Below are 54,550 nucleotides of genomic sequence, written 5' to 3'. Positions count from 1 at the left end.
GGGCGATCCCTTGGATGTGCCTGACCGCCATGCGCACGCGCAAGTGTTCACCTGGAGCGCGGATGGGTTTCCGATTTTCGGCGAACCCGGGACAGACAACGGATAACAGGCAAAGTATGGAAAGAAATAGGTTTGTCCCAATCAAACTACTTGGATTGTGGAAAAGAACGCTGAAACGAAAAGACTATTCCCTGAAGATTGGGAATGGTCTTTTTGTTGTTACCCATTTTATCTTTTTGGTCGACATGTTTTTTGCCGTATGTGATGATTGAAACAGGCATAAATATCAGAATGGATGGGGAAGAATGATGAGCGAAAAAGAAATTGGATTATCCGTAAAAAATGAGGAGCGGGCCGGAAGAAGCCTGAAGACAATGGAAGCAATCAAAAATAAGCATTACGCAGGCGGACATCTGACAAAAGAGGAAGCCATGGAATTGACCGAGGTACCGCTCGATGAGCTGTGCGCAGCCGCTGATGATGTGCGTGCGCATTTCTGTGGAAATGTGTTCGATGTCTGCACAACCCACACCTATGATGACAAGGTCGCCGCCATCCGCGCCGCGCAACAGGCCGGCCTGACCGTCTGCAGCGGCGGCATCACAATCGAACAGGATATGCGCATGCTGGCTGAACTCGGTTACGAAGTGGTCCTGCGCGACGACTTATGGGACGGGATAGCCCCACCTTTCCCTCAGCGCAATATCCTTTTGAATGCAGAAATCAGAAGTGGTCGGCTGTTGATTTATTGTTTTTCATCGACTTGACCGATAATTTAATTTCTGTTTTTTGTATAATAAGTAGATATTGTTTAAAGGAGGAAGCGTGGAATAATGAATGATGCAAAAGGATTAAACAAAGTCTTGGCGGTTTTGGGGGCATTCGCCTTATTGGGTCTGAGCGGCTGCGGTCAAGAAGCAGTTATTGAAACAGACAGCAGCATTCAAGCGACGACGGAACAGACTTCCGGAAGCGTAAATGAAGAAGGTGCCGAAGAGCATTTGGACTATGAGGACCAGGATGAATGGGTTTTCGAATCCGGTGAGATGCAATCCCCGATCAATATCGAAACGGGTGCGGCCGAAGCGATGGCAACAGACGGCTCTCTGACGTTGGATTATGCGGAGGAGATCATCGATGTGATCGACAACGGACACAGCATCGAAATCGAGGACGGCGGGCAGGCGATAATTGCCGGGCGTAGTTTTGAATTGGCCCAATTCCATCTGCACTCCCCGAGCGAGCATACAGTGGATGGCGAAAGCTTCCCAATCGAACTGCATTTTGTCCACAAAGCACAGGACGGACGCCTGGCGGTCATTGCGGTTTTCTTTAAAGAGGGAACAGAGAATGCTGCCTTCCAGGCGATCCTGGATGATGTGGAGGCGAACGAAGAATCAACGGTTGCGAGCGGGCTCAGCCTGAACGTTGCCGAGCTGCTGCCAGCCAACAAAAGCTACTACCATTACCTGGGCTCTTTGACGACACCGCCGCTGACCGAAAATGTCGAGTGGTATGTGTTGGCGAATCCTGTTGAGGTATCAGCGGAACAGATCGCGGCCTTCAATGAATATTATGATGGCAACAACAGAGAAGTCCAACCGTTGGGCGAGCGTTCTGTTTTGAAGTACGAAGAATAGCAAGCCTCTCAAAGTTCCGCCAAGCCCATTCCAGTGGGGAAGGCGGAACTTTTTTGAATGCTCTGATCGAGGATGCAAAAGAATCCGTAACGCGATTACTAAATACTGAAAGATCGGATGCGACGGCACTTTTTTTGTTATAATTGAAGGAAAAAAGCGAGCAGGGGGAACGTAATGGGGGAAATAGCAGCAAAAGCCGCATCATTGATTTTGATCATCGTGATCGGCTACGTCATCAAACGGATCGGATGGGTAAGCGCGGAGGATTTTCCGAAATTCTCCAAAATTGTGTTGCGGATCACTTTGCCTTGCGCGCTGATCACCAGTTTCAATACGTTCGACATCACCTACAACCTGTTGTTTTTAACCGCGATCGGCATCATCACGAATCTGGTCCAACAAATTACCGGCTATCTGTTGAATCAGCGCAAAGGCGGCATAGAGCAGGCTTTCGGAATCATCAACATCGGCAGCTACAATGTCGGTGCCTTTGCGATGCCGTACATCGCCGGATTGATGGGTCCGCAGTCGATCATCTTCGCTTCCCTTTTCGATGTCGGCAATTCCTTCGGCGCTGCCGGAATCGGTTATGGCTGGTCCCGGTCGGTGGCGGATGATACACAAAAAACGACCTTATGGGGCTTCCTCAAGCTCATGTTCCTTTCACCGTTGTTCGACACCTATCTGTTGCTGCTTTTGATGCGTCTGTTCGGGCTGCAATTGCCGGACGCGGTCATCACCTTCACGGCCACGGTAGGCGGTGCCAATACGTTCATGGCGATGCTGATGATTGGGATCGGTTTGGAACTGGGCTTGGATGCCCATCGCTTCAAGCTGGCCTTCAAATATCTGGCCATCCGCTACGGGTTTTCGCTGATTTTCTCCATCCTGATCGTCCTATTCCTGCCGGTCTCAACGGTCGTGAAGACGATCCTCTGCATGCTGTTCTTTTCACCGATCGCTTCAATGGCGACCGGCTTCACCGACGAAGCTGGGGGTGACGTTGAAACCTCGGCCTTCATGAATTCCGTCTCCATCCTGATTGGGATTTTCGCGATGCCGCTGGTGTTGGCGGTTATGGGATAACTAAATACAGAATCATCGTCATGGTCAAAAAACTGCCCATCTCTATGTCACGTCGCACTTTGCCTTCATTTTGAGGCTTTTGCCAAGGAAAGGTCGTCGCCAGTCGGTCCATAATAAACACAAAAATTTTTTGGAAAACGCTTGACTTTAACTATGAAAGGGTTTACTATTTAAATCAAGAGGAACCGGTTTCACTGATGGGAAACTTACTTCTTTCATTTTTGAACCGGAAAGGAACCGGTTCCTTAATAGGTTGAAACACAGCTTGTATTGCACTTATTCTTAGGCACAACAGAACAAAAGGAGGAATCATTAATGAAAAATGAACAAACCATCAAAGACATTCTTGACGCTGTGGGAGGCCAAGATAATGTCAAAAATTTTGAACACTGTGCTACCAGACTTCGAATTATCTTAAAAGATAACAGCAAGGTGAGCAAGGAAAAAGCGGAAAATGTCACTGGAAGCAAAGGTTACTTCTTTAACACAGGACAACACCAGTTCATTTTCGGAACTGGAAAGGTAAATGAAGTCTATGCTGAATTTAAGCAATATACGAAGATGGATGAATCAGCGGATACAGCCTTTAAAGAAGACGTTTACTCCAATATGACTCCCGTTCAGAAAGTCGTTCGAACTTTGGCGGATATTCTGATTCCTCTGATTCCTGCACTGGTCACAACGGGACTATTAATGGGTCTAAGAGGACTTCTTGTGGAGTTGGGTGTAGAATTTAGCCCACTTATGCTGAGCATGTTCCAGATGCTGACAGATACCGCATTTGCTTTCCTACCAGTACTTATTGCCTATAGTGCCACTCGTAAATTTGGCGGAAATCCCATCATCGGTATCGTAGTCGGTCTTATGATGGTAGCTCCCCAGTTGCCTAATGCTTGGGCTGTTGCCGGTGGAGACGCTGAAGCATTCAACGTTTCTTTCTTGGGACTGAATATTCCTATTGTAGGTTATCAAGGGTCCATCATCCCCGCTATCGTAGCAGGGTATCTGGTATCAAGAATTGAGAAAGAGCTACGGAAAGTTGTTCCTCAGATTATCGACCTGGTTGTAACGCCGTTTGTAACGTTAACAGTAACCATTTTTCTAATGCTCTTTATCCTAGGTCCTATCACTCATACATTAGAGATTGCAGTCAGTGACTTTATCGTTATGCTGGTTAATGCACCTTTTGGTATTGGATATATCATATTTGGCGCACTTCAACAACTCTTGGTTATTACAGGACTTCATCATTCTTTGTCAATCATTGAGCTTCAGCTACTTGCCGATACAGGTGAAAATGTGCTAAACCCACTTATTACAGCCAGTATGGCCGGACAATTAGGGGCAGCGATCAGTGCAGCTTTACTAATGAATGTTAAACTAAAGAGAACTAACGCTATTTCTTCTTCCACATCTACCTTATTTGGAATTACAGAACCTCTTCTCTTCGGTGTGAATCTGAGAAATTTGAGAATACTGGTTTCCGGCATGTTGGGAGGAGCTGTGGGTGGTCTGCTTACGTCTATCTTTGGCCTATCCGCTACAGGTATGGGGATCACCTTTGTTCCTGGATTGTTGCTGTACACCAGTAGTTTCGCATCTATGATCCAGTACCTGATTGTCATTGCAGGGGCCTTTGTGACAGCGTTCATTGCTGTGAAAGTACAGTCGAACAAAATTGCAGAGCAGATCAATTTAGATTAATTAATTCAATAAAGAAAGAGGGGAGTGCCTCAGAACCAGAAAATCTTTTTCTGGTTCTGGGGCACTCCCTTTTCTATGGTTATGGGCAGAGTCTGGATGCTGAACTGTACGCACTACGGTGTGAGAGGAAAGTAGCTGGATGAACCGTGTTTTCCTCCGGCGAATGCAGGCTACGCCGGAGTTCGGCCCACAGATAAAGTTGTTTCCTCCGATGAGGAGGTGCCCGCCGGAGTTGGATTCCTCAAGTTACCGTTTTCCTCCGGCGAGCGGCCCCCTCGCCGGAGCAGGACGCCGCGCACGAGGCTCCGCTCCGCTCTGCTTCCAAAAAATATATAGCGTCAACCTATATCTGCGTATATCAATTAAGTGTTACCGTATAACCCGATTCCATGGCATACTGGAACAACCTACATTAATGAAAGGTATGAGCAAATATTGGGATAGCAGCATTGTTTTTGCACCGCTATCCCTGAAAATAAAAAGGAAACAGGAAAAGGGGGAACAATAAATGAAGAAAGAAACAAATCGTTGGGTGGTCCTGATCAGTTCGATGGGGATCTTGTTGTGTACCGGTATCGTTTACACATTCAGTGTTTTCGCAGGACCGTTGGCGGAATTACGCGGATGGGCGGTGCCGGATATCATGATGGCGTTCGCGATCAATTCCGCAGTGGGGCCGATCCCTATGATCTTCGGGGGGTATTTTACGGACCGCGGCTGGGCAAAATGGATTGCTCGCATCGGCGTCGTTCTTTTCGGGATCAGCTTTGCTTTCACTGGACAAGCGACGAGCATCTTCCAGTTGTACCTGATCTACGGCATCTTCGGCGGCTTTGCGCAGAACTTTGCCTACTCCGCGTGCCTCAGCAACACGATCCGCTTTTTCCCGGACAAAAAAGGGTTGGCTTCCGGTCTGATCACGGGCGGCATGGGCGGAGCGGCGATCATCGCAGCTCCGATCGCGAATGCGCTGATTGAGCGCTACGGCGTCAGCCAAGCATTCTGGCGGATGGGCTTGGCATATGCGCTGATCGGCTTCTTTTTCAGTCTGTTCATCCGTTCGGCACCGAAACAGGCCGTACCGCAAACGGCTGCGGCATCTGAAAAGGCTCCAGTTAGAACAAATACCGCAAACAAAAATTGGAAGGAAATGTTGGCAAGTCCGGCATTCTACTTGTTGATCCTGATGTTCGCGATGGGCGCCTTTTCCGGCCTGATGATTGCTTCGAATGCTTCATTGATCGGCCAGTCCATGTTCGGTTTGTCGGCATCGGCCGCAGCCGTTTACGTCAGTCTCTATTCTTTGAGCAACACGTCCGGCCGGGTATTCTGGGGAGCAGTCTCCGATCGCATCGGCCAGATCCGCGCAGTCATCATCATCTACAGTGCCATCATTTTTGCCTTCGTGCTGCTTGTCAGTGTCAACCAAGTATGGGCCTTCGCTGTCGGAGTCGTTACTTTGGGCCTCTGCTTCGGCGGCGTGATGGGCGTCTTCCCGGGATTGGTCATGGACAACTTCGGTCCGGCGAACCAGGGCGTCAACTACGGCATCGTCTTCATCGGTTTTTCGAGTGCCGCCTTCGTCGCTCCGAAAGCGACGGCATCATTGGCAGCGGCCAATAATGGAGACTTCACGAAAGCTTTCTATGTCGCAATCGCTGTCGTCGTAATCGGACTGGGATTGAGTCTTGTCTATGCGAAAAGAAAAGCCTCAATCGTGAAGACGGGCGTAGAAACTGTGCAGTAAAAGCTGAATTTCTAAGCCAATAATAGTGGAACACCCTAAAAATCCAGTTTAGGGTGTTTTTTCTGTTAACAGAGGCAGCCAGATATTTTCGGAAATTGTAATTGGATGATTGTTACGAAGCGGACAATCTGATTATTATTCTTTATTCGACGGGTTTTTTTCTTTAAAATTATTTGGATAAATTTATAAGGGAGACTGGTGCTCAAATATTGCAAAACGACTTTACTATCCAAGCAAAGTAATCTAAAATATAGGGAACACCAACAATTATCTTATAGTTGGCTTTCAGGAAAGAGGAGAAAAAAACAATGCGATCAGATAATCGAAAAAAGAATGGCATGAAAATTTTTGTGAGTATCCTTGCAATTCTGGTAATCAGTATACTGGGGTATGTCTACTCAATCTATGCAAACGTAAAAAATACAATGGATACGGCTTATACACCGGTTGAAGTCGAGGACTTCCGAACGACCAATACCGGAACGGTTACCGACTCTTCGGCAACAGGCGATGAGGAGAGCCGTGCGGATGCCGGAGCGCTTACTCCGTCGGAACTTTTGGAGGCTGGCGAACCCGTTTCGATACTGTTGCTCGGTGTGGACACCGGAGATTTAGGGCGCACGGAACAAGGACGCTCCGATTCGATGGTCGTCGTCACAATCAATCCGCACACTCAAAAGACGACATTATTAAGCATTCCCCGCGATACTTACACTGAAATCGTCGGCTATGGCACTTCAGACAAAATCAACCATGCCTATGCATTCGGTGGTACCGCTATGTCCATCAATACCGTCCAACAGATGTTGGACATCCCGATCGATTTCTACGTGATGGTCAATATGGCCGGCATCCAGGAAATCGTCGATGCAGTCGGCGGCATCACTGTCGAAAGTCCGCTTGCCTTCAGCCAGAACGGGTTTGATTTCGTGGAGGGCACCAACCAATTGAACGGCGAAGCGGCATTGGCATTCGCACGCATGCGCTATGAAGATCCGGCAGGCGATACCGGTCGCCAAGGCAGACAGCGTCTCGTTATCGAAGGCGTCATCCGCAAACTGGCGACACCGGAAACCTTGCTGAACTACCAGACTATTCTTCAATCCCTGTCTGCCAACATGCAAACAAGCTTCCAGATGTCGGATTTCTACACCCTGCAAAACAAGGATTACCTCGGCGCGGTCGACAACATGCAGCAGGAACAGCTCGGCGGTACCGGGGGAATGATGAACGAAATCTACTATAACTTCGTGGACGAAGCCGAAATGGCGCGCGTGCAAAACCTACTGCAAGCAGAACTCGAACTCGAATAAACGCATCAGGCACCTCTTGTAGGATGGACCAACATGAATAAGAAAAATAATCTGTTGGAAAAGTTGCTGGTCGTGGGATTGATCGGGCTGTTCGGCTATCCTATGGCGACGCTGAGCGGGAGCCTGATTGCCGAATGAAAAGTGACCGAGTAATGAATCAATAAATGTGAAAAGACAACAAATACAGCCTGGCAACATCCACTGCGATGTCGTCAGGCTGTATTTTTGTGATCTTGTCGCCTGTTCCTTGTTATCCCTTAACATTTAATTCTTCCGCTTCACCGGATTGCACACATGCCGAGCAGTTCGACGTCACAAGCCAAATGATCTGGAGAAACGCTCTGTTCGTACATCAGGTCGGTGGAGAGGTATTTTTTGTTGTCGTCGGCAAAGACGGTCGCGACAACGGCGTTCCGATCGCCGGGAAGGCCAGACAATCCGGATAGCTTTCCTGCAGAATATCCTTGACGCCCATCAGCGTTCCGCCGGTGCCGACACCAGCAACGAAGCCCTGCGGTCGCTTTCCGAAAGTCTCGAGCTAGGCCAGAATCTCTTTGCCGGTCGTCGCGTAGTGGGCAGCGCAATTTTCAGGATTGGAGAATTGGTGCGGCAGAAACGCGCCTTTAGTTTCGCCCATTAGGTCGGCAAGGGCGATCGAACCGGTGAAGCCGCCCTCCGCTTTGGAAACGAGCCGGATTGTCGCCCCATAACTTTCAATCAGGCTGATCCTTTCCTTGCTCATCCAGTCGGGCATGAAAATCGTGACCGGATTGCCCAGATAGGCACCAATCGCCGCAAAAGCGATGCCGGTGTTGCCACTGGTCGCCTCAGCGATCGGCGTACCTTCAGCAATAGCGCCGGTTTCGTAGGCCTGATGAAGGATATGGCAGGCAACACGGTCCTTAATGCTGCCGGAGTAATTGTAGTATTCCGCCTTCGCATAAACGAGCCGCGGTTCGCCTTTGTAAAGTAAAGAAATTTCCAGCATAGGGGTATGGCCGATCAAAGCCGCTAAACCATCAAATTTTTCGGACATTTTTGTGGATATCGTCATGGTCAAAAAACCTCCCATTCCTGTGTCATGCCGCTGTTCGTCTTCATTTTAACGCTTTTTCCGTGGAATGGCTAACGCCAGCTGATCCAAAAAAAAAACAAAATAATTTTTTATAAAACGCTTGACTTTATCTTTGAAAGGGTTTACTATTCATATCAAGAGGAACCGGTTTCACCAACATGAAAAACCAGCTCCTTATCATTTTGGGACTAAAAAGGAACCGGTTCCGAGATGGAAATGAAACACTGCTATTATTGCACTTATTCTTAGGCACAACATACCAAAGGGAAGAGGGAGAAAAATGGATTACAAAAAGATTGCAGCAGAATTGTTGACGGATATCGGCGGGAAAGACAACGTACAGGCAGCGACGCACTGCGCGACACGACTACGCTTGGTTTTGAGGGATGAAAGCAAGGTCGATCAAGCGGGATTGGACGCACGCGACGAAGTCAAAGGGACTTTCTCAACGGCTGGCCAATACCAAATCATCCTTGGATCCGGAACAGTCAATGAAGTCTACAAAGAATTCATCAAAATGGCCGGCATCGACGCCATGAGCAAAGAGGAAGTCAAAACAGCCGGCACGCAAAAACTGAACCCGATCCAACAAGGCGTCAAGATGCTTTCAGATATCTTCGTACCAATCATCCCGGCCATCGTAGCCTGCGGTTTGATGATGGGTTTGAACAACGTATTCACCGCACCGGATTTGTTTGTTGCCGGAAAATCGCTGATTGAAGCTTATCCTGCCTTCGCAGGTTTTGCAGCGATGATCAACACGTTCTCCAACGCCGCTTATGTCTTCCTGCCTGTCCTGATCGGTTTCAGCGCAACGCAGAAATTCGGCGGAAACCCTTACTTGGGAGCTGTTTTGGGGATGTTGATGGTCCACCCGGATCTTGTCAATGCCTACGCCTATCCGTCAGTCTTGGCTGCAGGCGAAGTGCCTTTCTGGGATATCTTCGGATTCGAAATCGCTAAAGTCGGTTACCAAGGAACAGTACTGCCGATTCTGTTTGCGGCATTCATCCTAGCTAAAATCGAAACATTCCTGCACAAACGCGTGCATACATCATTGGACAACCTGGTCACACCGCTGTTCGCTTTAATCATCACTGGCTTCCTGACTTTCACATTGGTGGGCCCGCTGACGCGCACGCTCGGCGATGTGATGACAAACAGCCTTGTCTGGTTGTACGACACGACAGGTGCCATCGGCGGAGCCATCATCGGTTTCTTCTACGCGCCACTGGTTGTTACCGGTATGCACCACAGCTTCATCGCAGTTGAAACGCAATTGTTGGCCGATATCGCCAAAACAGGCGGTACGTTCATCTTCCCGATCGCAGCAATGTCAAACGTGGCTCAAGGAGCTGCCGCATTGGCGATGTTCTTCATTATCAAGGAACAAAAAGCGAAAAGTTTGGCTTCCGCTTCCGCCATCTCTGCTTACTTGGGGATCACTGAGCCAGCCATGTTCGGTATCAACTTGAAATATCGCTACCCGTTCTACGCAGCAATGATCGGTTCCGGCGTCAGCAGCGCGTTCATTTCCTTCTTCAAAGTCAAAGCGATCGCATTGGGTGCAGCCGGTCTGCCGGGCGTCATCTCGATCAAACAAGAAGAATTATGGTTCTACATCCTGGGCATGCTGATTGCGACAGTAACGACAGTAGGCATGACCTACGTCTTCAGTAAACGCGACTGGACAAAAAGCGAAGCGAAAAAAAAAAATGAGGAACAAGTTCATTCAATTCTGAATAAGGAAACACTGTGACCTAATTGGTCTGATTTCCGAGAGGCAGGCTAGGACTGCTGAACATAGGATTAATTTGACACGGAAAGGAATAAACGATGAAAGAATGGACGCGCGAGGAGCGCTATAAACAAATCTCGGATTATTCCGACAACTATCTGGAAGAATTGGCGAAAAGGGTGGCGCAGTCCCCCTTCCGCCAAAACTACCACATCCAACCGAACACAGGCCTTCTGAACGACCCGAACGGCTTCACTTATTTCGACGGCAAATGGCATCTCTTCTATCAATGGTTTCCGATGGGCGCGGTCCATGGCCTGAAGCACTGGTTCCATCTGACTTCGACGGACCTCGTGCATTGGAAAGAGGAGGGCGTCGCGCTGTTGCCCGACACGGCGTACGACAGCCACGGCGTCTATTCCGGCAGCGGCTTCGTCAAGGACGGCCAGCTGCACATCATGTACACCGGCAATGTCCGCACGGAAAAATGGGAAAGGGTGCCGAACCAGATTGTTGCCCGCATGGAGGCGGACGGCAGCTTCACTAAGTTCCTGCCGCCTGCTATCGCCGGCAATCCGGAAGGCTACACTGACCACGTCCGCGATCCCAAAGTCTGGGAGCAGCACGGTATCTACTATGCCGTCATCGGTGCCCAACGCAGCGACGAAACCGGCACGATCCTGATGTACCGCTCTGCCGATGCCTTGGAATGGGAATTGATGGGCGAAGTCGACGCCGGCTTGCCGGACTTCGGCTACATGTGGGAATGTCCGGACCTGTTCGAGATCGACGGCAAAACAGTGCTGCTGTTTTCTCCGCAAGGAATCGAGCCGGAAGGCGACCGCTACCACAACATTTTTCAGACCGGCTATGTCATCGCCGATGATTTCCGGATGGATGAGCTGAAATTGGAGCATGATGGCTTCCAGGAACTGGATGCCGGCTTCGATTTCTACGCCACCCAGACCGCCGAAAGTCCGGATGGCCGCCGCATTCTGACGGCCTGGATGGGATTGCCGGACGTCGCGTATCCGACCGACAGCGAAGACTGGGCCCACTGCCTGACATTGCCGCGCGAGTTGTCCATCAAGGATGGCAAACTGATCCAGCAGCCGGTCCGCGAATTGGTGGCTTTACGCAAAGAGCAGACTGTTTCCGACGCCGGTTTACTGTCTGGCGAAAAGCGTATCGATCGCGACGGCGCAAACGGCTACGAACTCCAGCTGGATGTAGCCTTCCCGGCGTCTGCGAACCACGCGCCGGTGACAGTGGATCTCTGCGAAGATGCCGCCAACGACAAACGTTTCCGCATCACCTTGGATCCAACCACTAAGAAAATCACGATCGACCGCAGCCGCTGCGGCGTTCCGTTCGCCGAAGAATTCGGCACGACCCGCACGCTGGCGCTCGGACAGATGGATGAAGTGAAGCTGCAGATTTTCGTCGACACCAGTTCGATCGAAATCTTCGTCAACGACGGCGAAGGCACCTTCACCTCACGCGTCTTCCCGCAAGCGGGAGAGACCGGCCTGTCGCTCGCGGCAGGCAGCACAATCGATTACAGCCTCGAACTTTGGGAATTGGCCTGAAGAAGCGAGAAATCATAATTGAACGCCCCCCCCCTTGCTCTGCTGACAGAGCAAGGGGGGGGCGTTTTTTTGCATTTGGCTTGCGGAGGCGCGGATGTAAACAACTCGTGGAGACACGGAATAGCCCGCCAAAAGCGGTTTGGCGGGGAAAAAAGCAGCGCGCGCAACCGAGTTTCCCCGCCAAGCGTGCATTGGAAGGTTATTTTCAGGAAATCTGCCCCTAAAAGCCCGCCAAAATCATTTTGGCGGGCTTTCTCGATACAAGTGCTTGTAAAATAACCTGTCGGTGCGCGCTGCGGAACAACAGCCAACAGAATGGTAGCCACGAGTTCCTTTATTTTCGGGAATTGTCGAATGAACCAACGATATCCGACAAACTGCACTCTGAAAACAGCGAAATTGTCGAATGAGCGATGACATTCGACAATTTTGACATTACGAGCTGCTGAATTGTCGAATGCGACGAATACATTCGACAATTTGAGCTCTAACCGTAGCAAAATCATTGTTTGTATCAGTATGTTGCGCGGTCCGTAAAGCAACATATCGACTCTTCAAATAACTTTTTTTAAAAAAATTCAGATAGTTCACGGTTACCTTTAGAAAGCGTGTGTAAGCGCATTCTTTTTCACGGAAATTTCACATAATTTTCGTTTTTGATTTGCATATCCGCGCCATAACTGGATAATAGTGGTTATAGCTTTGTGATGTAACAAAATTATCTTCAATTTATGTTTTCGTAATAAATGAAAATATAACACTATATTTGTACATTGCGGAGGACCATAATCGGATTCGGGATTTACTTCCTACTATTAAAAGAATCCACGCATATAGCATCGAAAATTTGAGAGGAGAAATGCACTTGTCGAAAATAATAATCGAAAACGTCACTAAAATTTTTGGAAAAAAAGCAGATAAGGCTTTGGAAATGCTTGAACAAAAGAAGAGCAAGCAAGACATCCTGCGCGCCACTGGAGCGACTGTCGGAGTCAACAATATCAGTCTTTCTATAGAAGAAGGGGAAATCTTCGTCATCATGGGGCTTTCCGGGAGCGGAAAGTCCACGCTTGTGCGGATGTTCAACCGTCTGATCGAACCGACGAAGGGGAACATCCTGATCGATGGAGAGAATCTGTCGGTCATGGACAAGAAAGCATTGCGCCAAGTCCGCCGGGAAAAAATGAGCATGGTTTTCCAGAACTTCGGCTTGTTCCCGCACCGCACCATTTTGGAGAACACCGAGTACGGACTGGAAGTGCAAGGCATCGCAAAAGCGGAGCGCAAGGAAAGAGCGCAACGTGCCTTGGAAAATTCCGGATTGGGAGACTACAGCGATCAGTATCCGCACCAATTATCAGGTGGGATGCAGCAGCGGGTCGGCTTGGCCCGTGCCTTGGCGAATGATCCGGAAATCCTGCTGATGGACGAGGCCTTCTCGGCTTTGGATCCGCTGATCCGTCGTGAGATGCAGGATGAACTGTTGGATCTGCAGGAAAACGTCAAAAAGACCATCATCTTCATCACCCATGATCTGAACGAAGCTTTGCGCATCGGTGACCGGATCGCGTTGCTGAAGGACGGGGAATTGGTCCAGATCGGTACGCCTGAGGAAATTCTGACCAATCCGGCAACACGCTATGTCGAAAAATTCGTGGAGGACGTTGACCGTTCGAAAGTACTGACGGCCGAACACATCATGAAGCGTCCAATCGTCATGAATATCGAAAAACATGGCCCGCTCTTCGCATTGGAATTATTGCGCCAAGAAGGGATTTCGACAATCCTTGTGGTGGACAATCACCGCAGACTGAAAGGGTACATCACTGCCGAGGACGCTTCGAAAGCGTTGAAAGCCAACGCCACAAAAGTGGATGGCATCCTCAGAGAAGATATCCCGACCGTCTCCAAAGATACTACCTTGAGCGATATTTTCCCGATCATCCATGATTCAAACTCACCGGTTGCTGTCATCGAAAACGACAGATTGGTGGGTGTCCTTGTCAGAGGCGCCGTCATAGCCGCTTTGGCAGGAGAAAGTGAGGTGTCCGTAAATGGATAATCTATTAAATTTCATTCCTGAATTGCCGGTTGCCGAGTTCACTGAATACATCACGGACAAGACCGCTGACACGTTCAGCTTCCTGTTCGATCCGATCAAAGAGCATTCGCAAGCCGCAATCGATTTGTTGACGTCAACACTGACAGCCATCCCGGCAGTCATCCTGATCGCATTAGTGGCCCTGCTGGCGTTCTTTGCCTCAGGGAAAAAATTCGGCCTGGCCATCTTTTCAGTCGTCGGTCTCTGGTTCATCCATAACCAAGGGCTCTGGGAAGACTTGATGTTCACCTTGACGCTGGTCCTGTTCTCGAGTTTGCTGTCCGTCCTGATCGGTGTGCCTTTCGGTATTCTGATGGCGAAAAGCAAAATCGCGAACAACATCATCAATCCGGTTCTGGATTTCATGCAGACAATGCCGGCTTTCGTTTATCTGATTCCGGCCGTAGCCTTCTTCGGAATCGGGATGGTTCCAGGGGTGCTCGCGTCACTTATTTTCGCGATTCCGCCGACCGTCCGCTTCACGAATCTGGGAATCAGACAAGTTTCCACCGAACTGGTTGAAGCAGCCGAATCTTTCGGCAGCACCGGCGCACAAAGGTTGTTCAAAGTCGAATTGCCGCTGGCGAAATCCACGATCATGGCCGGCATCAACCAGACCGTCATGTTGTCCTTGTCGATGGTCGTCATCGCTTCGATGATCGGTGCTCCTGGATTGGGCCGTAATGTCCTTTCCGCCTTGCAACGCGCCAAAATCGGTTCCGGATTCGTATCCGGATTGGCTTTGGTTGTGCTTGCCATCATCATCGACCGTCTGACCCAGAAATTCAGCAAAAAAAGCGCATCATAAAACTGTTTAATGACTCAACTATTCCTAATTGCCAAACAAAAAGGAGAGAAACATACATATGACTAAAACAACAAAACGTAACTGGAAACGCCTTGGACTTACTGCCGGATTAGGCTTAGGTGTCTCACTGATCGCCGCTGGCTGCGGTGCGACCGACACAGAGTCCATGGAAGATACAGTCGGCAAAGGCCAGGAAATCGAATTGGCTTACGTCGAATGGGATGACGCAGTGGCCACAAACCATGTCGTTGCCCAAGTATTGGAAGATCTTGGTTACGATGTGACATTGACTCCATTGGATAATGCAATCATGTGGGAAGCCGTCTCCACAGGCGAAGCGGACGCCATGCTGAGCGCTTGGCTGCCAGGAACGCATGGTGCGCAACTGGAAGAATACGGCGACAAGATGGTCGACCTGGGCGGAAACCTTGAAGGCGCGAAAATCGGATTGGCTGTTCCTGCGTACATGGATGTCGATTCGATCGCTGATTTGACCGATCAAGCAGGCAAATCCATCACCGGAATCGAGCCAGGTGCCGGTATCGTAGCAGCCACTGAACGCGCGTTGGCTGAGTATCCGAACTTGAGCGATTGGGCGATCGAAACGTCCTCATCGGGCGCCATGACCGTCACACTCGGACAAGCGATCGAAAATGAAGAAGATATCATCATCACAGCTTGGAATCCGCATTGGAAATTCTCGGCTTATGACCTGAAATACCTGGATGATCCCAACGGAATTTTCGGCGGCGAAGAGACAGTCCACACGATGGTTCGTGAAGGACTCGAAACCGACATGCCGGAAGCTTACCAAGTATTGGATCAATTCCAATGGACTATCGAAGATGTCGAAGCTTTGATGCTCCAAATCTATGAAGGCGAATCAGCTGAAGACGCTGCCGAAGCCTTCGTAGAAGCCAACCCGGATCTGGTCGCAGAATGGACTGCCGGCGTAGCTAAATAACTGAATCTTGAACACTAGCAGCAGCTCTTTTTCATACCGAAAATGCAGCGGATGTCCGATTCATCAGCGTTATCGGACAACCATCGAACCGAACGTGCAGCGGATGTCCGATTCATCAGTGTTATCGGACAACCATCGAACTGAACGTGTTCCGGATGTCCGATTCTTCGGTGTTATCGGACAACCTTCAATCTAAATGTTTCAAGGCACAATGGTGAGACTCGGAAACCAGATAACCACCTGGAATTCGGTTACTTCACGAAAAAAAAGCGAAGGCCACCAGCATCCGCATGCTGACCGTCTTCGTTTTTTTTAGTTCTTTTAAACATTTTCTCTTATTCTTTAGTGTACATTTCTTCATCCGATAGAATATTCTTTTTGCCCAACAGCAGATTTTCAAAAAACATTTTCAAGAACTGTTTATCCTGTTTCTCGCCATGATAATGGTAGAGCACGAGGGCGTTTCTGAAGTAGTCGGCATGTTCGCTGAAGAGCGAATTGTCGATGTGGAACCCTAATTTCCTCAGATACTGGATGCCGAAAACAGCGACTGTCCGGGTATTTCCTTCCCTGAAAGGATGGACTTGCCAAATGTCCGCCAAAAATGCCATCGCATGCAGCGCTTTCTGCTCGTTGGTCAGGACACTGTACGAGAAATTCTGTTCTTTTTCAAAATCGTACGCCAAAGTATCCTGGATCATGAAATGCGAACTGTATTGGACAGTCTCCCCATCGAGAACGGGCTCTTTCTTGGTGATGTTCACCGTCCGGAACTTGCCTACCGGAATTTCTTCCGGGAAAACATCAGCGAACAAATGCCTGTGGATGCCCAACAGCGTGGAAGGCGAGAGCAGGAAGTGATCTTCGGCCAGCAACTCTGCAATCCGGAGCGAAACGATATCTGCCTCGACTGTGCTGGCATCCACCTGTGTCTCCCGGTGATAATCCGAAATTTCGCGATAAATGGCATCGTATCCTTTTTTTCCTTCTATATGCTCATAGGCCAGTTCGACCATATACTCGGATGGGCTGAGACCATCGACTTTTTGCAGGCCGAACGCCGTCTGCCACAGCGCCAATTTTATCTGATACGGTAACTCGTTCTCGGCGACATCATAACTGGGCGGTAATTTGCTTTCTGGATAGTCCATAAATAAAACCCCATTTCAAATGGAAAAGTAACGTGCTTCCTAATGATTATACAACTTATTCAGGAAAGTTGCGCTGAGTCAGACGCCCAATTTTTCCTTTAAAGCCTCTGTCAAAGTCAAAGAGAAGTTGATGCCTCTTTCGATGCCGAGTTCATTCAAATAATTTGGGATCGTCAGTGTCTTTTTCACGACCTTGTTGTCGCGCTGCGCTTTGTATTTTTTAAAATTAATATCCACAAGTGTCTTTATCTGAGTATTTTTTTGTTGATAGGCGATATGATCTGGTAAGGGTAGAGGCTCGGTTTGCTCCAGTTTGTCGATTGCTGCAAAACCGATATAATCCCTGGCCATCGTGATGGCGTCCGCCAAATCTTTTCCTTGAGTGTAGCCATTCACATCCGGTATCTCGACGAAATAAGGGTATTCCTCCGCCAAGTCGACGGTGATGTAGATCGGGTAGATGTATACTTTGTCTTCAATCATGATGGGTCCTCCTCTTATGACTGCATAGTTCTATATAAATTATTATACGTGTGTTATACGTGTTTGCCAAATTGGTATTAAACTAAATTACTTCTTTTCGTTCTTTTGAACATTTTGTCTTTTATTTATTAGGTAAACTTCCGAATATTCTCCCAAACTCGACCCTATCAACGGCAGAATTCCTCACATGCCTCCTCTTCATAACCGTCAGAAAACTTATCCGCAATCGAAGCATGTCAGTAAATCTGACGCACAATCCTGAAAAATGGCGTCATTTTCTGTAACGGCGCTAAAATATATCGATAGTCCATACAGCTTATCCCACCAGCCACAAACCTGAAAGCCCTCACAATTTTTCGGCTTCGAAAGTCAGTTTCTTTTCAGAAAAACCTTACAAAACTGACAAACAGCAGCAAATAACCACTATTGTAAGCGGAATAATTTCCGGATGAAAGCAGAAATGTCATAAAGTCTATCATGAAATTAGAGCTTTTTATTTACGATGATCCGCAATCCCCGTATTATGGGGACATATTAAAAAACGATTAAAAAAGAATTTCATCGGGAGGGAACAGCATGACAGTGAACGCAACATGGAATACAACGACAGCAACACCTCTAACCGGAGAAGAAGTAACAGCGATGGATCAACAGTACGTGATGCGAGCCTGGTCGAAGCAGGGCCAAGCTGCCATGGCAGTCGAAAAGGCGGAAGGCATTTATTTTTGGGATTACGATGGCAACCGCCAAGTGGATATGTCCTCCTTGTTGGTGAACGCGAACATCGGCCATCAGCATCCGAAAGTCGTGAAGGCGATCCAGGATCAGGCTGCCAAGATGTGCTTCATGGCACCGAGTTATGCGACCGATGTGAAATCCTTGTTGGCGAAGAAGCTGGTCGAGCTGGCCGGCGGGGATATGGCGCGCGTGTTCTTCACGAATGCCGGGGCCGACGCGAACGAGAATGCGATCAAGATGGCGCGGATCGCGACCGGGCGCACGAAAGTCTTCAGCGGCTACCACAGCTACCACGGCGCAACGCTTGCCGCTTCCAACGCTTCCGGGGATTCGCGACGCTTTGCTGCCGAAATCGGCGGCGCGAACGGCTTCGTGAAATTCTCCAATCCGTCTCCTTACCGCGACAACCTTCCGTTCGAAAGCGAAGAGGAACTGACAGCCTTCTATCTCAAGAAACTGGCTGAACAGATCCAATACGAAGGCCCGTATAATGTGGCGGCCATCCTCCTGGAAACGGTCATCGGCGCGAACGGCATCATCGCCTATCCGCAAGGCTATCTGGAAGGGGTGCGCAACCTCTGCAACAGCTACGGCATCGTGATGATCTGCGATGAAGTCATGGCCGGTTTCTACCGGACCGGAACAGCTTTCGCTTTCCAGCAATACGCGTTCACGCCGGACATGATCACCTTCGCCAAAGGGGTGACGTCAGGCTATGTGCCGCTGGGAGGCGTGATCGTCTCCGAGTGGATCAGCGAATACTTCACCGAAAACCAACTCCAATGCGGCTTGACCTACAGCGGCCACACATTGGCTTGCGCGGCCGGCTTGGCGACATTGGAAGTCTACGAGGACGAAAACATCGCCGCCAACGTCGAGAAAATCGGCGCACGATTGAAAGACTATCTGGAAGAGATGAAAGTCAAGCATCCTTGCGTCGGCGATGTTCGCACTTACGGCCTCTTCTGCGGGGTGGAGCTGGTGCTCGACAAGGAAACGCGCGAACCGCTTGTGCCGTTCAACACGCCGAACCGGATCATGCCGGCCATCTACAAGGAACTGAAGGACCGAGGCTTCTCGACTTTTGGCCGCGAAACGACGATCAGCGTCTGCCCTCCGCTTACGATCACCGAAGCAGAGTTGGCTGAAGTGATGCCGATCCTGGATGAAGTGCTGACGCTTGTCGATGCGACCTATCTGTAAAATGCGCCGGATCTCGGCCGCACCACATTTCCAAAAAAATCTTTCAAAAAATCTACTATCTAATGAAGAAAACAGCCTAAAGGGGTGGAGCGCATGCTAGTGAAAATTGAGGCCATCGTGAGGCCGGAGAAGACCGAACAGATTTTAGCGAAACTCGCCGAAAAGGGACACACCGCCGTGACGCGGATGGACGTGTACGGACGGGGGAAACAGGCAGGCATCCATATCGGAGACGTCTTCTACGACGAATTGCCGAAGGAATTGCTGTTCTTGGTGGCCGAGGCAGCCCATGAAAAGGAAATCGTCGACGTGATCACCACACAGGCGCGCACAAGTGACCTGGGCAACTACGGCGACGGCCGAATATTCGTGCACGCAATCGAAAATGCCTATACGATCAGTAACGGCGCAGAAGGACTTTAATAGAAGGACTGTAAAGGTGGGAATTGTATGAAGGAAGTGACAGCAATCATTCGCCTGAACAAGGTGACGGAAACGAAACAAAAACTGGCTGCGGGCGGCTTTCCGGGGTTCACTTGCCGAAAAGTCTTCGGACGCGGCAAGAACCCGCTGATAGGAAGAGACCTGCGCGAACAAGTCGGACACAGCGTGCTGATGCCGAAACGGATGTTTACGATCGTGACGGAGGATGAGGATGTGGACAACGTGATCGGCATCCTGCTGGCGGTCAACAGCACCGGCCAGGCGGGGGACGGCAAGATTTTCGTGCAAACGATCGCCCGCGAATACCGGGTGCGCCGCGCATGACCCAATTCAGGAAAACAGAGACCAAGGAGGACAAGTTTATGAAGAAAGCAGATACGCTCACAAGCGATGCACTGATTCCCGAGCAAAGCACGTCCGCGACCGCGGCAAAGAAAAGACGAAAGAGGATCCAGCCGGAAAAAATGATCACCGTCGGCACCGTTGCAGCGATCATGGTGCTCTGGTATGTCGTTACCGCGCTGGGGCTGGTCAGCCCGATGCTGCTGCCGAGCCCGTTGGCGGTTTGGACGGCCTTCGTGGAGATTCTCTTCAACGGCTATAAAGGCTTCTCCTTGCTGCAGCACATCGGCACCAGCTTATGGCGCCTGCTCAGTGCCTTCGGATTGGCGATCATCGCCGCGATTCCGTTAGGCCTGCTCAGCGGCTACAACACGAAGATCAAAGCGGCCTTGGATCCGATCATCAACTTCTACCGTCCGCTGCCGCCATTGGCTTACTACACATTGTTGGTGATGGGGCTCGGGATCGCCGATGCTTCGAAAGTCGCCTTACTTTTCCTGGCGGCCTTCGCTCCGATCTACGTCAGCTGCGTCTCGGCCGTTGCGAAAGTCAACACAGACTTCATCAACAGCGCCAAAACGGTCGGCGCCAGCCAGACGCAAGTGTTCTTCCATGTCATCCTGCCGTCCTGCTTACCGGATATCCTGACGAGCCTGCGCACCGCACTCAGCGTCGCCTATACGACCCTCGTTTCGGCGGAGATGGTCGCGGCGATGACCGGGATCGGTTGGTTGGTCCTCGATGCAAGCAATTACCTGCGCAGCGACATCGTCTTCGTCGGCATCATCATCATGGGCATCACCGGCATTCTTTTAGATAAAATCATCGTCAGCATCCAAAATAAATTTGTCCCTTGGGCAGGAAAATAATCGGAAAATACTAGGAGGCTTTTTATGAAAAAAACTAATATGTTCTCTAAACTACTGTTCTTATCTTGCTCGGCACTTCTGTTCGCGGCTTGCGGCAGCGCGGACAGCGCGACCGACTCTTCCACCGCTTCGGCGGGCGGCGATCTGCCCGAGAAAGTCGTCATCGCGACTCTGGAAATGCCGAACGACGAAGGCATCGCGAAAGCGGAAGGCTATTTCGAGGATGAATTGGGTGTGCCTGTCGAAGTCGTCCAATTCGAAAGCGGAAAAGCAATCAACCAGGCCATGGTTTCCGGCGCCGTCGACTTCGGCTTGACCGGTTCGGGCTCGGCCGTATTGGGCATCGCTTCGGGCATCCCGATTGAAATGATCTGGATCCATGAGACGCTCGGTTCCGTGGAATCGTTGGTTGCCAAGAGCGCGCTGAATGCGACCTCCCTGGAAGACCTAAGAGGCAAGAACATCGGCGTTCCTTTCGCCAGCACGGCCCACTACAGCCTGCTGCGCGCCATCACAGCCAGCGGTTTTGAAGAGACTGATTTTGCACTGATCGATCTGCAGCCGTCCGACCTCTTTGCGGCTTGGCAGCGCGGCGACATCGACGCGGCCTACATCTGGGAGCCTACCCTCAGCGAACTTTTGGCTGATGGCAACATCGTCCTGCACAGCGGTGACGTGGCTGAAATGGGCTACATGACCGCCAACGTCGAAATCGTCCGCAGCGAATTCGGGGAAGCCTATCCGGAAATCGTCGAGAAATACATCGCTTGCGTCGATAAAGCCGTAACGCTTTACCGGGAAGATCCCGATCAAGCCATCGCGATCATCGCTGGGCAATTGAACATCACCGAAGCGTCTGCCAAGCTCCAAATGGAAGGTCAAAACTGGATTTCCGCTGAGGAACAATTGGATGCAGCCAACCTGGGCACTTCCGGAGCAGTCGGCGCAATGGCGGCCACCATGTATGACATGGGCCAATTCTACCTGGATCAAGGCAACATCACCGCATCGCCGAGCGAAGAAGATTTCGCTGAAGGCATCAACACAACGTACATCGAAGCTTATCTGGATTCGAAAGAGTAGGGGGAACCAACTATGCAGAGGACTTATGAAGGAATAAACGGAAAGACAGTGGTAAAACTGGAGGATGTCGAACTGGTCTACAACAGCGAAATCGGGACCGTGACGGCCTTGGCCCAAGTCAATCTCGACATCCAAGCAGGCGAGTTCATCTGCGTAATGGGACCATCCGGTTGCGGCAAGAGCACGCTCCTGAACATCATCTCGGGCTTCATGCAGCCGACGGACGGGCAAGCCTTGATGGACGGCAAACCGATCGAAGGGCCGGATTGGCAGCGCGGCGTAGTCTTCCAGTCGCCGCCGCTCTATCCGTGGCTGACGATTAAAGAGAACGTCAACTTCGGTCTGCGCATGCGCAACATCCCGGAACAGGAACGCGAGGCGATCACCGAGGAATACCTGGAAATCGTCGGACTCCAGGACTTCGCCAACCGCAAGCCGTATGAACTTTCCGGCGGGATGAAGCAGCGCGCTTCCTTGGCGAAAGTGCTGGTCAACGAACCGGGCATGATCCTGATGGACGAACCGTTCGGCGCGCTCGATGCTTTGACCCGCGACAAGATGCAGGCGCTGATCCGCCGCATCTGGATGAAGAACCAGAGCACCGTCTTCTTCATCACCCATGACGTCGACGAAGCCTTGTCGCTGGCGACGAAAGTCATCGTCATGTCCAGCCGCCCCGGCCGCATCGTCAAGGTGCTCGACACCGACTTCACCTACGACATGGACGGCGCCAACAGCGAAAGCGCCCGCTACTCCAAGCAATACATGACGATGCGCGAATCGATCCTGAACGTCATCAACCAAAAAGACGAGCTGGCTGTCTAGGTGGGATGGTATAATTATGTTTGAGGGCTTCGGCCGTTGGACGGCCGGAAATGGCCTGAAAAGATGAATAACTGTCTGTTATTCATCTTTTCAGGCCTGGCGATGGTAAAAAAGATGAATAATGAAAAAGAATTCATCTTTTTTAACTAATTTCGCTCCAAAAAGATGAATAAAGAGCATGAATCCATCTTTAGCGGGCTCGCCCGCGGAAAAACATGAATAACAATCATGAATCCATGGTTTCGGTCTTGGGGGGCGGGCAATCCGATGAAAGATACGCTTCAATAATACGGGGCCGCCTCGCAGGAGGCTGCCCCATAGCCATTTAAAAGAAAAACCTACTGCAGAAAGGGTGCATGGAATGGATTGGAATTATCAACAACCAGTGAAAATCATCTTCGGAAACGGGAAAATTTCCGCCTTGAAGGAGGTCATCACGGAGTTGGGGAAGACGGACGGTATCTTGATCTGTTCGCGTTCCTTCCGCAAATCCGGCTTGGCCGACAAAGTCATGGAGGAAGCGGGCGGCCTCTTGACCGCCGTCTACAGCGACGTTTCGCCAAATCCTGAGGTGAGCGAAGTCGATGCCTGCGCCGAGCTGATGCGCGAGCAGGACTCCAAATTTGTGGTCGCGCTGGGCGGAGGAAGCGTGATGGACCTCGCCAAAGCCGCCGCGACGATCGCAACGGTGGACGAGTCGATCAGTCTTTACCACGGCACCGGCAAAGCTTTGCCGGAAACATTCCTGCCTTTGATCGCTGTGCCGACGACTTCCGGAACCGGCAGCGAAGTCACGAGCGTCTCGGTCCTTTCCGACCACGCAACCGGCAAAAAAGCGCCGATCCTGTCGCCGAACTTCTTCCCGGCCTACGCCGTCGTCGATCCGGAATTGACCTATACTTGTCCGCCGACCGTGACCGCCTGCTCCGGGATTGATGTCCTTTGCCAAGCAATCGAAGGGTATTGGAGCGTGAACCACCAGCCGATCTGCGACGCGCTCGCGATCCATGCCGCGAAATTGGTTTTTGAGCACCTGCCGGTCGCCTATGCAAACCCGACAGATGCCACCGCGCGCGAAAAGATGGCCGAAGCCTCCGTCATCGCCGGCCTGGCTTTCGCGCTGCCGAAAACGACATCCTCGCACGCCGTCTCCTATCCGCTGACGAATCTCTACGGCATCCCGCACGGCGAAGCTTGCGGTCTGACGATCGATTACTTCGCCAAAGTGAATGCCCTGCTGGAGACGGATGGCCGCGTGACCGCCTTCGCCAAAGCACTCGGCTTCACCGATGCGGCCGCGATGGCCGAAGCCATCACAGCGCTGAAAAAACAGATCGGCTTGCGGACTGACCTGAAGGATTTGGATTTGTCCGATGCGCAGATCGATGAATTAGTTCAGCTTTCCCATCATCCCAATCTCGAGAATAATCCAGTCAAGATCACGGACGACATCCTCTATGATCTGTTCGGGACGTTGAGCAAGAAAGATATGTATGTGGAGCAGCCGTAACCGGCTGCTTTTCTCTTTCAAAAACAAGTAATACCCCGCCAAAACCGGTTTCGGCGGGGTATTTCTGTTGTGCAAAGTTCAAGATTCCCCGCCAAAACTGATTTGGCGGGCTATATCAGCGTCATGCGGCCCGAAATAAACCGCCAAAGTCTGTTTGGCGGGGAAACCCCGCCCCGAGGTTTGAAACATTCTAAATCTTTTTGCCTTTACTCCAAAAAAACAGCCACCCAACCTCAAAACAAGGCTGGATGGCTGTTTTTCTAGTTGCCTTAAAAATTAGTCATGACGCAAAGCTTCGATCGGATCGAGCTTGGCGGCTTTATTGGCAGGGAAGACACCGGCGATGACGCTGATGATGACGCTGGCCAGAATGCCCAACAAGGCATAGGTCGGAGTCATGTGCAGGATGGTCGTCCCGAAGATGCGCTCGACCGCCACGTTGCCGATTGTAGAAAGCAGGGCGGCGATGCCGACACCGAGCAGGCCGCTGAACAGGCCGATCAGGAAGGATTCAGAGACGAAGATGCGGCGGATGTCTTTGTTGCGCCCGCCGATCGCTTTGATGACGCCGATTTCCTGCGTCCGCTCAACGACGCTGATGTAAAGGACGGTCAGGATCATGATGGCCGATACGAACAAGGAAATGCCAGCCACACCGGCTAGGATATACGTGAAGATATCCAGCAATTTCGTGAAGGTTTTTGCCAGCGTGTCTGTTGAGGAGCCTGCATAACCCAGTCCGTTGATCGCATCTTTGATGTCTTGGGAATTGCTTGTTTCATCCGCGAAAAGATACGCGACATTCGGTTCCACGGTCAAGCCGTTTTCAGCATTCATGTCCGCGAAAGTGTCCATCGTCATGAAGACCGAGTCGAAAGCGCCGGCAGGGCCGATCGCGTTTCCGGCTGTGTAGATGCCGCTGACCGTGTAGGTGCCGTTCAAAGGGTTGCCGTTGACGGAAAGCTTGACTTCGACTTCGTTGCCGATCATATCCTCAGCGTTTCCGGCCATTCCCTCGGCCATTTCCTCGGTGATCAGAACTTCATCCTGCTCCGGGAATGCGCCGTACAAAATGTTGGAGTCGGTCATGAACTCCGAAGTCGTGCCGAAGTTCATGAACGGATAATTTTCGCCTTCATAAACGACCGTATCACTGCCCATCGAGAAGGAAGCATAGGACAATTCCAACTTTTCGACATGCGGAATGGCTTCCAGCTCGGCAATGTTCGCCTCTTCAAACGGGATGTTCTTCGAAAGCTGCGCGGCCGGATTATCGGCGATCAGCGTGCCGCCGATTCCGCCACCGCCACCCATGCCGCCTGGCTGCGCAGGTGCAGCTTCCGCGACGGTTTCGACGCTAGCAGCTGCAGAGGTGCCGGATTGCGTCTCCTCGGTCATCCGCGCTTCACTGATGATCGGATTGACGTTTTCGTTCATCGTGTCGGTCAGGTAGTCGTTCACGCCTTTGCCGAGCGCCAACATCAGGATGATGCTCATGATGCCGATGCTTCCGCCCAACGCGATCAGGATGTTTCGGCTCAATTTCTCTTTCATGTTCAACAAGGCCATGCGGATGGCCGCGAAGAAACTCAGGTTTTTATTTTCCTGCTTTTCCTTTATTTGGAAGGCGTTGTCGTGGAACTGCAACGGCGGGCGTTTTTCGTCATTGATGATTTTGCCGTCATCGATCGTCACGATGCGGGTGGAACGGGAAGCGACGCGCTCCGAGTGGGTGACCATGATGACCAGCTTGCCGGTTTTCGCGATGTCCTGGATGATGTCCAGCACTTGATCCGACGTCTGGGAATCGAGCGCCCCGGTAGGTTCGTCGGCGATGATGATGTCCGGGTCGTTGACCAGAGCCCGCGCGATTGCCACCCGTTGCTTTTGCCCACCGGATAATTGGTTCGGTTTCTTTTGGTAATGGTCCTTCAAGCCAAGTTGCTCGAGCACCTCTTTGGCACGGGATTTTCGGGTTTTGCTGTCGATGTTCGAAAGCGTCATCGCCAAGGTGACGTTGTCCAAAATGGAAAGGTGAGGGACGAGATTGAAACTTTGGAAGATGAAGCCGATTTTCTCTTTGTGGAAAGCGACCATTTCCTTTTCCTTGAACTGGCCGATATTCTCGCCGTCCACCAGTATTTCACCGTCGAATTGCGAATCCAAGCCGCCCAACAGGTTCATCAGCGTCGACTTGCCGCTGCCGGATTCACCGATGATCGAAACCAATTCGCCTTTTTCGAAAGACAACTGGACGTCCTTCAATGCGTGGAAACGTTCGCTGTCGGTGATGGGATAATATTTGTTTAAGTTGTTTACTTCCAAAAATGCCATTTAACTGTTCCTCCTCTTAAATAAATAAGTGAGTAATCACTCACTTTTATCTTGTGGGTACAGTATAGTCCTTAACAGAGCAGGCTGTCAAGGACTGATTATGGCTGGAGGCCCTTTTCGAGAAAAAGAATCAGGTGATCGGTTTCGACACTCTGTGCGGCGTTGCTGGAGAGTCCCATCGATTTCGCGACGACAAAGCCGGCGACTGTGCTGATGATCAGGCGGATGATTTCTTCGTTCGGCCAGTCGACGATCTCCTGCTTTTGTTTGAACAGATCCAGCAGTTGGTTGATCTCCTGGAACAGAGCTCCCGGAATCAGCGTCAGCAGATTGTTGCGCATGTTTTCCTGGTACAAATATTCCGTCAGAAATATTTTCCAGATCTTCATATTGCTGCCGGCGAAATCGATCCTGTCAGGCAGGACGTGGTGGAGAAAATGATGGAAGGATAAGTCAGCCAGATTCACTTTGTTTTTCTGCAGTTCCGCTGGAATCAACACTTCGAGCGACTTGCTGAGGATCGGCAATATGCTGGCATACAGTAGATTCTCCTTCGAACCGAAATGCTTGAAGATGGTGCCTTCCGCCACATCCGCCAAGCGGGCGATGTCCTTTGTCGATGTGTTCGAATAGCCTTTTTCCGCGAACAACTCCAGACTGGCGCTCAAAATAGCCTGCATCTTCGGCGTCAGTTTTTCGTTGTTCTGGATTTTATGTTTAAAGATTTCAAAAACCGAATCCACTCTATCCGCTCCTTTACGATTGTTGTGGTTCCATCTTACGTTGGAAACCGGAAACAAGCAAGCAGTTTCCGAAGATTGGTGGCGGATGTGCGGTCCGCATGTTTGCCGGAGTTTCCCCGCCAAAGACTGCTTGGCGGGGAAAAACACTTGTTGACAACACGAGTTTCCCCGCCAAAACCAGCTCGGCGGGGAAAAACGAACTGGAGCAGCCCGAAATAAACCGCCAAAGTCAGTTTGGCGGGGAAACCCCGCCCAATTCAAACCGTCAAAGCAGCACCGTCATCAGAATGATGAACGTCACGATGGAGAGGATGACGTTAAGCGACAGAAAATTCATGATGAAGCTCTTGTCGGGGCAATCGCCTTCGATGAATACAGGAATAATGAAGGAGGGCGGACAGATGAACATGGTGTAGACGGCCATCTGGAACAGCCGGTCCAAGCCGAGCAGCCTGTCGATGACGAAAGTGTTCAGCAGATAGGCCAACAGAAGCATCATGCCGATCCTCAGCAATACCGCCGGGAGCGGCACCAAAAGCTGTTTCAAATCGAAGTGGAGTTCATAGCCGATCACTAAAAGGATCAGCGGTAAGGTGATTTCTGCCAACATTCCCGCGGCTGTCAGCAAGACTGCTGTCGCCGGGTTCGTGTGGAAAAACGTCCGCCCGCCAAGCATGGAGACCAAGATTCCCAAAAACATGCTTATCAGGAAGGGTGATTTGACTATATGTTTGACCTGGTCCTTCAGGCTCATCCTTTTTCTGCCGGTTTGGTTGCAGCCGACTTTATCCAAAAACGTCGCGAGCACGATGAAGATGAATATCAGATTGCCGATATCGAGGATGGCCAATCTGTACAAGTGCTCAGCGCCGAAAGTGGAGATGAAGAGCGGATAGCCGATGATACCGGTGACGAAGCTGGAATAGACTGCTGGGAAGAACGCATTGGATGATTTCCAGATTTTTTTGAACAAAAATCCCATCGAGAAAGCCAACAGGCAAGTGATGAAAACCGCAACGGAGCCCCATAGGTAGTCCGCTTGCAGATCGGCATCCAACAAAATCAGAAACAAAAGACTGGGCAAGGCCAGGTTCAAAATAAGCTTCTTCATGCCTTTGACGGCATCGGCGCTGATGAATGCTGTCTTCTCCAAAACAACGCCTGTCGTTATCAGCGCGATGACCGGAAATGCCTTCAAGGCGATGGTTATGATGTCATTCATGAAACACTACCTCCTTCATCAACCAATAGTGCCTTCAGATCAGCCCGACAGCGAGCAAAATACCAACCAAGGCAAGCATGATGCCCACGACGATCTGCACCACCCGCAAGGTCACTTTTTTCAAAAGCCGCGAGCCGACGAAGGCGCCCGCAAAAGCGGCGACAATTGCAGCTGTAACCAACGCCCAGTCGGCATCCGTGCCGATGGTGCCCAGATGGTTTGCATAAACGGAAAGCCGGGTAAGGTCGATCAGGAAGGCTGCGGCAACGCCGGTCGCGATGAAGGCTTCCTTCTCGAGGCCCGCTTTGCTGAGGAAGGCGGAGCGGAGGGCACCTTGATGACCGGACAGACCGCCGAAGAAGCCGCTGACGGCGCCGCCCAACGGCAACCATTTCTCAGCGAATGCCAGCTTTTCGAAGCGCGGAAGCAACTCGATTATGGCGAAACCAATCATCAGGACCCCGATGACGACCTTGACCACTGAAATCTGGAAGTCCCTCTGGCCGATTGCGTAGCTTGCTATCGGCGGCAATTCCGAAAAATAGGTCAGCAGCCACGCGCCCACGAAAGCCGCAACGATGCCGGGCAGGGCGAATTTCAACAGTACCGATTTATCGGCTTTCTTTCCCACAAGCGCAAGCTTAAAGACATTGTTCGCCAGATGGACGACCGCCGTCATGGCTATAGCCGCTTCCAACGGAAAAAAGAGCGCGAATGCCGGCATCAGCAGCGTGCTCAGCCCGAATCCGGAGAAAAGCGTCAAAAAAGATGCGCCGAGGGCAACAAGGCAGACGATCACATACATCATTTTTTCCACAACCTTTGCTTGAGGACATACGAAAAGGACCAGGATAGTTGCGGAAGACATCCGCAGGAATTTGGTATTCTTCACCTTTATTGTGCGCCCAATGGAGTAGCAGATGCAAATGATATGATACGGAATGGGATTTGCATTCGCTGAAATTAGGCAGTGGGGTACTTTCCAAATCGTTAATAATCATTCTGGATGATGACCTAAAATTAGCGCACTGAATCAGACGGACTTATAATGGAGTTGAAAGAAACCCAAGCAAGTGCATCAAAAGTATTTTATTGAAAGGAAGTGCCCAATGGACCTAATCGCAAAGCATGCCGAACTGAAGAACGGCATGCGCCTGAGCTACGCCGAACAGGGCGCAGATCGCGGTACGCCGCTCATCCTGTTGCACGGCATCGCGGATTCTTGGCGCATCTTCGAACCGCTGCTTGTGGAACTCCCGGAGAGCGTCCACGTATATGCCCTGAGCCAACGCGGACACGGCGATTCGGACCGGCCAGTGACCGGTTACCGCACCCTCGATTTCGTGGAGGATCTGCGGCTGTTCATGGAGGCACTGCAAATTCCGAAAGCGATCATTGCCGGGGCTTCAAGCGGAGGTTTCGCGGCCCGCAATTTTGCCGCAACCCATCCGGAACGGACGGCTGGGCTGATCCTGTTGGGCTCGCCCGCCACGCTGGCAACGAGGCCGAATCCGTTTGCGGAGCTGAAGAATCCGATCGATCCCGGATTCGTGAAAAGCTTTGCGGAGAGCATCCTCTCCCGCCCGGCGTCTGCGGAAGCCTTGGCCAGCATGATCGCCGAAAACCTGAAGGCGCCCGCGCGCGTATGGGTTGAAACCGGCAACGGCCTGTTTGAAGAAACCTTTCCCGGCGAGCTCGCCAAAATCCAAGTTCCCACGCTCATCGTCTGGGGCGATCGGGATTCCATCATTACGTATGAGGACCAACTCGCGCTCGCTGAAGCGATCAAAGGATCCAAGCTCATCACGCATCCCGGATCGGGCCACATGCTCTATTGGGAAGAACCCGCATTGATTGCAAGGGATATCGTCGCTTTCATAAATGAAATAGCAGCAACGAATAAAGCGTGAACGCTCCGAATCAGCTTTTTTGCACGTCCTTTGGGGAGAGGAGGGATTTCGATGAAACTGTTCTTGTCAAAAATCCGGGAAGTGCTGCAGGCGGTCCTGCCCATCGTCGCAATCGTCCTGTTGCTGCATGCCACGCTGACGCCGCTGACCGCATTGCAGCTCGAACGATTTCTGCTGGGCGCCTTCTGTATCACCGCCGGACTTTCCATTTTCCTGCACGGCATCGATTTCAGTATCAGCATGATCGGCAAAGCGATGGGCCGGACCTTCTCCAAGACCGCCAACCTCATCTTCTTGGCCGGTGCCGGTCTGGCCCTCGGGTTCATCATTTCCATTGCGGAACCGGACCTGCACATCCTGGCCGGGCAAGTCGAACGTTTGACGGCAGGCGCTGTCGGAAAATGGAGCATCATCCTCGTCGTATCGATCGGCATCGCCGCCCTGCTGGCACTCGGCCTGATCCGGATCGTCCGCAACATCGTCCTCCACAAGCTGCTGATCGGGCTGTACGCCGTCGTATTTCTCCTCACCCTGAGCGCATCCGACGAATTCCTCGCCATCGCCTTCGATGCATCCGGCGCGACGACCGGCGCCATGACGGTCCCGTTCATCATGTCGATGGCGCTGGGGGTCACGTTGCTGCGCAAGGACAACCTCGCCGCCAACACCGAAGGCTTCGGGCTGATCGGCGTCGTCTCGGTCGGACCGATCATCGCCATCCTCCTGATGGATCTCTTCGCGGCCGGCGCTGTCACGGCGCCGGACACTCCTATCGATGACCTGAAAACAGCCAGCCTGCTGGCGCCGTTCCTCGAAAAAATCCCGATCGTGGCCGAAGAAGTCCTGCTCGCGCTGCTGCCGATCACGCTCATTTTTCTCCTGATGCAGCGCTATTCCTTCCGCCTCTCGCGCCGAAACATCTCGTGGATCCTCTACGGCCTGCTGCTGACCTACATCGGCCTCTTCCTGTTCCTCCTCGGCGCCCAAGCCGGCTTCATGGAAGTCGGAAGGACGATCGGTTTCAACGTCGCCTCTTTGGATAATAAGCTGTATTTGCTTGTGATCGGCTTCGTGCTAGGTTTGGTCACCGTCTTGGCGGAACCGGCCGTCCATGTCCTGACGCATCAAATCGAGGACATTACGAACGGCGCCGTCAATAGGAACGCGGTCAAAGCCGTTCTTTCCTTGGGGATCGGTACGGCCGTCGCCTTGGCGATGCTGCGGATCGTATTCCCTCAGATCCAGCTATGGCACTACCTGTTGCCCGGCTACCTCATCGCGCTGACACTGACTTTTTTCGTACCGAGAATGTTCGTCGGCATCGCCTTCGATTCCGGCGGCGTCGCTTCCGGACCGATGACCGCGACCTTTATCCTTTCCTTCGTCCAAGGAGCCGCCAGCGCGATGGACGGAAACAACCTCGTCTCCGAAAGCTTCGGCATGATCGCCCTCGTCGCGATGACCCCGATCATCGCCGTGCAGGTGTTGGGGCTTGTGTACAAAATTCGGGCAGAAAGAAACAATGGGAACGGAATTCAATGTAATCCTGGAAAAGAATAGCGAGGTGGTACTAATGATGGAATGGGATGAAATTGATGAAGAACGCGCAAATTTGATTGTTGCGGAGAGGCTGGCAGAAGAAAATGTAAAAACATACTCAGACAAAGAAGTACGGAATGTTGATGATGAAGAAGAACTTGTCGTGGACGAGGACGACGGTTGGGAATAAACCTTGAGGATTAAGATTGTCGACTAAACGAAGATCAGAAGATGCTGAACACCCGAGAGCGGATGCAGTTGTCGACTGAAAAGTTACGAAAACCACAAAACACCTTACAGATTGCTCTTCTGTCGGGTGTCAGCCCAGGATGGTAAACTGTTTACCCGAGATTTCCCGCAGCTGTCGACTGAACGGATGCCGAAAACCGCAAAACACCCGACAAACGCGCAATATCAAAGAAAAAGGCATCGGCTCCCACAGGAACCGATGCTTTTTGGCGCTATTATCCGAAAAATACCCGTATCAGCGCAACGGCCATAACGACCTGTACTGCGCCGACGGTCAACCCGTAAAGCATGGCTTTGGGGCCTTCTTTGATGATGTCGGCGAATTTGACGCGCATGCCGATTGCGGCTAGGGCGGCGACTTCGAATTGGGTGCTGATCGCTTTTGAGCCGATCAGGACGCTGTCGGGGACACCGATGAAGCTGCGGATCAGGAAGAAGACGACGAAGCCGGTAAGGAACCAGGGGACGCCGTAGGAGACGGCGGCCGGGCTGGCGGACGCTCCCGCTCCGGTGACCGATCCTTCGTCAATCCCCGCGCGCTTTTTGCGCGTGAACAAAGATTCTCCTTCATTTATATTCATGCGCCCATACAACACAGCGACGCCGATGATCAAAAGCACGCGCATCAGCTTGAAGACGGTCGCCAGCGTGACGACGTCGTCATTGACGAGCTTGGCGGCAGCGACGACTTGGCCGACGGATTGGACGGTGCCGCCGATCAGGGCGGAGGTGCGCAGGGTGTCGCTGCCGTACAGAATGGCGCCCAGAACCGGCAGCAGGATCATCAGTGCGGTACCGGTCAGGTTGACGATGGTGATCGAGATGCCTTTTTCTTTGTTGTCGGCCTGGACGATCGGCGAAACGGTGCCGATGGCCGAGGAACCGCAGACTGCGTTGCCGGCACCCATCAGGAGCGAGAAGCGTTTGCCGAAGCCAAAGTATTTGCCGAGATTGTAGGTGACGAAAATCGTCAGCCCCATCTGCAGCACAACAAAGACGAAGCCCTTGATCCCAGCCGACTTCAGTACCTGGAAATCAAGAATAAGCCCGTTCAGGACAATGGCGTATTCCAAGAGCCTTTTCTCGGAAAATTTCGTGCCTTGGCCCAGTTCCGGCCGGTTCAAAAGCGTGTTGCCCAGCAGCATCCCCAGGAGGATGGCGATGAGCGCGGCGCCCAAAGTTGGCAGGAAGCGAGCCAAAAATTGGCTGGCCAAGGAGATGAGGATGCTGACGGCGAGGCCGGGCAGCACGCCGTCGAGTTCTTTTTTGAGTGCATTTATTTTCATGAGTGCTAATAACCTCCTTAAATGTTCCATTACAGTAATCCATTTTACCCGACTTTTTGCATAAATAAAAATAATGATTTATTATGCAGGTATAAGTAAAAATAATGGGAGGCGTCGCTCATGTTGGATTACCGCTACAAAACATTTCTCACGCTGATCGAGGAGGGTAGCTACACGAAAGCCGCCAAGAAATTGAACATCACGCAACCGGCCGTCACCCAGCACATCCAGCATCTGCAGGAGGAGCTGGGCGTCCAGCTGTTCCGCTTTGAAGGTAAGCAGCTGCTGGTCACGGAAAAGGGGCGCTATCTGGAGGAACAGTTGTCGCTGCTGAACCGCGATGTGGAGAGGATCCGCACACATCTGCTGCAGCAAGACGATGCACCGATGCTGTCTTTCGGGGCGACGCTGACGATCGGCGAGTACGTCATGCCGGGACTGATCGGGCGCTACTTGGAGCAGCATCCGCGCCATCATTTGTCGATGATCGTCGACAATACTGCCACGCTTACCGGCTTGATCCAGAAGGGGAAAATCGATTTCGCGCTGATCGAAGGCGACTTCAACCAGAGCCAACTCGGTTTCGAAAAACTGTCCGATGAGCCGTTCATCGGCGTCTGTGCGGCTGCCAGCCCGTTGTGGCGCAGCGAACAGGAGTTGGCGGCGCTCTTCAGCGAGCACCTGTTTGTCCGCGAGGAAGGCTCCGGTTCGCGGCGGATTCTGGAAAATGCTCTCCTGAAAGAGGGAGCGAACCTCAGCAGCTTCGGACGAGCGACCGTCGTCGGCGGCATCGGCCCGATCAAGCAGTTGGTGGCGGAGAACCGCGGCATTGCCTTCCTCTACCGCATCTCGGTCGAAAAGGAGCTGGAGGAGGGGACGCTGAAGGAGATTCCGATCCGGCGCTTCGTAGTGACGCATCCGTTCCATGTCGTCCATCTGAAGGACTTTCGTGATCGCGGGCCGCTCCAGGAACTGCTGTCTTTTTATCGTTGATGGGGATGCACGGAACCATACTGGGATGCGCCATCCGTCAGCTTTTTGTGATGCGGATCAGAAATCCGAACGTTTCATCACCAATTAATCTTTGACAAACGTGTGGCAGTAGTGTAACTTACTATTGGGACTTTACGATAGAGAATATTTTTTGTTTTTGTGTCTTTATCTGGGTAAAGTGATTCCTAAATGGAATTGTGCACTAACGGGAACTACTCGTCAATGAATGCCCGAGCTTCTGGGAACATCGCTGACTTATCAGTTTGAATATTTTCAAACCGACAGAGGTTACGACTTTTAACCAAAGCTCATTCCTAACTTTTGCTTTTAACGTTAAGCCAACGCTTTGTTCAGAATGTTGATTGCTGCATTGACATCTCTATCAATATCTACAGAATGACAATGTGGGCAGTCAAACCTACGAATATGAAGTGGTTTTTTACCGGTGTTTTCTCCACAATGGGAACAAATTTGGCTTGTGTAGCGAGCATCCACCAAAATAAGTTCTTTCCCGTACCAATCACATTTATAAGTTAGCATGGACTTGATTTTCGCCCAAGAAGCATCGGCAATAGAGCGTGCCAAATGATGATTCTGCATAAGTTTTATGGTTGACAGATTTTCCATTGCTATGAGATCGAATCTCCGAACCAAACTGGTCGTATACTGTTGCAGATAATTTGCCCGTTGGTTCGCAATTTTTTTGCTGATACGGGCAATATGTTCCTTGGCTTTGTGCAAATTCTTGAAGTCCGAAAGTTTAAGATCGATTCCCTGAGCTTTTGCTTCTTCGATTTTAGCGAGTGCCTGAGTGCGACGACGAGCAAACTTTCGTTCCCACTGTCGTCTATTCTTCGCCAAAGAACGTTCAAATTGTTTGTTTTTGAGTTTGAATCCGTCCGACTGGATAACCAGATCAGCAAGGCCTAAATCAATTCCAATCACATTTCCGGTCTTTTCGAACACCTTAGGTTCGTGTTCGACGTGGATGGTTGCTGTATAGGAACCATTTAATTCTCTGCGAATTGTGGCGCTTTTAATTTTATCTTGGATGCGATGTCCGCCAAAGAACTTTACCAAACCAAGTTTCGGCAATTTGAGGTAATGGGTATCGACTACCATTATGTTGTGGTTGATGCATTTCGACTTGTAAGTGTTCTTTGGGTGTTTACGTGATTTGAAGCGAGGGTGATTATTTTGTTTCGTGAAAAAACGGGTAAATGCGTCATCCAGATCATCTGACGTGTACTCAAGGCTGGTGCTTTCAGCTTCTTTCAGGAATGGAAATTCGATTTTGAGGGCTTTCATCAAATAGTGCATGCCATAAGCATTTACATAGTCGCCCCCATTTTCAAAACGATCCTGTTGCATACCGAGCAGCTTGTTCCAGACGAAACGATTCAATGAGAGGTTCTTATCGATGAATGCTTTCTGACTTTCAGTAGGGTGCAATTTAATTTTTATGCCCTTCAGCTTCATTGTTTTTCATCTCCTTTTCGCGTAAATAGCCGATTTATTTTTTATACCCGTTCTAACAACACCGTGCGTAGTGATACTGTCCATTACCTTGAAGGATTTAAATTGAATTTTGACAGAATATAAATATTCCGATTATGCAGTTCTGATTAAGACAAAACTGAGACGTTGTTCGTTATAAGTTCAATAAGCCTGTGGTGAACAACGAAAAACAGAAAGAGGGAAATAGAAATGAAAATTTTTGATTATGAAGACGTACAATTAATTCCGAATAAGAGTGTTGTGCAGAGCCGTTCTGAATGCGATACGACTGTCGCGCTTGGTGGCCGCACGTTCAAATTGCCGGTGGTGCCTGCGAATATGCAGACGATTCTGGATGAGGAACTTGCTGAAAAATTAGCCAGAGAAGGTTATTTCTACATCATGCACCGTTTCGATGAGGCGAGCCGTTTGCCGTTCATCCAACACATGCATGAAAAAGGTTTGTTTGCTTCGATCAGTTTGGGGATCAAAGCGGCAGAATTTGATTTCGTGAATGAATTGGCGGCTAAAAAAGCCGTTCCTGAATATACAACGATCGACGTGGCGCATGGTCATTCCGATGAAGTCATCCGTATGATCAAACACGTCAAAGCAGTGATGCCGGAAACATTCCTGATTGCCGGTAACGTGGGCACTCCTGAAGGCGTCCGTGAATTGGAAAATGCCGGAGCCGATGCTACAAAAGTGGGAATCGGACCTGGTAAAGTCTGCACGACCAAAATCAAGACTGGTTTCGGTACAGGCGGCTGGCAATTGGCGGCGGTAAGCTGGTGTGCGAAAGCTGCAAGCAAACCGATCATCGCTGATGGCGGCGTGCGTACCAACGGAGATATCGCTAAATCGATCCGCTTTGGTGCAACAATGGTCATGGTCGGCTCGTTATTGGCCGGACACGATGAGTCACCGGGCGAAACGAAGGAAATCAACGGCCGTTTGTACAAAGAGTACTTCGGCAGTGCGTCCGAATACCAAAAAGGTCAACGCAAGAACGTAGAAGGCAAAAAGATTTTGACGCCTTACCGCGGCACAATCGCCGACACCTTGAACGAAATGCGCGAAGATCTGCAGTCCTCGATTTCTTACGCGGGCGGAAGAGATATTTCTGCTATCCGTAAGTGCGATTATGTATTGGTCAAAAACTCCATCTACAACGGCGATAGCAACCAAGGCATCATCGAAGCTGGCCGCAGCTCTTATGGCGAAGGCGACACGATTCTATAATAAGAATAGCGGAACGGGTTCGTTCAATGTCATTAACTTAAGCGACCTGACAACTGTAAAAAAACGAGGATGCAAACTGCATTCTCGCTTTTTTTGACTGCGGGGCCGAGATTGTCGGATGCCGCTCGCGCATTCGACAATTCCAGTGCGATGCGGAAGCAAATTGCCGAATGTTTCTTGACATTCGACAATCTCGGCCCGATGCGGAAGCAAATAATCGAATGTTCCTCACCTATTCGACAATTTCGAAGGGCTAACCCGTGCAGCTGGCCCTCTTTCGAGAAGCGGAATATTTTAGCGAGCGAAAACAAACAAAAGTAGGCCGTCAGCGGCGCCCGGAAACGATCGGGTGCCGCTGACGGCTGCGTATTTTAACTAAATCAGAAGAAAAACATTTCGGGTTTTGGGTGCGCTTTCAAAACGGGGTTCGAGTATTGCCTAAACAGATCCAAATATTCGGGAAGAGGCAGTTATAAAAATATTAAGTATATATTGCGTAAAAAACAATAGTTTGACCTTTCCCGATACATGGCAACATTTTTGGTAATTCTGTATAAAGTTTGTGCGCTTTTTCCCAAAAAGACCGTCAAGATGCGACAAAAATAGGGTAATCCCGCAAAATACAATATTGTATTTTTTCTCGCGCGAATATAAGGAAGTTGAGCTTCCTTCAGTCATTCGGATAATATTCTGGTTGGTGTTTTCCTAACTATGCAGTAAGTAAATTTGATAAACTAATCAAATTTTGTTGCCACAGCAATGTTTAGTTTTGCTTGTTATTTCATAGTGTTCAATATTGGCTGAAATTTCGTTGTTTTTTGGACATTAAAAAACAAATAGAAAAGATCGCGTAGTGGTGCTATACTTACCTTAGTAAGAGAGCTCTTACTTTTGGAAACAACTTTTGTTTGAATCGCAATGGTACAACGTCAATTGTACAACATATTTTAAGCAATCGCTGGAGGTAGGTTTATATCAACCGATCACTAAAGGAGCAGCCTGAAGTCTCTTTTCTGTCTATCCAGTAGCCGAAAGCCTCCCCGCAGTACCCCATCCCGTTTTAATAATTGATCGCAATACATACTTCACCTTTTTGAATGAACGAATATGAATTCCTCGCTACACTTTGTAGGTTTGAGCTGATGGGCTTAGCGGAAAAGACGCTGAAGGAATTAAACAGCTGCGAACAGTCTGGGGCCGGAGTCCGAATCCGGCCCCAGACTGTTTTACCCGTAGTTACTATATTTTATGGGTTTGCCGGAAAAATAAGTGGATAAATCAACTGCTTTAGGCAGTAGGCAGGTTAGGACACGCGTCCTGACCTGCTTTTCCTTTTTCCGGGAAGTCCGATGTTGCCTGTATTAGATTTGTAAGTAAAAGTTTGTTGAATAACTTTACTTATCCCATAAACCAAAGCATATTAGTGGAATATTTTGCTGGTGCTTTTGCTACTTGTTCATGTTGAACATCTTTATTGGCATCAGCAGTTGTTTCCTTTACAATAAAACCAGTACTACCGATAATTCCTAAAACCAAGGACAAAACCATAAATTTTTTCATGACAGCTACCCCGTTTCTACAAAATATTTTCTTTCATAGTCACATTATAAATGAGAAAAATGCATTTTGAACCAATTAGTCGTATAATACTATAAAAAAGGAAGGTGGAAATATGGCGAAAGACTTTGGCGACGTCCTGAAAGAGATCAGGATAGATAGAGGATATTCCCAACAATACGTGGCAGAAGGCATAATGGGGCAGTCTGCCTACTCAAAAGTAGAAAGAAACGAAATAGAACCGACTTTTCGAAAATGGTTGGCAATCCTGGAAAAACTGAATATTTCGGTGGATGAGTTCCGTTACATTCTGAATAAGGAAAGTTTGACCACAAAGGAAAAAATAATCAATGAATTTTTATCGGTGAATTTTAATCATTTTGATGATCTGAAGTTGCTTCGGGATGAGATAAGTGCCTATTTACAAGAAGATGAAGACTATTTGATAAGAGACCTTTTTTATGCATGCGAAAGCCTAATCATTTTGAATACAACCCAAAATGTTGAGGAGGCACAATTCTTTGCCAAAAAAATTTGGGAGCGTATGGATAAATTTGATAAGTGGTATTTATTGGATATCCGCTTGATAAACTACATTCTGTTTATTTTCCCGAGTGAGGTTGCCGTGAACATTGGTAAAAGAGTAAGCAAACAATTGGAACCTTACCACAGTATGAAGGAAGCTGAAGTTACTTTGGTCAATGTGAATATTAATTTGGCTATCTTGCTGATCTATAATCAACAATATTCTGAAGCGCTCGACTACTTGGAAAAAGTGATACCTTTATGCAAAAAATATCAAAAGTACAACCAACTGGCGATTGCTTATTCCAGAAAAGGGATTATCCTGCAAAAAACGGCAGAATCAAAAGAAAGCTCCGAGTACATCGAGAAGGCTTACGCCATATTACATGCCATCGAAGACACAAAACTGTTGGGCGAATTAGAAAAGGAACTTGCATATTATTTGGAAGAGGGATTCAAACATCCGCTACAGCTAGAGATTTCGGTACATGAATAGGGAGCTCCGCTTTAGCAAACCGAATAGGTGTTTTACCATCCGTCCAGAAACCATAAAAATCCGGCTATCCAGATCAAATGGGTAGCCGGATTTTTTTGCTTCCGATCCGCCAGCTTCGCTATCTTCCATTAAGAATTGATCCAACACTTATACTATACGCAAAAAAATCGGATACCCGCGAAGGATATCCGATTTTTTATTGTTTGATCGGCGTCGGTCGAACGCAAAGTGAACGGTGACGAACAGCTGACGAAAGCCGAATCAGTTTGCTGAACGCAAAGCGAAGGACGACGAACAGTCGACGACCGCTGAATCAGTTTGCTGAACGCATAGTGAAGGACGCTGAACAGTCGACGAAAGCTGAATCAGTTTGCTGAACGTCAAACGAAAGACGCCGAACAGCCGACACCGCCCGCATCAGTCGGCGATTCAAGAAGAAAAGTATGCCTAACTTCCGACGACCACACTGAAGCGAAAAAAGAATCAACGCCAAAACAAACAGAACTTCCGACAACATAAAAAATTGTCGGAAGTTCGTTTTTTTTTATTCATATGACGGTCCTAAGAAGAATTGAACTTCCGACACCTCGTTTAGGAAACGAGTGCTCTATCCGCTGAGCTATAGGACCAACAGAACACTATTCATTGTATCACTTAATGCGTGCAATTTCTACATCCAGTTGAAAAAAATTCCTCGAGTCAGCAAATGTTGGCGAAAATCCAAAAAAGGCAGCCAATCAGCTGCCCTCTAAAACGTGTGCTGACTCCCAGAAATCTGTGCCTAAGCTGATTATCACATACGGACAAAAAGCGTCCGCTTAGTGTTAGTTCTCTGAATGCTCGATTTCTACCCGGGGTTCATCACATTCTGGCCTCATTCATTTTCCAACGCCTCGATGCGCGCTTCCAAATCCGAGACCGTCCCTCTAAGCTCAGCGATTTCCGCCTGCAAACTCTCAATATCGGCCGGCCGGACTTCGCCATCCGTCGTACCGCTCATTTGTTGGAAGAGCAGAGTAAGGCCAAAAATCAGTACAACGGCCCCGAAAATATACAGCCAACTCATGCTAGACGGTTTTTCCGGTTCCACCGCCTGTGAAACCTCCTCGAACTGTTCCATCCGTTTCTTTCGATCGACCACGATAAACACCCTGCTTTCGTGAAAACTTGTCCCATTCTCTACCCACATTATAGCCCATCCAAAAACAGAACGAAAGAAAAGTACCGTACCGTTACGAATTCTTAATAATGAGAAAACGGCGCCATTACCACCGGCGAAAGGACCGCTCGCCGGAGTAGGGGTTTCCGGTAATAGCTGTCCTCCTGCGAAGGAATGTTAGCCGGAGCTGGCAGATTTGCTGCATGCGCTTCTACGGAGAGCGCGTCCTCATCGGAGCTGGCGAACGTTTCCGAGCGCTAGCTCCGGCAAGCAGGGTCTTAACCGTAGGACAGGGTGTAGTGCCGTTACCTCCGGCGAAAGGGTCGCTCACCGGAGCAGTGGTTTCCGGTAATAGTCTTTCTCCTGTTAAGGAATGTTAGCCGGAGCTGGGCGTGGATGCGGAGGCTATCCTCCCGCGAACAAGCGCTGGGCGGAGGTGGCCAATCTCGGCCGAGCGCCTACTCCGGCAAGGACAACCTTTACGGGAGCTAGGACTTTTCTCCGGTGAACGGGCTTCTCACCGGAGTTGGGCTTCCGGTAATAGTCTTTCCTCCTGCGGGCGAATGTTAGCCGGAGCTAGCAGATTTGCGGCACGCTCTTCAACGGTGAGCGCGTCCTTATCGGAGCTGCCGAACGCTTACGGGCACCATCTCCGGCAAGCAGGGTCTTAACCGTAGAATAGGTTGTGGCGCCATTACCTCCGGCGAAAGCTCCACTCGCCGGAGTAGCGGTTTCCGGTAATAGCTGTCCTCCTGTGAAGGAATGTTGGCCGGAGCTGATAGCTATGCGGCACGCGCATCAACGGTGAGCGGATCCTTACCGGAGCTGACGCCTCCTCGAAGGCATCTGCTCCGGCGAACCCGCCCCCACAAACACAAAAAGCCTCCCGTCCCCGGGAGGCCAATCGATCAAACTAACAACTAACTCTTAAAACGCCCAATCCCCATTGCGGAAGATCGGCATCACCGATCCGTCCTTGCGGATTCCGTCGATATTCATATCAGCAGAGCCGATCATGAAGTCCACGTGCGTAGTCGAGCGGTTCAGGCCGGCTGCAGCCAGCTCTTCTTGGGTCATTTCGGTACCCCCAACAACACTTGATGCGTAAGCCGAGCCCAGCGCCAAGTGGTTCGAAGCATTTTCGTCGAACAGTGTGTTGAAGAAGACGATGCCGGATTGGGAAATCGGTGATGGATCCGGAACCAGGGCGACTTCGCCGAGGCTGCGGCCGCCGTCGTTTTCTTCGACCAGGCGGCGGATCGTTTCTTCGCCTTTTTCGGCGGTCACTTCGGTCACTTGGCCGCCCGCGAAGCGGAACGTCATGCCGTCGATGATGTTGCCGGCGTAGCTCAACGGTTTCGTTGATTTGACGATGCCGTCGATGCGGCGGAAATCAGGCGCGCTGAAGACTTCCTCAGTCGGCATGTTGGCGATGAACTTCTCGTTCTGCGCGTTCACGCTGCCCGCGCTTTCCCAGATGTGGTTCTCAGGCATCCCGACGATCAGATCGGTGCCGTTCGCGGCCGTGTAATGCAGCGCATCGAATTGCTCGGCGTTCAGCACATCGGCTTTCGACAGCAAGCGCGCTTCATGCGCATCCCAGGCAGCCACAGGATCGGCTTCGTAGACGCGGCAAGTCTTGAAGATTTCGTTCCACAAAGCATCGACCTGTTCCTCTTCCGTCGCCAAATCCGGGAAGACTTTGGCCGCCCATTTCGCGCCGGCTGCGGCAGCGACGGTCCAGCTCACTTTGTTGGCTTGGGTAGCGATGCGTTGCGTATCGAAGGCGACGTTGTTGGCTTTTTGGACAGCAGCCAGCTTCTTGCCGTCGACGCCGTTCAGCGCATCCGGATCGGCCGAGCGTACCGATAGGCGGCTGGCTTTCTTTTCGATCATGTCGAGACTTTCATCAATCTTGTACTGCGGAACGTTCGTCATGCGCTCTTCGGACGTGTGCAGGTAGGTTTCGCGGGTGACGAAATCGTCGGTCCACTTGACGATGACTTCCTCGGCGCCCAACGCGTAGGCTTCCTTCGTCAACAGACGCGCGAACGGTGCCTGCTCGACGTCGATGTTGACGACGATTGTGTGGCCTTTTTGCACGTTGATCCCCTTCGAGACCAACAGTTTGGCGTATTTTTGCAGATTTTCCTCGAAATTCGGTAATACCATGTGTATTCACTCCTATATTTTAAAACGTACTTGCACTATCATAGCACAACTTATCTCTAGAGAATAGATAAGTCTCCCGACTATTTGCGCTAAATTGACCCCAGAACGCAAAAAAACTCAGCCGAAGCTGAGCTTTGTCTATTTAACCTTGGGGGGATTAAACAGAAGCTGGAACCACAAGGGCTCCTGTAATTGATATAAAATCGATTACAATGACTATATTCGCATAAATACGCCGGAAATGCAATATCATTTTAAAAAATGAATAAATTTGTTGCGGAAATGGGTGGGTGCCCGTTACGCCGGAGCTGGGGCGCGCAGGATGGCTGCCACCTCCGGTAAGGTGTGGCTGGCCGGAGGAATTGCTGACCCAAACCACCCCAGCTCCGGCCAGCGTTCGCCTACAGGAGGAGAGACGATTACCGGGAACCGCAACTCCGATGAGAGATCCTTCACCGGAGAACACCAAAACCACCCCGCAGTACTGAATCCAACAATTGGGTCAAAACGTAATTTTGACCCAATTGTTGGGTTGTGCTAAAATCTAATAAACGGGTCAATTCTGAGTTTTGACCCAATTATTAGATGGAAGGGGAAGCCAAAATGTCTTCTGCATTTAAATTATCTGAATTGGAAGGCTTCTTTAAACAAAATCAGCCGGTTTCGACGCAACAACTTCTGGAATTTTACCAAACTTTTGAACCGGATATAAAAGTTACTACCTTGCGTTGGCGTATTTATCATTTGAAGCAAGCGGGCGTCATTTACACTCCGAAGAGGGGAATGTATGCTTTGCAAGGTAAAAAAGCGTTCCTGCCGGAGCAAACTGAAAAGATGCAGAATCTGGCTCAGGCAATCCAAGACAAGTATCCTTATGTCAATTTTTCCATATATCCTACGGAATGGCTGTCGGATCTCACGGAGCATGTGTACCAGTCGCGAAATATCATTTTGGAAGTGGATGCAGATGCGCAGCATTCCGTTTTTCATTTTGTGAAAGAACAGTATCCAAATGTCTATCTCAGTCCGGATAATGGGATATATGACATCTATATATCGCCCCGCGAGGAAAACATCATCGTCAATCGCCTGTATGTAGATGCCCCCCTGAATCGAGTTGAAGGCAATTACCACTTGCCGAAGCTGGAAAAACTGTTGGTCGATCTCATCATCAATGAACCCATCATATTGCCGATTGGCGAATCTGAAGTGAGAACTGTCGTCACAAATGCCCGTGAAAAATACAATATCAATTACTCCACCTTGCTGCGGTATGCAAAAAAGAGGCATATCGAAAAAAAACTGACTTCATTTGGACTAAAGGAAAGCGAGTTGCTCTGACAAATGATAACTGAAAAAAGTCTGACAGCGGATTGTGAATCTTCTTGGTAGAGACTGGCTTTGATAGTTGCTGGTTTCAAAAACAATGTAAGCGCTATTGCTTTTTGTTGATATCGTGTTATAATACAATATAAGCACAGGAATGTTACCCGTAAGGGGCATAACCTAAATTTATTTCGAGAATTTCTCGGGATGAGTTTAGGTATTTTTTTATTTTAAGGAGGAAAAAGAAATGAGAAGAGATCGATTCAGGATGGGGTTAAGTGTCGCACTGTTAAGTTTTGTGTTAAGTGGGTGTAATTCGAACGACGGAATGACAGCGGATACAAGTTCGACGGGTGACGTTCAACAAACGGAGGTTTCAGAAAAGTCTAACGAGGCAATCATTCGTGAAACGGAGTTCGGAAAGGTACAGGGGGTAAGTGAAGACGGTGTCTATAAATGGTTAGGCGTGCCTTATGGGGGAGATACCTCGGGAGAAAATCGATGGCAAGCACCGACTGATCCTGAGGAATGGTCCGATATATTGGATACAACAGAACCAGGTGATGTAGCTCTTCAACTGAGTGCTGATGGAGTAGTCGGTTCAGAAAGTGCCCTGAACTTGGATATCTACCGACCAGAAAATGAGAAGGAAGATTTACCGGTGTTGGTCTTCATACATGGCGGAAATAACCAGACTGGAAAGGCACAGGAAATCTCAGGAGCATCTTTTGCACGCAATCAGGATGCAATCGTCGTGTCCGTAAACTACCGCTTGGGTGCGTTAGGATTCAATCCACTACCCGCTTTGAAGACTGGAACAAAAGAAGAGAATTCTGGAAATTATACCATGTTGGATCTAGCAAAATCACTTGACTGGATTCGTGAAAACATCGAGAATTTCGGTGGAGACAGCAAAAACATAACGGTTTCCGGTTTTTCTGCAGGTGGTCGAGATGTGATGGCAATGTTGATTTCTCCATTATTCGAAGGTAAATTTGATAAAGCTATTTCATTTAGCGGAGGCATGACAATCGCGGATGAAGACAATAGCCAAGAAGTATTTGCGCAGGCAATTGCACCACTCGTAGTAGAAGATGGCCTGAAAGGGACTGAAGAAGAAGCCCGTGAATGGCTTCTGGAGGATAATCCAGAAGTCAAAGATTATTTGTTGGGACTAGAAGGCGATCGTCTTGTGAGTTTAATGGGTAACGCCGGCATCAGAATGAGCGTCTTCCCCCATTTGTACAATGATGGCACTGTGATACCTGAAGAAGGATTTGCTACAGAAAACTACAATGCAGTACCGTTATTGATGCTGACAGGAGGAAATGAATTCTCTTTATTTGGACGTTTTGACCCATACTTTGGGAAGTACATTGCGGATGGTTCAATCGATACAGACGAAAATATTGCAGCCCAATACGACTTTGTAAACCAATATGGTGGACAATTGTACAGCTTATTCAATTTGGAAGAATCAGCTGAAAAGATGAACAAACAATATGATGCACCGATCTACGGAATGGAAATCAACTTCGGAGAAGATGCGGCTGTGGTTGGTGAAGATATGGCTAAATTTGGATCATTCCACGGCGTATTTGTGCCATTGCTAGATACCGATAACCAGAACTATGCAGGTCTAGTCGGCGATGCCTACGCATCAGAAGGTGCCATCGAGCTTAGTGAATGGTTCCAGAGTTATATCTATCAGTTAATCAAAAATGGAGATCCAAATAGTGACACACTTCCTGAATGGACAGAGTGGACAGAAGAAAATAGAGATATCTTATTCCTGAATGCAGATCAGTCAAACGCAACGGCAGAAATCGGACAAAACAATTTCACTTACGAAGACATCCTTAACGCCATAGATGCAGACACAACGATCAGCCAAGAAGAAAAAGCAGCCTTACTTTCCAAAGTCCTGAACGGCCGTTGGTTCAGTGGCAGCTTGGATGAAAAATACGGCAATACAAGCGATTTTTATGAATAAGGATTCACACAATCAGCAGAAATAGTTTTAAACAGGAGGAGCTGCTTCGTTCAATTGAAGTGGCTTCTTTTATTTGGTTTAGATTCGGAGATTATGATAGGTATTGCACACGCAGAGAAAAATTGGAGTTGTACGCAAAAAAAATCAACTGGCGCATGGGTGAAAATCAAGGCCATGCGGAACGCATCTCGCCATTGATGTGACGACACCCAGAACAGCTCGAACAAAGCTACCTTCCTCAAATCGGCTTAATCCAGTATAATGATGACTATCAGAAAAACAGCGTACGCAAGTATCCACAAACAGACTCAAACTACCAAACGCAAAGAGGTGATCGCCATATTCAACGCAGAAACAATCCGCAATTTCAACCCTACGGACTTCAAAATCTACGAATGCATTTCGCAAAACGAACCGCTCGAGCGCAAACGCAAAGACTCGTTCCATTGGTACAAAAAAGTCATCGCCATGAACGGGGAAGACTTAAACTAAATTAAAAAGCGGTACCTGCCATCCTTTTGAAGCAAAAAAGGATAGCGGGTACCGCTTTTCTTCTGTTAGAGCCGGCCTTTCCAGAGTTGGAAATCGTAAGGGTTCGTCACTTCCGACGAGGACCCGCTGCTCGGAGAAAAGCACATTACCGGAAACTGCAATTCAGGTGAGAGCCCGTTCAACTGAGGAGAAGGCATCACGACCCAATCTCAAGCGAGACCTAACTTCGTTGGAAATTGGATTTGTGCGCGTAGGTGACATCCGCCCTTCGACGAGCGAGTGTTCAATGGAGAACAGACTATGTTGAACCTTTTCGCTTCTAGAATTTTGTGTAATTAACAAAAACATAACAAACGTGTTCGGAACCTCAAAGTGAACAGTTTATTTAATTTACTCATTCTCTCTTTAAAAGGTTTATGGTTTCATGGAGAAAACTTACACACTAAAATCCATCATCAACCAAACTATTCTCAACATCTTCTTTCATTGTCCCATCTAATTCAAAATTTTTTCTTGATTTCAAAAGGTCTTTTTTTATAATTAGATCATTAGTGATATCAGCATTTGTCATCTGATCACTCCTGAATATCGTTCCATCAGGAAAAGTGAATCCACTAAATAAATATCGGAACCTACCCCTAATTTCACTCATTTGCGAGTATAACTCGTCTTTGGAAAGTAAATTATCTTGAGTATCATACAAATTAATTGGTTCGCCACAAACCGTCATTTCATCACCATCAATTACAATGGGATTTTGAGCACCCTGAGTCAAGAAAGAGCACCCATACGGTCCCTTTACTAAAGAGAGCGACGGCCCAAAAGTGTTATCTGGCTGAATGGCTTCAGCAACCATAGATTCTGGCGTCAGACCATTAACTGAGAAACAGTATGTAAATAATCCATGCCCTAATGATCTAAATTCTCTTGCAACTTCATCATGTAAACATGCTGCAGCGGAATAGTACGGGGAAAACTTATCGGAATATTCATCACGCATAGTGTGCTGTAATTCAGTTAGAAAATTTCCTGAATAACATGAATCAAGCAATATAATCACTCTTAATCTATGTCCATTATTTTCCGGAACTAAAGTCAACAATTCGCTCAAAAATGAATCCCACGTAATATTTCCATCTTCTAATACTAATGCTCCATCGGCTTCACGTCCATGACCTGCATAGGTAAACGTAATGCAGCCTCCATCCCAATCATCTTTATCATTGCAATGAGAAAACCAACTCTGAATTTGACTCATTTCTATTCTGAATTCTTCAATAGTCGGGTTTTTAAGCCTTAAATGCAACTCTTTTGGTGCAGTATCATAGTTTATAGAGGCCCAATTTCCTTCAAGGAAATCCACATCTGCAGTTGTATAAGCTAATTCCGCAAGCGCTCGGGGTCTCATATCTGTGTGTGTAGCATTTAATATTTCCATTGTATCTACATTTAATAAAGGACCACTCGCTGATATTGACAGATATGCTCGGTAATTTCTCATTTCCCCCATATTCCCACCTTTTTCGTAAATAAATATTAAATTCATTTTACCAGTGTGTCCTCAATTAGCATATTCATTTTTTTCTTATAGTATATTTTTTTGTACTATTTATTGCCAGCGGACGTTCTGTATTATTTCAATTTGAGTTTATCTATAGTATAAGTTGGTAAGCGCCATACGCGACCCTTCTTTCTTCTAAGTGCAGCTTATACCTTATACCTTATACCTTTTTTCGGTGAGAGTTTGTCAAGTAGAAGTTGGTACAAACTGGACGTACTTTCCTTCGATAATCCCACGTTCGCCTGAGAACCAAGCAGCGCCAGCTATTCGACTGATTTTCGAATTATCGGCAAGTATCGAGTTTCGCGCCCGCGCGAAATAAAAAAAGGAACCGAGGGTCCCCAGACCACTCGGTTCTTCGCATATACTCACACTACCTTATCATCTTCAACCGCCAACACTTCCAGTGTCGTTTCCAGCTCGCGTTTCTTCGCGGCCAGGCTTTCCATGACGTCTTCGGTGCTGTCTTGGAGCTTCTTCAGGTTTTCAATATTCTTTTCGATAATGGCTTTTGTTCCCCAATCGGAGAAGAGGCTGTCGAAGAAAATGTCCAGGGCGCGCTGGGTGGAGGAGATGGTCTCGAGATCGCTTTCGAAGACGAAATCCAGGTCGCGCAGCTCACGGGCAAAGGTATAGACGGTCTGTTCGAGATGCAGCAGTGAGGCTTCGGCGGCATCGAGCTTGTCATTTTTCAGAAAATCGAGGATGAGGCTGCTGTCGGTGATCAGGTCCCAGGTCGAAATGGCGTCGGCGGCGTCGAGGCCGCTGATGATATCCGAGAGAGCTTCCAGCACCGCCAGGCCGGCTTGTTCGGCTTCGTTCGTCTCGCGCCATTCATGCTGGAGGGCGAGGATCTGCTGCTGGCGTTCACTGACGACCTTGTTCATGTCCGGATGATTGCGCAGCACGTCTTCCTTGATATTGCGCAGGCGCAGTTTTTTCTCTTCGATGTCCGCTTCGACTTCCTTGACCCTGCGCGCAGCAGCGATCTTCATCGCGTAGGCCTTGTCGAACTCGACTTTGGCGCCGATGATTTCGCGGTATTCCTTGTCATAGCGGCGGTCGAAATTACCGAAAAGCTTCAGCAAGGTGTTCGAAAAACTATCGTGGCGCAGCTTTTCGAGGTCGCGGTTTTCTTTTTCCAACGCCGCAATGGCTTTTTCCAATGCTTCCTGGTATTTCGAAAGATTCTCCTCGGCGTTGAACAGCTTGCGCGCCAACGACCCTAACTGGAGCATCAGTATTTCATATTCCATTCCGACATCCATGTAATCGCCTCCTTCCTGTTGTAAAAAAGAAGAGCCAACTGCAGGGATTCCCGAATGCCGACTCTTGCTTTTGTATTGCTTATTTGTTCAGCGCTGCTACCATCGCATCAGAGAATTTCTGCAGGTTGGCGATGTCCTCTTCTTCGGCGTTCAAATCGATTTTGACATTATCTGCGCCGATTGTTGCCCCGAACTTTTTGAATTGTTCCTCAAAATCATCGACTGCCTTGCAGTAGTATTCGTAGAATGTGTCCCCGGAGCCGACGACACCAGCGATTTTGCCTGTGAAATCGACGTCTTCCATCTCTTCATAGAAATCCATAAATTCGTCGGGCAGGTCGCCGTCCGTTCCGTATGTGTAGGTTGCGATGATGTTCATGTCATATTCCAAGAAGTCCTCGGGTGCGACTTGTGTGCATTCTTTCACTTCCACGTCCACGCCCAATGCTTCCAATTGGTCTGCGACGATATCGGCGATTTCTTCGGTATTTCCTGTCAAACTTGCGTATACGATCAATGCTGATGCCATTGTATTTCCTTCTTTCTTTTCACGATTGCTTTCTTAAGCAAAGTATACCAAAGTTCCGCGCGGTTGGCATCTAATAATCGCAGAATCTCCCTCGGCCGCGCAGCTCCGACAAGCGCGGCCTTCGCTGGGGCTGGTGCGAGGAAGATGTCCGTACCTCCTATTAGGGGGCGTTCGTCGGAGGACAGCCTGCGAATCCGCACCAAGCTCCGGCTAACATTCTCTAGCAGGAGGAAGACGAATACCGAAGGGCCCACCTCCGTCGAGAAGGGCGCTCACCGGAGGAAGGCACCAGCTCCTGTTAAGGTTTGCTTCGCCGGAGCAGGTGCGAGGTGGAGATCCTTTCCTCCGACAAGCCATCCTTCGCCGGAGGACGGTATCCTATCACGCGCTCAGCTCCGGCCAACATTCGCTTACAGGAGGAAGACAAATACCGAAGAGCCCAACTCCGTTGAGAAGGGCGCTCACCGGAGGAAGGCGCCAGCTCCCGTTAGGGTTTGTTTCGCCGGAGCAGGCGCGAGCGCGAAATTCGTACCACCGACGAGCCTTCGTTCGCCGGAGGACAGGCTGCTTCCGCGCGCTCAGCTCCGGCCAACATTCGCTTGCAGGAGGAAGACCAATACCGAAGAACACAACTCCGTCGAGAGGGGCGCTCACCGGAGGAAAGCACCAGCTCCTGTTAGGGTTTGCTTCGCCGGAGCAGGCGCGAGCGCGAAATTCGTACCACCGACGAGCCTTCGTTCGCCGGAGGACAGGCTGCTTCCGCGCGCTCAGCTCTGGCCAACATTCGCTTGCAGGGGAAGGACGGATACCGAAGAGCCCAGCTCCGTTGAGAAGGGCGCTCACCGGAGGGAAGCACCAGCACCTGTTAGGGTTTGTTTCGCCGGAGCAGGCGCGAGCGAGAAATCCGTACCTCCGCCGAGCCCTTGTTCGTCGGAGGACAGGCTGCGTCCGCGCGCTTAGCTCCGGCCAACATTCGCTTGCAGGGGAAGGACGAATACCGAAGAGCCCAACTCCGTCGAGAAGCCCGCTCACCGGAGGAAAACACCAGCTCCCGTTAAGGTTTGCTTCGCCGGAGCAGGCGCGAGCGTGACATCTGTACCACCGACGAGCCTTCGTTCGCCGGAGGACAGGCTGCTTCCGCGCGCTCAGCTCCGGCTAACATTCGCTTGCAGGAGGAAGACGGATACCGAAGAGCCCAACTCCGTTGAGGAGGGCGCTCATCGGAGGAAGGGACCAGTTCCTGTTAGGGTTTGTTTTGCCGGAGCTGGTGCGAGCGTAAAACGCTCACCTACGGCGAGTCCTTGTTCGTCGGAGGATAGGGTGCGAATCTGCGCTCAGCTCCGACTAGTCCTCGGTAATCGGAGGAAACTGGATCGCTGGCACCGCACCTCCTGTGAGGCAACGGGAACGGGAGGTTGTCACTTTCAAGCATCCGTTTCTCCGGTGAAAGGATCCGTCGTCGGAAGTCGTTGGAGGAATGAAAAAAGCCAACGACGATGGAATGCAGATACTACATTTGACCGTTGAATTCAAAAGGAGGAGAGATAATGGCATATAAGGAACGCGAAAAGCCGCGGATGCTCTGCATTTATGAAGCGTTGGCCAAACGGATGAAATTAGGGCCGGGGGATCAGTATTATTTGTTGCATATGGATGGAGGGTTCGGGGGCGAATGCGGGCTGGATGTGCATACGGATGCGCTGGATTCGCGCTGTTTGGTGCTGAATGATCTGCAGTTGCGGCACAATCGCGTTTCGATTCAGATCGATACGCTGGTGATTTGTCCCGATAAACTTTTGGTGTACGAAACGAAAAACCACAAAGGGGATCATCTGTGGGGGCCGCTGACATTCCGGAAGCCAAGTGGTGCCACGATGGAAAATCCGTCGCTTCAGCTGAATCGTACGATGGCAAGATTGGGTGTGCTGCTTGCGGAGCTGAAGATCGAGATGCCGATTGAAGGCTTCGTTGTTTTCATCAATCCCGAGTTCAATTTGCTGAGTAATCGTAAAATTGAGGAATACCTGCTTCCCGGGCAGATTCCGCGTCATTTTCAGAATTTCCGGGTGAAAGGAGCGATTGGGCCGGAGCAACAGCGGCTGGCGGATGCTTTGATCCGGATGCACAATCCGCGCCATTTTTCCGAAGAATTGCCGGAAATCGACTATGCGAAGTTGCGAAAAGAGCTGTTTTGCCTCGATTGCGGTTCGGCGGTGCGCCTTGATGGGGTGAAGTCAGTCTATTGTCCGGTCTGCAAGAAGAGGAGGCGGACGACGAAAACGATTCTGCACAATGTCGAGGAGTTCCGGCTGCTTTTTCCGGATGCGAAAGTGACGACGCCGCGGATGGCCGAGTGGTGCGGGATGGACAATAAGGATCGGATTTATCGGGTGCTTTGCAAGAACTATACGGCCGTGGGAAAATGCCATGGGCGTCATTATGTATAAGGGCAAGAACTCCGACGAAGCTGCGGCTCGTCGGAGTTCTTGCCTGTTTGATTTTCTAGCTGTAGTACAGTGTTCTCCTATAAGGGGTGTCTTCGCCGGAGCTGGCGAGATATGGGGATGCTGTCCTCCGACGAGATGCTGTTCGCAGGAGGACAAGCTGCGAATCCGCGCTCAGCTCCGGCTAGGCTCTGGTAACAGGAGGAAGACGAATACCGAAAAGCCCAACTCCGTTGAGAAAGGCGCTCATCGGAGGAAAGCACCAGCTCCCGTTAGGGTTTGCTTCGCCGGAGCTAGTGCGAGGGCGAATCTCTCACCTCCGACGAGCCTTCGTTCGCCGGAGGACAGCATGTGACCGCGCGCCCAGCTCCGGCCAACATTTTCTTGCAGGAGGAAGACGAATACCGAAGAGTCCACCTCCGTCGAGAGGGGCGCTCACCGAAGGAAAGCACCAGCTCCGATTAGGGTCTGGTTCGCCGGAGCAGGCGAGAGTGTGAAATTCGTACCTCCGGGGAGACTTCGTTCGACGGAGGATAGCGTGTGAATCCGCGCTATGCTCCGGCTAGATTCCGGTAATAGGAGGAAGACGAATACCGAAAAGCCCACCTCCGATTAGAAGGGCGCTCACCGGAGGAAGGCACTAGCTCCCGTTAAGGTTTGCTTCGCCGGAGCAGGCGAGAGCGCGAAATCCGTACCTCCGGCGAGCCCTTGTTCGTCGGAGGACAAGCTGCGAGTCAGCGCGTAGCTCCGGCTAGGTTCCGGTAATAGGAGAAGGACGAATACCGAAGAGCGCAACTCCGTCGAGAAGGGCGCTCACCGGAGGAATGCACCAATTCCTGTTAGGGTTTGTTTCGCCGGAGCAGGCGAGAGTGTGGAATTCGTACCTACGGGGAGACATTGTTCGACGGAGGACAGCTTGCGTCCGCGTGCTCAGCTCCGGCCAACATTCGCTTGCAGGAGGAAGACGAATACCGAAGAGCCCAACTCCGTTGAGAAGAGCGCTCACCGCAGGAGGGCACTAGCTCCTGTTAGGGTTTGTTTCGCCGGAGCTGGTGCGAATGTGAACTTCGTATCTCCGGCGAGCACTTGTTCGACGGAGGACGGCATCTGAATACTCGCGTAGCTCCGGCTAGAACCCGGTAACAGGAGGAGAGCGGGTCATTGGCACCGTACCTCCGACGAGGGGACTTTCGTCGGAGCTGGGCGGCACCCACGGGCCGTCGACGACTTTGTGCAAAATTTTTTTAACATCTCTGTCACATTTCCCTTTACAAATTATACCTACTGGGGTATTATTATCAGCAGACAACCGAAACTTAAAAACTTTGTGAAATGAGGATTTTATATAATGAAACGTAAAATTGTGATCATCGGCGGCGTAGCCGGCGGAGCGACTGCAGCAGCACGCTTGAGAAGATTGAATGAGGAGGACGAAATCGTCATCTTCGAAAAGGGTGAATACATCTCTTTCGCGAACTGCGGCTTGCCTTACCACATCGGTGGCGTAATCCAAGAGCGCGATAACTTGTTGTTGGAGACAGTCGGCGGCATGGCGAAGAAATTCAACATCGGCATCAAGAACTTCAGCGAAGTCGTGAAG

Annotated in this window: 43 protein-coding genes, 1 tRNA gene and 1 pseudogene; 28 read left to right on the top strand and 17 right to left on the bottom strand. The window is 49.9% G+C overall.

From position 1 onward, the window contains the following. Positions 1-305 precede the first annotated feature (305 nt). From ACTCCX_RS08650 to ACTCCX_RS08625, 6 genes are all read left to right on the top strand, one after another. Entirely contained in the window at positions 306-767 is a 462-nt protein-coding gene (locus ACTCCX_RS08650; protein ID WP_463275621.1) for a hypothetical protein, read from the top strand. Between the two features lie 66 nt (positions 768-833). Next, on the top strand, positions 834-1,640 hold the full coding sequence (locus ACTCCX_RS08645; protein ID WP_463275620.1) for a carbonic anhydrase: 807 nt from the start codon (positions 834-836) through the stop codon (positions 1,638-1,640). A 174-nt stretch (positions 1,641-1,814) separates the two neighbouring features. Continuing rightward, a complete protein-coding gene (locus tag ACTCCX_RS08640; RefSeq protein WP_463275619.1) occupies positions 1,815-2,726 on the top strand; it encodes an AEC family transporter in 912 nt (303 codons plus the stop codon). A gap of 315 nt (positions 2,727-3,041) precedes the next feature. After that, positions 3,042-4,430, top strand: coding sequence for a PTS transporter subunit EIIC (locus ACTCCX_RS08635; protein ID WP_463275618.1), 1,389 nt, complete (start codon positions 3,042-3,044; stop codon positions 4,428-4,430). 508 nt (positions 4,431-4,938) lie between these two features. Further along, positions 4,939-6,177, top strand: a complete 1,239-nt coding sequence (locus tag ACTCCX_RS08630; protein ID WP_463275617.1) for an L-lactate MFS transporter — start codon at positions 4,939-4,941, stop codon at positions 6,175-6,177. A gap of 308 nt (positions 6,178-6,485) precedes the next feature. Continuing rightward, entirely contained in the window at positions 6,486-7,490 is a 1,005-nt protein-coding gene (locus ACTCCX_RS08625) for an LCP family glycopolymer transferase (RefSeq protein WP_463275616.1), read from the top strand. A gap of 352 nt (positions 7,491-7,842) precedes the next feature. Here ACTCCX_RS08625 and ACTCCX_RS08620 read toward each other — a convergent pair whose 3' ends face one another. Both ACTCCX_RS08620 and ACTCCX_RS08615 read right to left on the bottom strand, forming a co-directional pair. After that, on the bottom strand, positions 7,843-7,965 hold the full coding sequence (locus tag ACTCCX_RS08620; RefSeq protein WP_463275615.1) for a hypothetical protein: 123 nt from the start codon (positions 7,963-7,965) through the stop codon (positions 7,843-7,845). A gap of 63 nt (positions 7,966-8,028) precedes the next feature. Then, positions 8,029-8,544: a PLP-dependent cysteine synthase family protein gene (locus ACTCCX_RS08615; RefSeq protein WP_463275614.1), complete on the bottom strand. Its 516-nt coding sequence runs from the start codon at positions 8,542-8,544 to the stop codon at positions 8,029-8,031. A gap of 301 nt (positions 8,545-8,845) precedes the next feature. Between ACTCCX_RS08615 and ACTCCX_RS08610 the strand changes: the two genes are divergently transcribed. From ACTCCX_RS08610 to ACTCCX_RS08595, 4 genes and pseudogenes are all read left to right on the top strand, one after another. Further along, complete coding sequence (locus ACTCCX_RS08610; protein WP_463275613.1) at positions 8,846-10,324, top strand: sucrose-specific PTS transporter subunit IIBC; 1,479 nt, start codon at positions 8,846-8,848, stop codon at positions 10,322-10,324. 77 nt (positions 10,325-10,401) lie between these two features. Then, positions 10,402-11,892: a glycoside hydrolase family 32 protein gene (locus tag ACTCCX_RS08605; protein ID WP_463275612.1), complete on the top strand. Its 1,491-nt coding sequence runs from the start codon at positions 10,402-10,404 to the stop codon at positions 11,890-11,892. A gap of 865 nt (positions 11,893-12,757) precedes the next feature. Beyond that, positions 12,758-13,954 carry a glycine betaine/L-proline ABC transporter ATP-binding protein gene (locus tag ACTCCX_RS08600; RefSeq protein WP_321293100.1) on the top strand — a complete coding sequence of 399 codons (1,197 nt, stop codon included), beginning with the start codon at positions 12,758-12,760 and terminating at the stop codon, positions 13,952-13,954. Continuing rightward, positions 13,947-15,765, top strand: a pseudogene (locus tag ACTCCX_RS08595) (ABC transporter permease/substrate binding protein). Before ACTCCX_RS08600 ends, ACTCCX_RS08595 begins: the two are co-directional and overlap by 8 nt. Before the next feature lie 335 nt (positions 15,766-16,100). Here ACTCCX_RS08595 and ACTCCX_RS08590 read toward each other — a convergent pair. After that, the gene (locus tag ACTCCX_RS08590) at positions 16,101-16,916 is read right to left on the bottom strand and encodes a Fic family protein (RefSeq protein ID WP_321293101.1); all 816 of its coding nucleotides are present in this window, start codon (positions 16,914-16,916) and stop codon (positions 16,101-16,103) included. 78 nt (positions 16,917-16,994) lie between these two features. Then, on the bottom strand, positions 16,995-17,399 hold the full coding sequence (locus tag ACTCCX_RS08585) for a type II toxin-antitoxin system HicB family antitoxin (protein ID WP_463275611.1): 405 nt from the start codon (positions 17,397-17,399) through the stop codon (positions 16,995-16,997). A gap of 576 nt (positions 17,400-17,975) precedes the next feature. On the opposite strand from ACTCCX_RS08585, the gene ACTCCX_RS08580 reads away from it, so the two are divergent. From ACTCCX_RS08580 to ACTCCX_RS08550, 7 genes are all read left to right on the top strand, one after another. Further along, positions 17,976-19,340: an aminotransferase class III-fold pyridoxal phosphate-dependent enzyme gene (locus ACTCCX_RS08580; protein WP_463275610.1), complete on the top strand. Its 1,365-nt coding sequence runs from the start codon at positions 17,976-17,978 to the stop codon at positions 19,338-19,340. A gap of 93 nt (positions 19,341-19,433) precedes the next feature. Further along, positions 19,434-19,763 carry a P-II family nitrogen regulator gene (locus tag ACTCCX_RS08575; protein ID WP_463275609.1) on the top strand — a complete coding sequence of 110 codons (330 nt, stop codon included), beginning with the start codon at positions 19,434-19,436 and terminating at the stop codon, positions 19,761-19,763. Between the two features lie 27 nt (positions 19,764-19,790). Beyond that, a complete protein-coding gene (locus ACTCCX_RS08570; protein WP_463275608.1) occupies positions 19,791-20,108 on the top strand; it encodes a P-II family nitrogen regulator in 318 nt (105 codons plus the stop codon). Positions 20,109-20,146: 38 nt separating this feature from the next. After that, a complete protein-coding gene (locus ACTCCX_RS08565) occupies positions 20,147-20,995 on the top strand; it encodes an ABC transporter permease (RefSeq protein WP_319469943.1) in 849 nt (282 codons plus the stop codon). Positions 20,996-21,019: 24 nt separating this feature from the next. Continuing rightward, on the top strand, positions 21,020-22,078 hold the full coding sequence (locus ACTCCX_RS08560) for a taurine ABC transporter substrate-binding protein (RefSeq protein WP_463275607.1): 1,059 nt from the start codon (positions 21,020-21,022) through the stop codon (positions 22,076-22,078). A gap of 12 nt (positions 22,079-22,090) precedes the next feature. Continuing rightward, complete coding sequence (locus tag ACTCCX_RS08555) at positions 22,091-22,903, top strand: ABC transporter ATP-binding protein (RefSeq protein ID WP_320164415.1); 813 nt, start codon at positions 22,091-22,093, stop codon at positions 22,901-22,903. A 361-nt stretch (positions 22,904-23,264) separates the two neighbouring features. Then, on the top strand, positions 23,265-24,413 hold the full coding sequence (locus ACTCCX_RS08550) for an iron-containing alcohol dehydrogenase family protein (RefSeq protein WP_463275606.1): 1,149 nt from the start codon (positions 23,265-23,267) through the stop codon (positions 24,411-24,413). A 276-nt stretch (positions 24,414-24,689) separates the two neighbouring features. Here the strand turns inward: ACTCCX_RS08550 and ACTCCX_RS08545 are convergent, their stop codons facing one another. The 4 genes from ACTCCX_RS08545 to ACTCCX_RS08530 form a co-directional block, all read right to left on the bottom strand. Further along, positions 24,690-26,747 carry an ABC transporter ATP-binding protein/permease gene (locus ACTCCX_RS08545; protein WP_463275605.1) on the bottom strand — a complete coding sequence of 686 codons (2,058 nt, stop codon included), beginning with the start codon at positions 26,745-26,747 and terminating at the stop codon, positions 24,690-24,692. Positions 26,748-26,845: 98 nt separating this feature from the next. Next, the gene (locus tag ACTCCX_RS08540) at positions 26,846-27,490 is read right to left on the bottom strand and encodes a TetR/AcrR family transcriptional regulator (protein ID WP_463275604.1); all 645 of its coding nucleotides are present in this window, start codon (positions 27,488-27,490) and stop codon (positions 26,846-26,848) included. Positions 27,491-27,755: 265 nt separating this feature from the next. After that, positions 27,756-28,712 carry an AEC family transporter gene (locus tag ACTCCX_RS08535; RefSeq protein ID WP_463275603.1) on the bottom strand — a complete coding sequence of 319 codons (957 nt, stop codon included), beginning with the start codon at positions 28,710-28,712 and terminating at the stop codon, positions 27,756-27,758. A 34-nt stretch (positions 28,713-28,746) separates the two neighbouring features. Next, on the bottom strand, positions 28,747-29,604 hold the full coding sequence (locus ACTCCX_RS08530; RefSeq protein ID WP_463275602.1) for a sulfite exporter TauE/SafE family protein: 858 nt from the start codon (positions 29,602-29,604) through the stop codon (positions 28,747-28,749). A gap of 217 nt (positions 29,605-29,821) precedes the next feature. Here ACTCCX_RS08530 and ACTCCX_RS08525 point away from each other — a divergent pair, with 217 nt between their 5' ends. From ACTCCX_RS08525 to ACTCCX_RS08515, 3 genes are read left to right on the top strand one after another with little or no spacing between them, the layout of a single operon-like run. Continuing rightward, a complete protein-coding gene (locus tag ACTCCX_RS08525) occupies positions 29,822-30,622 on the top strand; it encodes an alpha/beta fold hydrolase (RefSeq protein ID WP_463275601.1) in 801 nt (266 codons plus the stop codon). A gap of 51 nt (positions 30,623-30,673) precedes the next feature. After that, positions 30,674-32,182, top strand: a complete 1,509-nt coding sequence (locus tag ACTCCX_RS08520; protein ID WP_463275600.1) for a DUF1538 domain-containing protein — start codon at positions 30,674-30,676, stop codon at positions 32,180-32,182. Positions 32,183-32,195: 13 nt separating this feature from the next. Continuing rightward, a complete protein-coding gene (locus tag ACTCCX_RS08515) occupies positions 32,196-32,351 on the top strand; it encodes a hypothetical protein (RefSeq protein WP_463275599.1) in 156 nt (51 codons plus the stop codon). A gap of 274 nt (positions 32,352-32,625) precedes the next feature. Here the strand turns inward: ACTCCX_RS08515 and ACTCCX_RS08510 are convergent, their stop codons facing one another. Then, entirely contained in the window at positions 32,626-33,696 is a 1,071-nt protein-coding gene (locus ACTCCX_RS08510) for a YeiH family protein (protein ID WP_463275598.1), read from the bottom strand. A gap of 120 nt (positions 33,697-33,816) precedes the next feature. On the opposite strand from ACTCCX_RS08510, the gene ACTCCX_RS08505 reads away from it, so the two are divergent. Next, positions 33,817-34,689, top strand: a complete 873-nt coding sequence (locus tag ACTCCX_RS08505) for a LysR substrate-binding domain-containing protein (protein ID WP_463275597.1) — start codon at positions 33,817-33,819, stop codon at positions 34,687-34,689. A 333-nt stretch (positions 34,690-35,022) separates the two neighbouring features. Here ACTCCX_RS08505 and ACTCCX_RS08500 read toward each other — a convergent pair whose 3' ends face one another. Continuing rightward, positions 35,023-36,168 carry an RNA-guided endonuclease TnpB family protein gene (locus ACTCCX_RS08500; RefSeq protein WP_463275596.1) on the bottom strand — a complete coding sequence of 382 codons (1,146 nt, stop codon included), beginning with the start codon at positions 36,166-36,168 and terminating at the stop codon, positions 35,023-35,025. 228 nt (positions 36,169-36,396) lie between these two features. Here ACTCCX_RS08500 and ACTCCX_RS08495 point away from each other — a divergent pair, with 228 nt between their 5' ends. Beyond that, positions 36,397-37,428: a GMP reductase gene (locus ACTCCX_RS08495; RefSeq protein WP_463275595.1), complete on the top strand. Its 1,032-nt coding sequence runs from the start codon at positions 36,397-36,399 to the stop codon at positions 37,426-37,428. A 1,398-nt stretch (positions 37,429-38,826) separates the two neighbouring features. Here the strand turns inward: ACTCCX_RS08495 and ACTCCX_RS08490 are convergent. After that, on the bottom strand, positions 38,827-38,988 hold the full coding sequence (locus ACTCCX_RS08490) for a hypothetical protein (protein ID WP_463275594.1): 162 nt from the start codon (positions 38,986-38,988) through the stop codon (positions 38,827-38,829). Positions 38,989-39,100: 112 nt separating this feature from the next. On the opposite strand from ACTCCX_RS08490, the gene ACTCCX_RS08485 reads away from it, so the two are divergent. Beyond that, positions 39,101-40,006: a helix-turn-helix domain-containing protein gene (locus ACTCCX_RS08485; protein ID WP_463275593.1), complete on the top strand. Its 906-nt coding sequence runs from the start codon at positions 39,101-39,103 to the stop codon at positions 40,004-40,006. A 556-nt stretch (positions 40,007-40,562) separates the two neighbouring features. Here ACTCCX_RS08485 and ACTCCX_RS08480 read toward each other — a convergent pair. From ACTCCX_RS08480 to ACTCCX_RS08470, 3 genes are all read right to left on the bottom strand, one after another. After that, positions 40,563-40,635, bottom strand: a tRNA-Arg gene (locus ACTCCX_RS08480). Positions 40,636-40,880: 245 nt separating this feature from the next. Next, complete coding sequence (locus ACTCCX_RS08475) at positions 40,881-41,195, bottom strand: hypothetical protein (protein WP_463275592.1); 315 nt, start codon at positions 41,193-41,195, stop codon at positions 40,881-40,883. A gap of 897 nt (positions 41,196-42,092) precedes the next feature. After that, positions 42,093-43,337 carry an aminopeptidase gene (locus ACTCCX_RS08470; protein ID WP_463275591.1) on the bottom strand — a complete coding sequence of 415 codons (1,245 nt, stop codon included), beginning with the start codon at positions 43,335-43,337 and terminating at the stop codon, positions 42,093-42,095. Positions 43,338-43,940: 603 nt separating this feature from the next. Here ACTCCX_RS08470 and ACTCCX_RS08465 point away from each other — a divergent pair. The 3 genes from ACTCCX_RS08465 to ACTCCX_RS08455 all read left to right on the top strand — a co-directional run bounded on the left by ACTCCX_RS08465 (position 43,941) and on the right by ACTCCX_RS08455 (position 47,148). Then, entirely contained in the window at positions 43,941-44,678 is a 738-nt protein-coding gene (locus ACTCCX_RS08465; RefSeq protein ID WP_463275590.1) for a DUF6577 family protein, read from the top strand. 232 nt (positions 44,679-44,910) lie between these two features. Beyond that, complete coding sequence (locus ACTCCX_RS08460) at positions 44,911-46,656, top strand: carboxylesterase family protein (RefSeq protein ID WP_463275589.1); 1,746 nt, start codon at positions 44,911-44,913, stop codon at positions 46,654-46,656. Between the two features lie 261 nt (positions 46,657-46,917). Beyond that, the gene (locus ACTCCX_RS08455) at positions 46,918-47,148 is read left to right on the top strand and encodes a hypothetical protein (RefSeq protein ID WP_463275588.1); all 231 of its coding nucleotides are present in this window, start codon (positions 46,918-46,920) and stop codon (positions 47,146-47,148) included. 442 nt (positions 47,149-47,590) lie between these two features. On the opposite strand, the gene ACTCCX_RS08450 is transcribed toward ACTCCX_RS08455, so the two are convergent. The 3 genes from ACTCCX_RS08450 to ACTCCX_RS08440 form a co-directional block, all read right to left on the bottom strand. Next, complete coding sequence (locus ACTCCX_RS08450) at positions 47,591-48,694, bottom strand: hypothetical protein (protein WP_463275587.1); 1,104 nt, start codon at positions 48,692-48,694, stop codon at positions 47,591-47,593. A gap of 383 nt (positions 48,695-49,077) precedes the next feature. Beyond that, positions 49,078-49,977 (bottom strand): hypothetical protein, encoded by a 900-nt coding sequence (locus ACTCCX_RS08445; protein ID WP_463275586.1) that lies wholly within the window; start codon positions 49,975-49,977, stop codon positions 49,078-49,080. A gap of 79 nt (positions 49,978-50,056) precedes the next feature. Beyond that, positions 50,057-50,506 (bottom strand): flavodoxin, encoded by a 450-nt coding sequence (locus ACTCCX_RS08440; RefSeq protein ID WP_463275585.1) that lies wholly within the window; start codon positions 50,504-50,506, stop codon positions 50,057-50,059. A gap of 1,547 nt (positions 50,507-52,053) precedes the next feature. Between ACTCCX_RS08440 and ACTCCX_RS08435 the strand changes: the two genes are divergently transcribed. Beyond that, a complete protein-coding gene (locus tag ACTCCX_RS08435; RefSeq protein ID WP_463275584.1) occupies positions 52,054-52,953 on the top strand; it encodes a nuclease-related domain-containing protein in 900 nt (299 codons plus the stop codon). Between the two features lie 1,345 nt (positions 52,954-54,298). Further along, positions 54,299-54,550: FAD-dependent oxidoreductase (locus ACTCCX_RS08430; protein WP_463275583.1), on the top strand; the 252-nt coding region annotated here is incomplete at its 3' end.

The sequence above is a fragment of the Trichococcus sp. genome (assembly GCF_055118575.1).
This window is presented reverse-complemented; position numbering and strand designations above follow the sequence as displayed.

Excerpts from the sequence above, each read along its gene's own strand:
- ACTCCX_RS08500 (WP_463275596.1), bottom strand. The coding sequence starts at position 36,168 with ATGAAGCTGAAGGGCATAAAAATTAAATTGCACCCTACTGAAAGTCAG.
- ACTCCX_RS08615 (WP_463275614.1), bottom strand. The coding sequence starts at position 8,544 with ATGACGATATCCACAAAAATGTCCGAAAAATTTGATGGTTTAGCGGCT.
- ACTCCX_RS08645 (WP_463275620.1), top strand. The coding sequence starts at position 834 with ATGAATGATGCAAAAGGATTAAACAAAGTCTTGGCGGTTTTGGGGGCA.
- ACTCCX_RS08590 (WP_321293101.1), bottom strand. The coding sequence starts at position 16,916 with ATGGACTATCCAGAAAGCAAATTACCGCCCAGTTATGATGTCGCCGAG.
- ACTCCX_RS08485 (WP_463275593.1), top strand. The coding sequence starts at position 39,101 with ATGGCGAAAGACTTTGGCGACGTCCTGAAAGAGATCAGGATAGATAGA.
- ACTCCX_RS08620 (WP_463275615.1), bottom strand. The coding sequence starts at position 7,965 with ATGGGCGTCAAGGATATTCTGCAGGAAAGCTATCCGGATTGTCTGGCC.
- ACTCCX_RS08450 (WP_463275587.1), bottom strand. The coding sequence starts at position 48,694 with ATGAATTTAATATTTATTTACGAAAAAGGTGGGAATATGGGGGAAATG.
- ACTCCX_RS08630 (WP_463275617.1), top strand. The coding sequence starts at position 4,939 with ATGAAGAAAGAAACAAATCGTTGGGTGGTCCTGATCAGTTCGATGGGG.
- ACTCCX_RS08605 (WP_463275612.1), top strand. The coding sequence starts at position 10,402 with ATGAAAGAATGGACGCGCGAGGAGCGCTATAAACAAATCTCGGATTAT.
- ACTCCX_RS08520 (WP_463275600.1), top strand. The coding sequence starts at position 30,674 with ATGAAACTGTTCTTGTCAAAAATCCGGGAAGTGCTGCAGGCGGTCCTG.
- ACTCCX_RS08490 (WP_463275594.1), bottom strand. The coding sequence starts at position 38,988 with ATGAAAAAATTTATGGTTTTGTCCTTGGTTTTAGGAATTATCGGTAGT.
- ACTCCX_RS08580 (WP_463275610.1), top strand. The coding sequence starts at position 17,976 with ATGACAGTGAACGCAACATGGAATACAACGACAGCAACACCTCTAACC.
- ACTCCX_RS08585 (WP_463275611.1), bottom strand. The coding sequence starts at position 17,399 with ATGATTGAAGACAAAGTATACATCTACCCGATCTACATCACCGTCGAC.
- ACTCCX_RS08525 (WP_463275601.1), top strand. The coding sequence starts at position 29,822 with ATGGACCTAATCGCAAAGCATGCCGAACTGAAGAACGGCATGCGCCTG.
- ACTCCX_RS08635 (WP_463275618.1), top strand. The coding sequence starts at position 3,042 with ATGAAAAATGAACAAACCATCAAAGACATTCTTGACGCTGTGGGAGGC.
- ACTCCX_RS08445 (WP_463275586.1), bottom strand. The coding sequence starts at position 49,977 with ATGGATGTCGGAATGGAATATGAAATACTGATGCTCCAGTTAGGGTCG.
- ACTCCX_RS08515 (WP_463275599.1), top strand. The coding sequence starts at position 32,196 with ATGATGGAATGGGATGAAATTGATGAAGAACGCGCAAATTTGATTGTT.
- ACTCCX_RS08610 (WP_463275613.1), top strand. The coding sequence starts at position 8,846 with ATGGATTACAAAAAGATTGCAGCAGAATTGTTGACGGATATCGGCGGG.
- ACTCCX_RS08575 (WP_463275609.1), top strand. The coding sequence starts at position 19,434 with ATGCTAGTGAAAATTGAGGCCATCGTGAGGCCGGAGAAGACCGAACAG.
- ACTCCX_RS08570 (WP_463275608.1), top strand. The coding sequence starts at position 19,791 with ATGAAGGAAGTGACAGCAATCATTCGCCTGAACAAGGTGACGGAAACG.
- ACTCCX_RS08435 (WP_463275584.1), top strand. The coding sequence starts at position 52,054 with ATGGCATATAAGGAACGCGAAAAGCCGCGGATGCTCTGCATTTATGAA.
- ACTCCX_RS08565 (WP_319469943.1), top strand. The coding sequence starts at position 20,147 with ATGAAGAAAGCAGATACGCTCACAAGCGATGCACTGATTCCCGAGCAA.
- ACTCCX_RS08475 (WP_463275592.1), bottom strand. The coding sequence starts at position 41,195 with ATGTGGGTAGAGAATGGGACAAGTTTTCACGAAAGCAGGGTGTTTATC.
- ACTCCX_RS08650 (WP_463275621.1), top strand. The coding sequence starts at position 306 with ATGATGAGCGAAAAAGAAATTGGATTATCCGTAAAAAATGAGGAGCGG.
- ACTCCX_RS08545 (WP_463275605.1), bottom strand. The coding sequence starts at position 26,747 with ATGGCATTTTTGGAAGTAAACAACTTAAACAAATATTATCCCATCACC.
- ACTCCX_RS08560 (WP_463275607.1), top strand. The coding sequence starts at position 21,020 with ATGAAAAAAACTAATATGTTCTCTAAACTACTGTTCTTATCTTGCTCG.
- ACTCCX_RS08460 (WP_463275589.1), top strand. The coding sequence starts at position 44,911 with ATGAGAAGAGATCGATTCAGGATGGGGTTAAGTGTCGCACTGTTAAGT.
- ACTCCX_RS08535 (WP_463275603.1), bottom strand. The coding sequence starts at position 28,712 with ATGAATGACATCATAACCATCGCCTTGAAGGCATTTCCGGTCATCGCG.
- ACTCCX_RS08555 (WP_320164415.1), top strand. The coding sequence starts at position 22,091 with ATGCAGAGGACTTATGAAGGAATAAACGGAAAGACAGTGGTAAAACTG.
- ACTCCX_RS08465 (WP_463275590.1), top strand. The coding sequence starts at position 43,941 with ATGTCTTCTGCATTTAAATTATCTGAATTGGAAGGCTTCTTTAAACAA.
- ACTCCX_RS08510 (WP_463275598.1), bottom strand. The coding sequence starts at position 33,696 with ATGAAAATAAATGCACTCAAAAAAGAACTCGACGGCGTGCTGCCCGGC.
- ACTCCX_RS08470 (WP_463275591.1), bottom strand. The coding sequence starts at position 43,337 with ATGGTATTACCGAATTTCGAGGAAAATCTGCAAAAATACGCCAAACTG.
- ACTCCX_RS08550 (WP_463275606.1), top strand. The coding sequence starts at position 23,265 with ATGGATTGGAATTATCAACAACCAGTGAAAATCATCTTCGGAAACGGG.
- ACTCCX_RS08455 (WP_463275588.1), top strand. The coding sequence starts at position 46,918 with ATGATGACTATCAGAAAAACAGCGTACGCAAGTATCCACAAACAGACT.
- ACTCCX_RS08505 (WP_463275597.1), top strand. The coding sequence starts at position 33,817 with ATGTTGGATTACCGCTACAAAACATTTCTCACGCTGATCGAGGAGGGT.
- ACTCCX_RS08495 (WP_463275595.1), top strand. The coding sequence starts at position 36,397 with ATGAAAATTTTTGATTATGAAGACGTACAATTAATTCCGAATAAGAGT.
- ACTCCX_RS08625 (WP_463275616.1), top strand. The coding sequence starts at position 6,486 with ATGCGATCAGATAATCGAAAAAAGAATGGCATGAAAATTTTTGTGAGT.
- ACTCCX_RS08440 (WP_463275585.1), bottom strand. The coding sequence starts at position 50,506 with ATGGCATCAGCATTGATCGTATACGCAAGTTTGACAGGAAATACCGAA.
- ACTCCX_RS08640 (WP_463275619.1), top strand. The coding sequence starts at position 1,815 with ATGGGGGAAATAGCAGCAAAAGCCGCATCATTGATTTTGATCATCGTG.